The organism is Zunongwangia atlantica 22II14-10F7 (genome assembly GCF_002094855.1).
GTDB classification, from domain to species: Bacteria; Bacteroidota; Bacteroidia; order Flavobacteriales; family Flavobacteriaceae; genus Zunongwangia; species Zunongwangia atlantica.
This window is the reverse complement of record NZ_ARYN01000008.1, coordinates 57,672-115,342: the sequence shown is the minus strand read 5'-3', so window position 1 is coordinate 115,342 and position 57,671 is coordinate 57,672. Positions and strand designations below refer to the sequence as shown.

At 35.0% G+C, this 57,671-nt stretch carries 59 protein-coding genes and 1 riboswitch (2 of these 60 cut by a window edge); of the genes, 29 read left to right on the top strand and 30 right to left on the bottom strand.

The annotated features are described in order from the left end of the window. Positions 1–505: the 5' end (the start) of an NAD(P)/FAD-dependent oxidoreductase gene (locus IIF7_RS10130; RefSeq protein WP_084841569.1), read on the bottom strand. It extends 803 nt beyond the left edge of the window; the window shows 505 of its 1,308 coding nt (coding positions 1–505); it begins with the start codon at positions 503–505; the stop codon falls past the left edge of the window. Positions 506–628: 123 nt separating this feature from the next. Between IIF7_RS10130 and IIF7_RS10125 the strand changes: the two genes are divergently transcribed. Both IIF7_RS10125 and IIF7_RS10120 read left to right on the top strand, forming a co-directional pair. Next, positions 629–1,123, top strand: a complete 495-nt coding sequence (locus IIF7_RS10125; RefSeq protein ID WP_084841670.1) for an RNA polymerase sigma factor — start codon at positions 629–631, stop codon at positions 1,121–1,123. Positions 1,124–1,126: 3 nt separating this feature from the next. Further along, entirely contained in the window at positions 1,127–1,768 is a 642-nt protein-coding gene (locus tag IIF7_RS10120; protein ID WP_084841568.1) for a hypothetical protein, read from the top strand. A 30-nt stretch (positions 1,769–1,798) separates the two neighbouring features. Here IIF7_RS10120 and IIF7_RS10115 read toward each other — a convergent pair whose 3' ends face one another. Together IIF7_RS10115 and IIF7_RS10110 are read right to left on the bottom strand one after the other, a co-directional pair. Then, the gene (locus tag IIF7_RS10115) at positions 1,799–2,611 is read right to left on the bottom strand and encodes a lysophospholipid acyltransferase family protein (protein ID WP_084841567.1); all 813 of its coding nucleotides are present in this window, start codon (positions 2,609–2,611) and stop codon (positions 1,799–1,801) included. A 127-nt stretch (positions 2,612–2,738) separates the two neighbouring features. Beyond that, positions 2,739–3,377 (bottom strand): NUDIX hydrolase, encoded by a 639-nt coding sequence (locus IIF7_RS10110; protein WP_084841566.1) that lies wholly within the window; start codon positions 3,375–3,377, stop codon positions 2,739–2,741. Between IIF7_RS10110 and IIF7_RS10105 the strand changes: the two genes are divergently transcribed. Further along, a complete protein-coding gene (locus tag IIF7_RS10105; RefSeq protein ID WP_084841565.1) occupies positions 3,376–4,134 on the top strand; it encodes a peptidylprolyl isomerase in 759 nt (252 codons plus the stop codon). The genes IIF7_RS10110 and IIF7_RS10105 overlap by 2 nt on opposite strands. 246 nt (positions 4,135–4,380) lie before the next feature. On the opposite strand, the gene IIF7_RS10100 is transcribed toward IIF7_RS10105, so the two are convergent. Further along, a complete protein-coding gene (locus tag IIF7_RS10100; protein WP_084841564.1) occupies positions 4,381–5,094 on the bottom strand; it encodes an RDD family protein in 714 nt (237 codons plus the stop codon). 38 nt (positions 5,095–5,132) lie between these two features. Here IIF7_RS10100 and IIF7_RS10095 point away from each other — a divergent pair, with 38 nt between their 5' ends. From IIF7_RS10095 to IIF7_RS10060, 8 genes are all read left to right on the top strand, one after another. After that, positions 5,133–6,098 (top strand): stage II sporulation protein M, encoded by a 966-nt coding sequence (locus tag IIF7_RS10095; RefSeq protein ID WP_084841563.1) that lies wholly within the window; start codon positions 5,133–5,135, stop codon positions 6,096–6,098. After that, positions 6,088–6,951 (top strand): hypothetical protein, encoded by an 864-nt coding sequence (locus tag IIF7_RS10090; RefSeq protein WP_084841562.1) that lies wholly within the window; start codon positions 6,088–6,090, stop codon positions 6,949–6,951. Before IIF7_RS10095 ends, IIF7_RS10090 begins: the two co-directional genes overlap by 11 nt. Continuing rightward, a complete protein-coding gene (locus tag IIF7_RS10085; protein WP_084841561.1) occupies positions 6,948–7,766 on the top strand; it encodes a DUF4129 domain-containing protein in 819 nt (272 codons plus the stop codon). The genes IIF7_RS10090 and IIF7_RS10085 overlap by 4 nt, the downstream gene beginning before the upstream one ends. Further along, positions 7,759–8,991, top strand: a complete 1,233-nt coding sequence (locus IIF7_RS10080) for a DUF4350 domain-containing protein (protein WP_084841560.1) — start codon at positions 7,759–7,761, stop codon at positions 8,989–8,991. The genes IIF7_RS10085 and IIF7_RS10080 overlap by 8 nt, the downstream gene beginning before the upstream one ends. A gap of 134 nt (positions 8,992–9,125) precedes the next feature. Then, on the top strand, positions 9,126–10,139 hold the full coding sequence (locus tag IIF7_RS10075) for an AAA family ATPase (RefSeq protein WP_084841559.1): 1,014 nt from the start codon (positions 9,126–9,128) through the stop codon (positions 10,137–10,139). A 2-nt stretch (positions 10,140–10,141) separates the two neighbouring features. Then, positions 10,142–11,470, top strand: a complete 1,329-nt coding sequence (locus IIF7_RS10070) for a DUF58 domain-containing protein (RefSeq protein WP_176218935.1) — start codon at positions 10,142–10,144, stop codon at positions 11,468–11,470. A 320-nt stretch (positions 11,471–11,790) separates the two neighbouring features. Then, a complete protein-coding gene (locus IIF7_RS10065; RefSeq protein ID WP_084841558.1) occupies positions 11,791–12,219 on the top strand; it encodes a DUF2141 domain-containing protein in 429 nt (142 codons plus the stop codon). Between the two features lie 165 nt (positions 12,220–12,384). Beyond that, positions 12,385–13,347 (top strand): LysR substrate-binding domain-containing protein, encoded by a 963-nt coding sequence (locus IIF7_RS10060; RefSeq protein WP_084841557.1) that lies wholly within the window; start codon positions 12,385–12,387, stop codon positions 13,345–13,347. Between the two features lie 61 nt (positions 13,348–13,408). On the opposite strand, the gene IIF7_RS10055 is transcribed toward IIF7_RS10060, so the two are convergent. From IIF7_RS10055 to IIF7_RS10045, 3 genes are all read right to left on the bottom strand, one after another. After that, entirely contained in the window at positions 13,409–13,606 is a 198-nt protein-coding gene (locus IIF7_RS10055; RefSeq protein ID WP_084841556.1) for a hypothetical protein, read from the bottom strand. A 134-nt stretch (positions 13,607–13,740) separates the two neighbouring features. Continuing rightward, entirely contained in the window at positions 13,741–14,541 is an 801-nt protein-coding gene (locus IIF7_RS10050) for a TIGR00266 family protein (protein ID WP_084841555.1), read from the bottom strand. A 69-nt stretch (positions 14,542–14,610) separates the two neighbouring features. Beyond that, positions 14,611–15,072 (bottom strand): DUF4442 domain-containing protein, encoded by a 462-nt coding sequence (locus IIF7_RS10045; RefSeq protein ID WP_084841668.1) that lies wholly within the window; start codon positions 15,070–15,072, stop codon positions 14,611–14,613. 283 nt (positions 15,073–15,355) lie between these two features. Between IIF7_RS10045 and IIF7_RS10040 the strand changes: the two genes are divergently transcribed. From IIF7_RS10040 to IIF7_RS10005, 8 genes are all read left to right on the top strand, one after another. Then, on the top strand, positions 15,356–15,844 hold the full coding sequence (locus tag IIF7_RS10040; RefSeq protein ID WP_084841554.1) for a DUF4870 domain-containing protein: 489 nt from the start codon (positions 15,356–15,358) through the stop codon (positions 15,842–15,844). Positions 15,845–15,855: 11 nt separating this feature from the next. Further along, on the top strand, positions 15,856–16,158 hold the full coding sequence (locus IIF7_RS10035) for a hypothetical protein (RefSeq protein WP_084841553.1): 303 nt from the start codon (positions 15,856–15,858) through the stop codon (positions 16,156–16,158). A 111-nt stretch (positions 16,159–16,269) separates the two neighbouring features. Further along, positions 16,270–17,142 carry a DUF5694 domain-containing protein gene (locus IIF7_RS10030; protein ID WP_084841552.1) on the top strand — a complete coding sequence of 291 codons (873 nt, stop codon included), beginning with the start codon at positions 16,270–16,272 and terminating at the stop codon, positions 17,140–17,142. A 70-nt stretch (positions 17,143–17,212) separates the two neighbouring features. Then, a complete protein-coding gene (locus tag IIF7_RS10025) occupies positions 17,213–17,557 on the top strand; it encodes a PadR family transcriptional regulator (protein ID WP_013071826.1) in 345 nt (114 codons plus the stop codon). After that, a complete protein-coding gene (locus IIF7_RS10020) occupies positions 17,550–19,415 on the top strand; it encodes a PspC domain-containing protein (protein ID WP_245801610.1) in 1,866 nt (621 codons plus the stop codon). The genes IIF7_RS10025 and IIF7_RS10020 overlap by 8 nt, the downstream gene beginning before the upstream one ends. Before the next feature lie 245 nt (positions 19,416–19,660). Beyond that, complete coding sequence (locus IIF7_RS10015) at positions 19,661–20,092, top strand: hypothetical protein (protein ID WP_084841551.1); 432 nt, start codon at positions 19,661–19,663, stop codon at positions 20,090–20,092. 25 nt (positions 20,093–20,117) lie between these two features. Beyond that, on the top strand, positions 20,118–20,555 hold the full coding sequence (locus tag IIF7_RS10010) for a hypothetical protein (protein ID WP_139801305.1): 438 nt from the start codon (positions 20,118–20,120) through the stop codon (positions 20,553–20,555). Between the two features lie 101 nt (positions 20,556–20,656). Then, complete coding sequence (locus tag IIF7_RS10005) at positions 20,657–21,475, top strand: GIN domain-containing protein (protein WP_084841549.1); 819 nt, start codon at positions 20,657–20,659, stop codon at positions 21,473–21,475. A gap of 186 nt (positions 21,476–21,661) precedes the next feature. On the opposite strand, the gene trxB is transcribed toward IIF7_RS10005, so the two are convergent. Then, complete coding sequence (gene trxB, locus IIF7_RS10000; RefSeq protein WP_084841548.1) at positions 21,662–22,642, bottom strand: thioredoxin-disulfide reductase; 981 nt, start codon at positions 22,640–22,642, stop codon at positions 21,662–21,664. A 184-nt stretch (positions 22,643–22,826) separates the two neighbouring features. On the opposite strand from trxB, the gene IIF7_RS09995 reads away from it, so the two are divergent. Continuing rightward, a complete protein-coding gene (locus IIF7_RS09995; protein ID WP_176218932.1) occupies positions 22,827–23,456 on the top strand; it encodes a trimeric intracellular cation channel family protein in 630 nt (209 codons plus the stop codon). A 135-nt stretch (positions 23,457–23,591) separates the two neighbouring features. Here the strand turns inward: IIF7_RS09995 and IIF7_RS09990 are convergent, their stop codons facing one another. The 7 genes from IIF7_RS09990 to IIF7_RS09960 all read right to left on the bottom strand — a co-directional run bounded on the left by IIF7_RS09990 (position 23,592) and on the right by IIF7_RS09960 (position 30,229). Then, positions 23,592–24,005, bottom strand: coding sequence for a YeeE/YedE family protein (locus IIF7_RS09990; protein ID WP_084841547.1), 414 nt, complete (start codon positions 24,003–24,005; stop codon positions 23,592–23,594). Positions 24,006–24,008: 3 nt separating this feature from the next. Beyond that, positions 24,009–24,569: a YeeE/YedE family protein gene (locus tag IIF7_RS09985; protein ID WP_084841665.1), complete on the bottom strand. Its 561-nt coding sequence runs from the start codon at positions 24,567–24,569 to the stop codon at positions 24,009–24,011. 59 nt (positions 24,570–24,628) lie between these two features. Then, entirely contained in the window at positions 24,629–25,531 is a 903-nt protein-coding gene (locus IIF7_RS09980; protein WP_084841546.1) for an NAD(P)-dependent oxidoreductase, read from the bottom strand. A gap of 87 nt (positions 25,532–25,618) precedes the next feature. Beyond that, positions 25,619–26,218: a helix-turn-helix domain-containing protein gene (locus IIF7_RS09975; RefSeq protein WP_084841545.1), complete on the bottom strand. Its 600-nt coding sequence runs from the start codon at positions 26,216–26,218 to the stop codon at positions 25,619–25,621. Positions 26,219–26,584: 366 nt separating this feature from the next. Next, the gene (locus IIF7_RS09970; protein ID WP_084841544.1) at positions 26,585–28,129 is read right to left on the bottom strand and encodes an acyl-CoA carboxylase subunit beta; all 1,545 of its coding nucleotides are present in this window, start codon (positions 28,127–28,129) and stop codon (positions 26,585–26,587) included. A gap of 132 nt (positions 28,130–28,261) precedes the next feature. Next, positions 28,262–29,716 (bottom strand): acetyl-CoA carboxylase biotin carboxylase subunit, encoded by a 1,455-nt coding sequence (gene accC / locus IIF7_RS09965; protein WP_084841543.1) that lies wholly within the window; start codon positions 29,714–29,716, stop codon positions 28,262–28,264. A gap of 27 nt (positions 29,717–29,743) precedes the next feature. Then, a complete protein-coding gene (locus IIF7_RS09960) occupies positions 29,744–30,229 on the bottom strand; it encodes an acetyl-CoA carboxylase biotin carboxyl carrier protein subunit (RefSeq protein WP_084841542.1) in 486 nt (161 codons plus the stop codon). Between the two features lie 155 nt (positions 30,230–30,384). Here IIF7_RS09960 and IIF7_RS09955 point away from each other — a divergent pair, with 155 nt between their 5' ends. Beyond that, on the top strand, positions 30,385–31,110 hold the full coding sequence (locus IIF7_RS09955; RefSeq protein WP_084841541.1) for a DUF1796 family putative cysteine peptidase: 726 nt from the start codon (positions 30,385–30,387) through the stop codon (positions 31,108–31,110). A 48-nt stretch (positions 31,111–31,158) separates the two neighbouring features. On the opposite strand, the gene IIF7_RS09950 is transcribed toward IIF7_RS09955, so the two are convergent. After that, the gene (locus IIF7_RS09950; protein ID WP_084841540.1) at positions 31,159–32,502 is read right to left on the bottom strand and encodes an MBL fold metallo-hydrolase; all 1,344 of its coding nucleotides are present in this window, start codon (positions 32,500–32,502) and stop codon (positions 31,159–31,161) included. 15 nt (positions 32,503–32,517) lie between these two features. Then, positions 32,518–33,402 (bottom strand): sterol desaturase family protein, encoded by an 885-nt coding sequence (locus IIF7_RS09945; RefSeq protein WP_084841539.1) that lies wholly within the window; start codon positions 33,400–33,402, stop codon positions 32,518–32,520. Positions 33,403–33,625: 223 nt separating this feature from the next. Here IIF7_RS09945 and IIF7_RS09940 point away from each other — a divergent pair, with 223 nt between their 5' ends. Both IIF7_RS09940 and IIF7_RS09935 read left to right on the top strand, forming a co-directional pair. Beyond that, complete coding sequence (locus IIF7_RS09940; protein WP_084841538.1) at positions 33,626–34,618, top strand: aldo/keto reductase; 993 nt, start codon at positions 33,626–33,628, stop codon at positions 34,616–34,618. A gap of 252 nt (positions 34,619–34,870) precedes the next feature. Next, positions 34,871–36,433, top strand: coding sequence for a M1 family metallopeptidase (locus IIF7_RS09935; RefSeq protein ID WP_084841537.1), 1,563 nt, complete (start codon positions 34,871–34,873; stop codon positions 36,431–36,433). Position 36,434: 1 nt separating this feature from the next. On the opposite strand, the gene IIF7_RS09930 is transcribed toward IIF7_RS09935, so the two are convergent. From IIF7_RS09930 to IIF7_RS09920, 3 genes are read right to left on the bottom strand one after another with little or no spacing between them, the layout of a single operon-like run. Next, positions 36,435–37,037, bottom strand: coding sequence for a hypothetical protein (locus IIF7_RS09930; RefSeq protein WP_084841536.1), 603 nt, complete (start codon positions 37,035–37,037; stop codon positions 36,435–36,437). Between the two features lie 3 nt (positions 37,038–37,040). Further along, complete coding sequence (locus tag IIF7_RS09925) at positions 37,041–40,430, bottom strand: VIT domain-containing protein (protein WP_084841535.1); 3,390 nt, start codon at positions 40,428–40,430, stop codon at positions 37,041–37,043. 39 nt (positions 40,431–40,469) lie between these two features. After that, a complete protein-coding gene (locus tag IIF7_RS09920; protein ID WP_084841534.1) occupies positions 40,470–41,501 on the bottom strand; it encodes an MBL fold metallo-hydrolase in 1,032 nt (343 codons plus the stop codon). A 174-nt stretch (positions 41,502–41,675) separates the two neighbouring features. On the opposite strand from IIF7_RS09920, the gene IIF7_RS09915 reads away from it, so the two are divergent. Next, complete coding sequence (locus IIF7_RS09915) at positions 41,676–42,089, top strand: hypothetical protein (protein WP_084841533.1); 414 nt, start codon at positions 41,676–41,678, stop codon at positions 42,087–42,089. Next, the gene (locus IIF7_RS09910) at positions 42,086–42,280 is read left to right on the top strand and encodes a helix-turn-helix transcriptional regulator (protein WP_084841532.1); all 195 of its coding nucleotides are present in this window, start codon (positions 42,086–42,088) and stop codon (positions 42,278–42,280) included. Before IIF7_RS09915 ends, IIF7_RS09910 begins: the two co-directional genes overlap by 4 nt. Before the next feature lie 48 nt (positions 42,281–42,328). On the opposite strand, the gene IIF7_RS09905 is transcribed toward IIF7_RS09910, so the two are convergent. The 9 genes from IIF7_RS09905 to IIF7_RS09865 form a co-directional block, all read right to left on the bottom strand. After that, positions 42,329–43,384: a glycoside hydrolase family 43 protein gene (locus tag IIF7_RS09905; RefSeq protein ID WP_084841531.1), complete on the bottom strand. Its 1,056-nt coding sequence runs from the start codon at positions 43,382–43,384 to the stop codon at positions 42,329–42,331. Positions 43,385–43,465: 81 nt separating this feature from the next. Then, positions 43,466–44,506 (bottom strand): cytochrome d ubiquinol oxidase subunit II, encoded by a 1,041-nt coding sequence (locus tag IIF7_RS09900; RefSeq protein WP_084841530.1) that lies wholly within the window; start codon positions 44,504–44,506, stop codon positions 43,466–43,468. Positions 44,507–44,508: 2 nt separating this feature from the next. Next, positions 44,509–45,810 carry a cytochrome ubiquinol oxidase subunit I gene (locus tag IIF7_RS09895; protein ID WP_084841529.1) on the bottom strand — a complete coding sequence of 434 codons (1,302 nt, stop codon included), beginning with the start codon at positions 45,808–45,810 and terminating at the stop codon, positions 44,509–44,511. 210 nt (positions 45,811–46,020) lie between these two features. Then, entirely contained in the window at positions 46,021–46,836 is an 816-nt protein-coding gene (locus tag IIF7_RS09890) for a sulfite exporter TauE/SafE family protein (protein ID WP_084841528.1), read from the bottom strand. 81 nt (positions 46,837–46,917) lie between these two features. Then, on the bottom strand, positions 46,918–47,550 hold the full coding sequence (locus IIF7_RS09885) for a Crp/Fnr family transcriptional regulator (RefSeq protein WP_084841527.1): 633 nt from the start codon (positions 47,548–47,550) through the stop codon (positions 46,918–46,920). Positions 47,551–47,621: 71 nt separating this feature from the next. After that, the gene (locus tag IIF7_RS09880) at positions 47,622–48,266 is read right to left on the bottom strand and encodes an HD domain-containing protein (RefSeq protein WP_084841526.1); all 645 of its coding nucleotides are present in this window, start codon (positions 48,264–48,266) and stop codon (positions 47,622–47,624) included. Between the two features lie 198 nt (positions 48,267–48,464). Beyond that, a complete protein-coding gene (locus IIF7_RS09875; protein ID WP_245801608.1) occupies positions 48,465–50,537 on the bottom strand; it encodes a glycoside hydrolase domain-containing protein in 2,073 nt (690 codons plus the stop codon). A 111-nt stretch (positions 50,538–50,648) separates the two neighbouring features. Beyond that, on the bottom strand, positions 50,649–52,322 hold the full coding sequence (locus IIF7_RS09870; protein WP_084841524.1) for an arylsulfatase: 1,674 nt from the start codon (positions 52,320–52,322) through the stop codon (positions 50,649–50,651). 535 nt (positions 52,323–52,857) lie between these two features. Continuing rightward, positions 52,858–53,208 carry a winged helix-turn-helix transcriptional regulator gene (locus IIF7_RS09865; protein ID WP_084841523.1) on the bottom strand — a complete coding sequence of 117 codons (351 nt, stop codon included), beginning with the start codon at positions 53,206–53,208 and terminating at the stop codon, positions 52,858–52,860. Positions 53,209–53,414: 206 nt separating this feature from the next. On the opposite strand from IIF7_RS09865, the gene IIF7_RS09860 reads away from it, so the two are divergent. After that, entirely contained in the window at positions 53,415–54,062 is a 648-nt protein-coding gene (locus tag IIF7_RS09860; protein ID WP_084841522.1) for a DUF2652 domain-containing protein, read from the top strand. A gap of 116 nt (positions 54,063–54,178) precedes the next feature. On the opposite strand, the gene IIF7_RS09855 is transcribed toward IIF7_RS09860, so the two are convergent. Continuing rightward, positions 54,179–55,063, bottom strand: coding sequence for a sugar phosphate isomerase/epimerase family protein (locus tag IIF7_RS09855; protein WP_084841521.1), 885 nt, complete (start codon positions 55,061–55,063; stop codon positions 54,179–54,181). Between the two features lie 207 nt (positions 55,064–55,270). Next, positions 55,271–55,363, top strand: a riboswitch (TPP riboswitch). A gap of 63 nt (positions 55,364–55,426) precedes the next feature. On the opposite strand from IIF7_RS09855, the gene thiM reads away from it, so the two are divergent. The 3 genes in view from thiM to thiD are tightly spaced (each overlapping or abutting the next) and all read left to right on the top strand, a layout consistent with a single transcriptional unit that may run on beyond the window. Continuing rightward, positions 55,427–56,221, top strand: coding sequence for a hydroxyethylthiazole kinase (gene thiM, locus IIF7_RS09850; RefSeq protein WP_084841520.1), 795 nt, complete (start codon positions 55,427–55,429; stop codon positions 56,219–56,221). Continuing rightward, positions 56,221–56,868 (top strand): thiamine phosphate synthase, encoded by a 648-nt coding sequence (gene thiE, locus IIF7_RS09845; protein ID WP_084841519.1) that lies wholly within the window; start codon positions 56,221–56,223, stop codon positions 56,866–56,868. The genes thiM and thiE overlap by 1 nt, the downstream gene beginning before the upstream one ends. After that, on the top strand, positions 56,855–57,671 hold the 5' portion of the coding sequence (thiD, locus tag IIF7_RS09840) for a bifunctional hydroxymethylpyrimidine kinase/phosphomethylpyrimidine kinase (RefSeq protein WP_084841518.1). Its footprint extends 17 nt past the window's final position; the window shows 817 of its 834 coding nt (coding positions 1–817); the start codon lies at positions 56,855–56,857; its stop codon lies beyond the right edge, outside the window. Before thiE ends, thiD begins: the two co-directional genes overlap by 14 nt.

Genomic DNA, 57,671 nt, shown 5'->3' with positions numbered 1-57,671 from the left:
CGGCTCCTACTAAAACAAAATTCAGTAAAGCTTTACGCTTTTCTGGATCATTTTCAATAACAGCCTGCTCCAGATTTTCTAAAATAAGACTCCGTATATTCAATGCCTGCGGGACGGTTTTCATCCACATGGCATTATTTTCTACAGATTTATTTCCGAAGAAATTTGTTTTAGAACCTGTAGCGATTACCAGATAATCATAAATAATCTCACCAATACTGGTGTTAACTATTTGATTTTCTGCATCTATAGATTCTACTTCTGCATTTCTAAAAAAACATTTTTTGGAATTTCTGGTAACTTTACGAAGAGGGTAAGCTATCGAATCGGGTTCTAAACCTGCGGTTGAAACCTGATATAAAAGGGGTTGAAAAGTGTGGTAGTTGTTACGATCTATTAAGACCATTTGAACATTTTCGTGTAACAACTTTCTTGCGAGTGCCATTCCGGCAAAACCTCCACCAATTATAACCACCCTGGGTAATTCTGTCCTGGGTATATTCATAACTATTGATTGTGAAACAAAGTTACAGCTTATACCATAAATACAGGGATCATTAACTTGAATTTAAAATATTTTGTAACATTTTATCTATTATTGCAACATACTAGTAGCTAACGAGTGATTGTGGATAAAGAATTAGAGCACCAGTTTGTTTCCAAATTAGAGCGGCACCAAAATATTGCGCATAAAATCTGTAGGCTTTATACGCATGATAGGGAATCGCATAATGATCTATTTCAAGAAATCACCATCCAGCTTTGGAAAGCCTATCCAAAATTTAGAGGCGATGCAAAGTTTAGTACCTGGATGTACCGCGTAGCTTTAAATACCGCAATTACTTTATATAGAAAGAAAAAAAGAGGAATTGCTACCCAGGATTTCGATACTGTTCATTTTAAAATTAAAGCCGAAGAGTATAATGATGAAACCGAACAGCAATTAGGATTAATGTATAATGCCATAAAAGAATTAAACGATATCGAAAAAGCACTAGTTTTTTTATATCTGGAAGACAAGAATTACAAAGAAATATCTGAAACTTTAGGAATAAGTGAGGTGAACGCCAGAGTGAAGATGAATAGAATAAAAACCAAACTTAAAAGCGTTTTAAATCCGTAAGCTATGGATGGATTAGAATTATTAAAAAAGAACTGGAAAAGCCAGGAAGCAAGCCTTCCTAAAGTTTCCTATGACGAAATTTACCAAATGATCTGGAAGAGATCTTCGTCTATCGTTAAATGGATCTTTATTATAAGTATCTGTGAATTTCTATTTGGAGTCTTATTCAATTTAGTGGCTGCAGATGAAGAATACTGGAATTCTTTAGAACAGCTAGACTTAAAGGAAATAACCATGTGGGTATACGGAATCAATTATTTGATCACCTTCTACTTCATGTTTAGATTTTACATGAACTACAGGCAGATAAACTCGACAAGTTCAGCAAAACAATTAATGAAAGACATTATAAAAACCCGTAGAACGGTTAAATCTTATATTCTTTATGTTTTAATAGGAACTGCGGTAACTGCACTGGCTTATGCCTATCTAATTATTTACCATCATATAGAAGATGCACAGGTAGCAGATAGTAGCGCGTATGTTTTTGATGCCTTAGACTGGCTAAAATTTACAGGGATAATCGTAGTTGCACTAGGAGCTTTTATAGGAATCCTATGGCTTTTCTACCGACTTATCTACGGAATTCTATTAAAACGACTAAAGAGAAATTATACGCAGTTAGAGAATTTAGACTGCGATTAACACCTATCTAATTCTGAAATAAGTGCGCTGCTATTCTTCTTTATAAGAATAGCGGCGTTTTTCATTTAAATGCTCTATTTCTTCTAATTCTTCCATTGGGATTACTTTTAAGAAAGAAGAATGTTGCTCGATAGCATATTCAATTTTACCTACAATTTCTTCCACACTATCATTTTCGTAGTCGATCTCTAAAGGTTCTTTTACCTGAAACGATTGAAGAATTCCGCGTTTTTTAATTCGTAATCCTTTTTTATCAAAAGAACGTCTAAAACCATCAATAACGATAGGAACAACAATTGGTTTATATTGTTTTATAATATGCGCAGTTCCTTTTCTAATAGGTTTAAAAGGCGTCGTAGTTCCCTGCGGAAAGGTAATTACCCAACCATCATCTAAAGCAACTCCCACGTTTTTAGAATCGTCTGGATTCACTTTTCGCTTTACGTCCTGTCCTTTAGAGCGCCAGGTTCTTTCAACTTTAATTGCACCCGCATAAGCCAAAATTCTTGCCAGTAAACCTGCTTTCATGGTTTCTTTTGCCGCCACATAATAGATATTTAGTTTAGGCTGCCAGATATATCCCACATTTTTTATGCTATCTACCCTACCGCTAAGACTAGCGTTAAACACATGAAACATCGCCACTACATCTGCAAAATAGGTTTGATGATTGGATACAAATAATACCCCGGTTTCTGGTAAGTTTTTAATAATTTCTGAACCCTCAATATTTAATTCGTTAAAACCTCGATAACGCCTGTGCGTCATTAAACCAAATAATCGAATTAGCCATTTCTTTAAAAATAAAATATGTCCAAATGGATTTTTCTTTAATAATCCCATAATTTCTTTACACAATTAATCATCTCCAACATCTTTCTATAAAACTGAAAATCTGCAAATAATATTCAAGATTCGATAAATCTGACTCCAATTTTTTTGAAAACCCGCAAATATAAGTATTCTAATTTTATAAGATTTCCTGCAACATTTCCCTAAGCTCTCCCAGCATCATTCCCGTTGCACCCCAAACGATTTGGTCGTTGAGTAAAAAAGCAGGTACATCTATATTTTTCATGTAGGATGTACTTAAATTTCTGGTCACAAAGCTTTCTTCACTCAAAAAATCCGATAGTTTTACTTCTAAAATGTCCTCAACTTCGGATTCTTGCGGAATAAGATTTGGTGTTTCTTCTAAAATACCAACAAAAGGATGTACCCAAAAATTGCTTGGCGGAATGTACAATTTCGATAATTCACGAATCACTTCTATTTTATCCTGCGGAATTCCAACTTCTTCTTCAGTTTCTCTAAGAGCAGTTTCAGCAAGATCACGATCTTCTTCCTCTACCCTGCCACCAGGAAAACCAACCTGGTTAGAATGCACCCCTTTATAGGTTTTACGTAAAATCAACACAAAATAAGTTTGACTGTTTTTAGGATAAAAAACGGCCATTACTCCAGCTTTATTCGTCTTTTTTGCTGAAAAATCTATTTTTTTAAGCTCTTGTACCCTAATAGAAGGCGCTAATTTATTATGTGCTAGCTCGCCGGGAAGATCTATTTTTTTTAAATTTGAAATTCTATTTTTAAACTCGAAAAAATCCATGTTTAAACGTATATCAGTAATCGCAATTTTGGTTGTTAGTATTTTTGCAAGTTGTGAAGATAAGAAAACTTCCAATGAAAAGAATTCAGAAAACACATCCAAAGCCGTTAAAAATAGTACAAAAAATGAGGATTCTGCAAAAACGAAAATCGATTCTGCTAAAATAGAAAATGAAGAGGAAAAAGCACTGACTGAAAAAGACACGGCTTTTCCTATTCCGCAGGAACAATTAATTCCGTTTTTAACCGAATATGGCAAGAAAAACCCTGAAAATAAAGTCCGTATCACCACTTCTTTTGGAGCTTTCGAGGTGACTTTATATCGAGATACGCCACTTCACCGCGCTAATTTTATTATGCTGGTAAAAAATGATTATTTTAATCAGACATATTTTCATCGGGTAGCCGAAAACTTTGTAATACAAGGTGGAAATTCAGATAATGCATCTACCAATAAGAAAAGACATAAAATTGGTGATTATTTAATCCCTAATGAATTAAATGCCGGGCATCGTCACAATCGCGGAGCTTTTTCTGCCGCCAAATACGCCGAGCAAAATACCAGTAAGGCTTCTAGTCCGTTTGAATTTTTTGTGGTATTAAGTCCGAATGGCTCACATCATCTTGATGATGAACACACTGTTTTTGGTTATGTCTCTAAAGGTATGGATGTGGTAGATAAAATCTCTAAAGTGAAAACCGGCCCATCTGAATGGCCTATTGATAATATTGAAATGCAGGTAGAGCTTATTGATTAGTTTTTCAGTGAAACAGTAAACAGTCTCAGTGCGCAGGGAACAGCAATCAATTAACAGTTAGCAATTATTAATGATCTCAGTTTTGAAGTTTACTTTTTCTGAAAAAAATCAGATTTCTAGATTCTATACTTTAATATCTCAAATTTAAGAATCTAAGTTTGAGAGCAACATTTTACTTAAAAGGTCTCATTTCTAGCCTCTAACTTCTAAAATCTAGAGTCTAGACTCTAAGATCTAAATTCTAACCTACTTTTGCGTAAAATAATTATAATCTTCGATCACACGTTTTATAAAAACGCTTGGTTTTTCATCGAATTTCACTCCGAGTAGACTAGATAATTTTTCAGCTAAAGCAGTAATTACCTCTACATTTCCTTTTAACCTTGCTTTTCTATAAATCTCCTTAACTTCCTGAACGTCGCGATCTTTTAAAATGGTAACCTGAGGATATTTTGGCACGTAATCTTCAGGAATTTCAACAGCTAAGGTATTTGCTAAACTTACTTTTCGTTTTTCAGAAATTACCGTTGTTTTTGCGGCCATATCTCCTAATCGCTGCCCTTTACCATTCAGCAAAATGGTAACCACGGCAATACTTCCGCTGCCTAAACTAATATCAATAACTCGCAACAACCATCGTATTAAATAGTTTACAAAAGCCGGGCGAGATCCATCTAATTTCACCACTCTAATTTTCATTGCCGACTTTCCCGGTGTTTTACCATCCCAAAAGGTTTCGAATAATAAATAGTAAAGGAAAATAGGCAAACCAATCACCATATAGTAGACCATTTCGCCAAATCGATCGGCTTCAAAACCCGCTATTAAAAGCGCCGTGATAATAGCATAAACAATAATAATTAGAAAATCTACTAAATAAGCTAAAATTCGGTCTCCAATAGAAGCTGAATTTTGTTGAATTTCGATATTTTGAGCGGTTTCAATTTGAAAATTATCCATTAAATATGTTTCTTTGAGGATCTAATTTAATCCTGAATATGCGCGAGGCTGCTTTTGTGAAGCAAAATAAAGATAAATGGCTAAAGTTTGAAAGTCTCCTGAAAAATAATAGCAATATTTCTCCAGATCAACTTTCTGCGACTTATGTTGAAATTACAGATCATTTAAGCTACGCAAATACCTTTTATCGCGGCAGTAACACTGCCCGATATCTTAACGATCTTGCTTCACAGGCGCATCAAAAAGTGTATCGAAATAAAAAAGAATCAAAAAATAAATTCATTTTATTTTATACCAAAGAGTTTCCGCTATTCTTTTACCAGTATCAAAAGCAATTATTATTCAGTTTTTTGGTCTTTACTATTTTTGCGATCGTTGGTGCATATTCGGCCGCTAACGAAGATAGTTTTGTAAGAGCCGTTCTTGGTGACGCCTATGTAAATGCTACGCTAAATAATATTGAAAACGACGATCCTATGGCTGTTTATAAACAGGCATCAGAAACCGATATGTTCTTAGGAATTACCATTAACAATGTAAGAGTTGGTTTAATGGCATTTTCTTTTGGAGTTCTGGCAGGTTTAGGAACGCTTATCGTACTAATGCAAAATGCAATTATGCTGGGATCCTTTCAGTATTTCTTTTATGATAAAGGTTTATTGTGGGAATCGGCAAGAACAATTTGGATTCATGGTACCATAGAAATTTCAGTAATAATTATTGCAGCTTGTGCCGGGCTGGTTGTTGGGCGCAGTATTTTATTTCCTAAAACATATAGCAGATTACATTCATTCGTGACTGGTGTTAAAGACGGACTAAAAATCGTAATTTCTACCGTTCCTTTTTTTGTTATTGCAGGTTTTTTGGAAGGTTTTGTAACGCGACATACAGAGATGCCAGATATTCTGGCCATTTTAATCATAAGCTTATCATTAATTCTAATTTTGTGGTATTATGTGATCTTACCACATCGTTTATATAAAAAATTCATTGATGGAAAATAAGATTTTCAGGTTTAGAAAAACTAGGGATTTTGGAGAACTACTAAGCGATACCTTTAAGTTTTTGCGAGAAAATGCAAAAAGCTTTTTAAGTATCAATTTTAAAGTTTGTGCTCCTTTTTTAATCACCTTAATAATTACAAATGCATACTATACCTATGCTACTCTTGGGGTTGGATTTGAAGGTTATTTAAATCTTACTGGCTTTATAATTCCGGCGCTTATCAATACGCTGGCACTTTTCGTTTATTTTACCGCTTTATATCTAAGTGTATTTAACTACATCAAAGCTTACATTGCCAAGGATGGAAATGTAAGTGTAGAAGACGTAAAAAATGGTTTAAAAAATGATCTGGGAAATGGACTTGTAGTCAACTTTATTGTTGGGCTCTTAACCGTTGTAGGATTTTTATTTTTGTTTATTCCTGGTATCTATCTTGGTGTAGTGTTAACTTTAGCACTACCAATATTGGTTTTCGATCAAAAAAGTGTTGGTGATACAATTTCCAGTGCTTTCGACTTAATAAAAGATAACTGGTGGCTTACTTTCGGGATTCTTATCGTTTTTGGGATTATTATGTATATTATCAATATTGTTTTCCAAATGCCAATGATCATTTATATGATGATGTCTATGTTTTCTGGATTAGACGCTGGTATAGAAACGATGGCTCAAAATATGCAAACCAAGGATCCGGTTTTAATCGTACTAACGATTTTGGCTTCGATCGCACAATACCTGCTTTATATTATCACACCAATTTTAATAAGCCTTATTTATTTTAATTTAAATGAAGAAAAAAACTTTACCGGTACTTACGATAGTATCGATAAGTTAGGTGAAGACCGCGAATGAGAATCTTAATTTCCTTTCTTTTATTACTGAATTTCAATTTTGCGTTAGCGCAGCAGGATACTATTGTCCAAACTGAAGCTGATACTAAGCTTGATCCTAATGCTGAAGTAGAATCTAAAAATACTTCTCAAGCTGAAGCTGAAGTACAATTCGACAACACCAGCGATCTTAATCCTGTTCAGTTTAGTGAATCAAAAATTGAGGAGCTTAAAAAGGATGAGGATTTTAATTATTTAGAAGAACAAGAAGAAAAAACTTGGTGGCAACAATTTAAAGAGTGGATCAATCAAAAATATCAGCAATTTATAAACTGGTTATTTGGCGATTATGATGCTGGTAGTATTTTTGGTTTTATTATTAAACTACTTCCCTACCTATTATTAATAGGAATTATTTGTTTGGTGATCTGGTTATTTACCCGAATGAATCCCGGAAAAAATATTCTTCAGGAACCACAAACATCAAAAGTGCATTTAGATGATGAAGAAGAAATTATCCAAAATGCAGATATCCCGGCTTTAATAAAAAATGCCATCGAAAATGGCCAATATCGCATGGCAGTGCGATATTATTATCTTCAGGCTTTAAAAGAACTGGATCTCAAAAAATTTATTGATTTTGAAGCCCAAAAGACTAACAACGATTATATTTCAGAAATTCAAAATACATCGCTAAATAATATCTTCAGGAAAGTAACCCGCATTTACAATTTTATCTGGTATGGTGATTTTCAGGTTTCAAAAGAAGATTTTTTATTGGCAGAAAAGGGATTTTCAGAATTAAATTCAACGATCAAAAACACCAAAAATGAGTAGATTTTATAAAATTGCGCTTGGTGTTTTTATCCTTTTGGTGGCTTTTTTAACCTACCTCGAGGCGATCGAACCTACACCAATAAACTGGTATCCCAGCTATTCTAAGCTGGATAAGATTCCGCTTGGCAGCTATGTTTTTTATGAGAACTGGAAAGAAACTAATCCAGAACGCTTTGAAGAGGTCAATATTCCGCCATTCGAATTTCTTAGCGATAGTTTAAGCATCACTGACGGATCTTATTTTTTCCTAAATAATTATGTGAGTTTCGACGAAGATGAGCTTAATAAACTGCTTGCCTGGGTAGAGAAAGGAAATACCGCATTTATAGCTTCAGATGTTTTTGGCAATAATGTTTTAGATACTTTAAAACTGGATACCAAACCCTACAACAAAAAGATTGAAAACCAGATAAGTTTTATTCCAAAGACCGAATTAGATTTGGTGAACCCAAATTTTAATCAAGATGGTCCTTTTGAAGTTCCACATGAGTTCAGCTCTATTTATTTCAGCAAAATAGATACGCTAAACACTACTATTTTAGGAACAATAAAATATGACGATGATACCTTAACTGAACCACAGATAAATTTCATTAAAACTAAGTTTGGTGATGGTAAGATCTTTATGCACAGCACGCCTGAAGCTTTTGGTAATTATTTTCTGCTGAAAAACAACAATTTTAAATATGCTGAAAATATTTTGGCTTATATCGACCAGGATGCTCCTATTTACTGGGATAATTATTACAAAACCGGTAAAGCCCAGCCCACAAGTTTGTTATACGTAATCATGCAAAATAAAGCGCTAAAATGGGCGTATTACTTAATGATACTAGCCTCGCTGTTATTTATTATTTTTGAAGGAAAACGAAAACAACGAGCAATTCCGGTAGTAAAACCACTTAAAAATCAGTCGTACGAATACACGCAAACCATTGCAGATCTTTATTTGGAACAAAAAAAGATCGATGAATTAACCCAAAAGCGAATTCAACATTTTAAAGAATATATCCGTACAGAGCTAAAGCTTGATCCTGATAAAAAACAAGAGCATTTTTATACAATATTGGCCGATAAAACGGGTAATTCTATAGAATTTGTAAGAGAATTATTTAAAAACATCCAGGCGGTAAGCAACAAAGAAGCTACAGCTCAGGATTTTGAAAATATAAGTAAAGGCATTCATAAATTTAAATATGCCAATGCGCCAAAAGAAAAAATTTAAGTCAATTTTCTATAAAATCGGCCTAAAATATTGATTGAATCAAAATAAAGCTAATGAGGTTATTATTGAAATTAGATCTTTAATTAGAAAGACTTCATAGCAATTAACCTCGATAATCGAGTAAAACTAGAACCATGGAAGAACCAAACATACAACCCGAAAACGAAGAAAATAGCGAGCTTAATTTTGATACCCGTATTCCGCTAGAAGAATTAAAAACTTCAGTTGACGATCTAAAATCTCAGCTTTCGAAGATCATTGTTGGGCAAACCGAATTTGTAGAATTATTGATCGTAGGCTTACTTTCTAACGGTCACGTGCTTATAGAAGGTGTTCCCGGTGTGGCAAAAACCGTAACGGCAAAGCTTTTTGCCAAATGCCTGCAAACCGATTTTAGCAGAATTCAGTTTACGCCAGATCTTATGCCAAGTGATGTTTTAGGAACATCCGTTCTAAACATGAAAACTTCAGATTTTGAATTTAAACCCGGTCCAGTTTTCTCGAATATCGTGCTAATCGACGAGATTAATCGCGCACCGGCAAAAACTCAGGCTGCTCTTTTTGAGGTGATGGAAGAACGTCAGGTAACTATTGATGGGACTCGCCACCAGTTACAGGATCCTTTTATGGTTTTGGCGACTCAGAATCCGGTAGAACAGGAAGGAACTTACGCCTTACCCGAAGCACAATTAGACCGATTTCTATTTAAGATCGAGGTTGATTATCCAAAATTAGAGGAAGAAATTGATATTTTAAAAGGACACAACGAGCGAAAAGGTGCAAAACCAGAAGCGAATATTGTTCCTATTCTTTCTCCTGAAAAATTAAATGAGCTTAAAACACAGATTTTCGATATTAAGATCGAAGAAAAGTTACTGCATTATATCGCTGAACTGGTGAGTAAAACTCGCCAGCATGCGCACCTTTATTTGGGAGCTTCACCAAGAGCTTCGATCGCAATTATGAACGCATCAAAAGCTTTTGCGGCTATTGATGGTCGTGATTTTGTGATTCCAGAAGATATTAAAAGGTCACTGAATCCTGTGTTAGGGCATCGTATTATCCTTTCTCCAGATCGCGAAATGGAAGGCATGAAAACTCGTGATGTTATTCAAATGATTAGCCAATCTGTAGAAATCCCACGATAGTGATCAATTTCCTTAAATCTTTATACTTAACTAAGCGCTTCTTTTATAGTATCGCTGCAATCACTGTGCTGTTTCTGTTTTCATTCTGGATCACGGCCATTTACCCTATTATTTGGGTGATATTGGTGATTTTAAGCATTGCTTTAATTATAGATATTATCGCGCTTTATCAAAGTAAAGGTTTAAATGCTCAAAGAATTTTACCCGAGAAATTCAGTAATTCAGATGCTAATTCGGTAAAAATTCAGATTAAAAATGACTATTCATTTAAGGTTTTTGCTGAAGTTATTGACGAGCTTCCCATTCAGTTTCAGAAAAGAGATTTTTTATATACTGCTGAAATAAAACCTGCTGAAAACTTCGAATTTGAGTATGAAGTCACGCCATTAGAACGTGGCGAATATATCTTCGGAAGATTAAATATTTACGCACAAAGCATCCTGAAATTGGCCAAAATCAGGAAGGTTTTTAATGCGGAACAAATGGTTAAAGTTTATCCGTCGTTCATCCAGATGAAAAAACTGAATTTCCTGGCAATCGATAACCGAATTTCGCAAGCCGGACTCAAAAAAATACGCCGACTTGGTCATACCATGGAGTTCGAACAGATAAAAGAATACGTAACTGGCGACGATGTGCGAACCATTAACTGGAAAGCCACCGCAAAACATCGAAGTTTGATGGTGAATCAATTTCAAGATGAAAAAGCACAGCCGGTTTATTCGATTATTGATACAGGTCGCGTAATGAAAATGCCTTTTGAAGGTCTTAGTTTACTGGATTATGCTATAAATAGTAGTCTTGCTTTCTCGAATATCGCCCTACGGAAAAAGGACAAAACAGGGATGATTAGTTTTTCTGCGAAAATCGATAAAATCCTGAAAGATTCTTCAAGAATGAGTCAGCTGCAACGCATCATGGAGAGTTTGTATAATATTAGCACAGATTTTAAAGAATCTGATTTTGGTAGTTTATATGCCGGGATCAATAGATTTATTACACATCGCAGCTTATTGATGCTCTACACTAATTTTGAACATCCATCGGCTTTAGAAAGACAATTACCTTATCTAAAAGCCATCAATAAACGTCATGTTTTAGTGGTGATCTTTTTTGAAAATACTGAAATTACCAAACTGCTCCACTCTACTCCTGAAAATCTTAGTGAAAGTGCTCACCAGGGAATCGCCGAAGAATTTAGCCAGAATAAAGTAAAAATGGCAAAAGAATTACAACGACACGGCATCCAAACCGTACTTACCAGACCAAAAGATCTAAGCATTAATACCATTAACAAGTATCTCGAAATTAAAGCAAGAGGATTAATTTAGAAGTTTAGAATATTGGATTGTTGGTATTCTAGATGATTAGATTTTTGGTATATTGTATTTTAGAAAATCTTTCTGAAAATATTATTCTTTCTTGTATTCTCTTAGCATAAAAGATTTCACCTTTTTAAATTTTAGTTGTATTCAATTCTTAAAACCCTAAACCAAGTACTGTTCACTGTACACTGTAAACCGTAAACTGTTAACTAGCTCAATCCAAAATACAATTCAGCTGTAAAAAACTACAGTTCAGTAAGTTGATTTCTAATCAATTGAACATCTTCCCTACTTTTACAGTGTTCAATTAAATAAAACTAATCAACATGAGAACTTTAGCCATTATTTTCGCATTATTTATTTCAGGATTTGCTGCAAAAGCACAAGAAACCGCAAAAGATTCTACTGGAACTATTTCCGTAGAAATATTAAACGTAACTAGCGATAACGGAAAAATTGTTTACGGTATTTATACGAAAGACAGTTTTATGAAAAAACCAACTTTCTCTAAAACTGCTAAGATAAAAGATGGAAAATCTGTTGTAACTTTTACAGATATTCCAGCAGGTGAATATGCTGTGATATGCTTCCATGACAAAAATGATAACGACAAAATGGATTTTGAAACTAACGGAATGCCTCAGGAAGATTATGGGGTTTCAAATAACAAGGTTAATCCTTTTGGCCCACCGGTATGGAACGATGGTAAATTTAATTTTGACGGTGATGAAGAAAAAATTAGCATTCGATTTTGACCAATAGTAATCTAAAACAACCCGCATTTAGTTGATGCTATCTGCGGGTTTTTAGTATAGACAAACTTTAGTTTTTATTCGTTTACAATAGAAAAAACTAATATATTTGTAGTGTACGATAGTTAGGAACTAAATCCATATTATCGAATTATATTGTTGTAAACTATGACTATAACTCAGTTGCATTATGTTCTGGCAGTAGCAGAACATAAAAACTTTACAAGAGCAGCGCAAAAAGTATTTGTTACTCAGCCTACTTTAAGTATGCAAATACAAAAGCTTGAAGAAGAGCTGGATGTGCTTATTTTCGACCGTAGTAAAAAGCCTATCGAACTTACTGAAACTGGGAAGAAAATTGTTACTCAGGCTAGAAATATTGTAAACGAGAGTGATCGAATTCAGGATATTGTAGATCAACAAAAAGGATTTATTGGCGGTGCTTTTCGGTTAGGGATTATTCCTACGGTTATGCCTACTTTACTTCCTATGTTTATCAATAATTTCATCAAAAAATATCCAAAAGTAAAACTTCAGATAGAAGAATTACATACTGAGGCAATTATCGAAAAATTAAAAGAAGGTCATTTAGACGCTGCAATTGCTGCTACACCGCTTAATATTGATGGTATTAAGGAAAATGTGCTTTATTACGAGCCTTTTGTAGGCTATATTCCGCCAAGCCATCGCTTACATAATGAATATAAGATCGATGTAAATGATCTTGATATTGATGATATTTTGCTTTTACAGGATGGACATTGTTTTAAAGACGGAATTATCAATTTATGTAAAACGGTAAAATCTAGTGAAGACGAACATTTTAGACTACAAAGCGGTAGTTTTGAAACCTTGATCAAGCTTGCTAATGAAGGTTTAGGAATGACGCTTTTACCTTACCTTCATACTTTAGATATTGCTGAAAAGGACAAGAACAACTTAAAAATGTTTAAGGATCCTGTACCGGCAAGAGAGGTAAGTTTAATCTATAATCGTAGCGAATTAAAAATGCAAATTATCGATGCCATGCGTAAAGTAATTGCATCTGTTGTGAAAGGAGCCATCACTTTCCAAAATGTAGAAATTATTAGTCCTACACAGCAAAAAAATAAAAAAGAACTTCAGTTTTAATTTCTGAAATTTATAAAAAGAAAAAGCGGCTTAAAAGCCGCTTTTTTAATTTTTTATCATGTTAAGGATTTAAATAAATTAAGCATTGGTTTAGTTCCGGATTCTGTTCGGTAAGTGCTTCAATCCAAATCTTTAATTCCTCGATTTCGTGAGGTAATAATCTGGAGATCGCTTTTTTAACTTCCTTACAGAATAATGTTGCATCAAAACTTACCTTATCAAGGATAGTTTTGGTGTATTCAAACATCGCTCTCGCCATAATTTGATACTGATTTAATTATTAGTTAGGTTAATTTAAAAAAATGTAAAAATTCTTCTATAGGCTGCGATTTAAACTTCTTAAATATAGAAAATTTTCACACTTAAACCACATATAAACAAATCTTTAACATTTTAGAATCGGTTATCCCCGCTTAAAATATCACCAATTCCACCTAAAATGCTTCCTTCTCCCTTGTCTTTTCCACCAGCTTGCGGTGCTGCCTGTAAAACTCTGTTTGCTAATCTACTAAATGGTAAAGATTGTACATAAACAACGCCTGGGCCTGTTAATGTAGCAAAGAAAAGACCTTCTCCTCCAAAGAAAGTATTTCGAATTCCGCCTACAAACTCGATATCATAATTAACAGTTTGTGTAAAACCAATAATACAACCTGTGTCTACTTTTAGAGTTTCGCCAATAGCTAATTCTTTTCTAGCCATAGTACCTCCGGCATGCACAAAGGCCATCCCGTCACCTTCTATTTTTTGCATAATAAATCCTTCACCTCCAAAAAATCCTCTACCTAGTTTACGGCTAAATTCTATTCCTATAGAAACGCCTTTAGCAGCACATAAAAATGCATCTTTTTGGCAAATAAATTTACCGCCAAATTGTGTAAGATCTATAGGTATTATTTTTCCTGGATATGGTGAGGCAAAACTAATTTTCTTTTTTCCCTGCCCCATATTTGAAAAGATCGTCATAAATAAACTTTCTCCTGTAAGTAATCGTTTCCCAGCGCCCAGCACTTTTCCTAAAAAACCTTCGTTTTCTTTACTTCCGTCTCCAAAAATGGTATCCATTTTAATACCATTATCCATCATCATAAAGTTTCCAGCTTCTGCAATTGCAGCTTCCTGTGGATCTAACTCCAACTCTACATATTGCATTTCTTCGCCAAATATTTCGTAATCTATTTCGTGAGCGTTCATAATTTAAGTTTTAGTGGTTTTATCTATTAGAAGAGAAAATTCTTAAAATGTTACAGGCGGTTCAAAAGTTTATTTTTTGGTCTTTACTTTTACCGTCCATTCAAATTCGAATGTAGAAACCACTACTCCATCTTCATTTATGCCTATAGATTTCATCCAAAAGGTTTGTCCTTCTCCTGTTTTTAAAGTTTCTGAAATTGCGTTATCAATCAAAGCTCCGTCTTCACATTTAAAAATAATTTTGCCAGTTGCCTTTTTAGTAAAAACAGATTTGTTTTGAGCTACCAACATCGATATTGGTTGTTTTTGAGATCTAATTTTTGAGATCACCATTGCACCTGTACTCAACTCGGCTGCCATTGCCTGCACCGCGAAATACATACTTTTAAAAGGATTTTGATTTATCCATTTATGTTTTACTCCTACACTGCAATTAGTATCTGAAATCGCTTTAACCCTAACGCCACAAAGCCATGCACTTGGTAACTTCAGCATTAAAAATTGATTGAGTTTCTTAGACGTAATTTGCATAGTATTCATTATTTCTTTTAAAGATATCTAAATTATTTCAAATCCTAAATATACTCAAAATCTCAATTAAATGTTAAATTTAGGTACTATGCTTTGCAAAATACCTTCTTTTAACCATATATTTGTATTAGAAATTAACTGGTATAGGAATTTCTAAATTTAATTAGTTAAGTTTTATCATAGTTTATCAATCAAAAAGCATCCTTCATCGGGACATTACAAACCGGACTTAAAAACATCGAAAACCATCATTTTAAGTCCGGTTTATTAAAAAAGAAAAACAATGGAATCATCAGCAATCAAACAACAAGACCAAACCTTAGCCACAATTATTCATCTTTCGGTTTTTTCTAAACTATTTATCCCTTGTGGAAACTTTATTTTCCCGTTAATTATCTGGCTAATAAACAAGGAAAAATCATTTGTAGATCATCACGGGCGTAATGCGGTTAATTTTCAGCTTAGCTTATTATTATACTATATTATTATTGCCTGTTTACTTATTGCTTCTACTATTATTCTGGGTGCAAGAATCCCACTAGAGTTTTTCGAGTATAACGAATACAATATTAACATAAACACTGCTGAGGAAGCTGCTTTACCCATTTTGGTTATGCTTTTTACAGCGGGGATTTTTCTCCTGGGTCTTATTGTTTTTGAGCTCTATGCTGTAATTAGCGCAGCAAAAGATGCCAGTGAAGGCAAAGAATATAAATATCCTTTATGTATCAACTTCATCAAAGACGATACTATATTAAATGAGGCTTCCTAAAAACAATAATCATGAAAAAAATCTTAAACATCAGTCTAATATTAGTTGTTTTACTCAACATTTCTTGTGTGAAAATTGAAAATGAATTCTCCGATTCTAAAGATTATGATCTTGACGGAAGCTGGGAGTTATATCGTGGCAAAAATGATATTAAAAGAATCGATTTTGAAGATAAAAATGTAGTTCTTAAATCTGAAGATCAAACTATCCAGGGCAAATTAGGGACTTATATTACAAGCACTTCTTCTATAGATTTGTTTATTTTCTCTACGGTAAAAAAACAAGAAAATACCATCTATAGAATATTACAATAGCGATAAAAAAATTGAAATCCCTATTTATTACGAAAGCCTGGACAACGAGTATTTTATCACTTTAAATGACAACGTTTATCAAAAAATAAAATAATCATCAATTTATCGAATATGAATCCATCAATCAAAATATCACAAATCATCATCGCAATTTTACTTGCTTTCCAATCCAGTTTTGGTGTAGCTCAACAAAATGAAAAAGTAGAGATCATGCTTGTTGGCTTTGCGCACTTAAGCCAAATGCAAAATGGCACGGAGGCTGCAAGTATGTTTAATCCAAAAAAGCAACAGGAGCTTGAAAAAATAACAGCTAAAATTGCACAATTTCAACCAGATGCTATTATGGTTGAATTAACTCCGCAGGAACAACAATGGGCAGATAGCCTTTATAAGTTATATAAAAACGATAAACTAGATCTTAAGAAGTTTGAGTATGGTGCAGGTGAGACTTACCAGGTAGGTTTTAGGCTGGCAAATAAACTGAATTTAGATCATGTTTACGGAATCGACTTTAACTCTTCTACATCTCAAAATTTATTAAAAGAAGGCGATCATTTTGAGTATTTCCAGGAGCAATTAAAAAAGCTTCAGCAAACTTCGAGACCTTTAGGGAAACAAGTAATGGAAAATTCACTTTCATTATACGATTTCACAAAAAAGATCAACGAGCCAGAAATGCTTGATCTTTCGTATAGAGCCGTTTTCAACTTTCCGGCTTATGTGCAAAATGGCGATTTTGATAAGGACGGTATTAATTACAGAGAATTAAATTCCGAAGAAAAAAGATATGCAGGCGCCGAGTATATTAGTCTGTTTTTCGATAGAAACATTAAAATTTATTCAAACATTTTAAACACACAATTAAAAACCGGAAGCAAGAGAATTTATGTAATGATGGGACAGGCTCATATCGGGATTTTAAAAGATCTTTTAGAAGACAACCCAAATTATGAGATTGTAGACGCTCTTGCTTATTTAGATTAGTCATTCAATTTATCAAACATAATCATCAATCAAAAAATGAACATTTTAACAACATTCAAAACCAAGCGCTATGAAGATAGAGAACACCAAAGCACAAATGCGTAAAGGTGTACTGGAGTATTGTATACTTTCGGTTTTAAAAGATGAAGATGCTTACGTAGCTGAAATCTTAGACACCCTTAAAGATGCCAAATTACTGGTAGTAGAAGGAACGATATATCCTTTGTTAACCCGACTTAAAAATGCAGGCTTACTCTCCTACAGATGGGAAGAGTCTACCAGTGGGCCACCAAGAAAATATTATGGATTAACTGAAACCGGCAGATTGTTCTTAACCGAACTTTCCTCGACCTGGGATGAGCTGCAAACCGCAGTAAACATTGTAACTACTCAAAAAAAGAAAAATCATGAATAAGACGATAAATATAAATCTTGCGGGCATGTTCTTTCATATCGACGAGGATGCCTTTAAAAAATTACAGCATTATCTGGATGCCATAAAACGTTCGTTTACCGATAAACAGGGACGTGATGAAATTATCCTGGATATTGAAGCTCGTATTGCTGAACTTTTTGCTGAAAAAAGAGCAGATAAGAGCCAGGTAATAAGCATGATAGATGTAGATGAAGTGATCGCCATAATGGGGCAACCTGAAGATTATATGGTAGATGAAGACATCTTTGAGGACGAACCCGAAACCACAACTTCTAAAAAGACCAAAAAATCTTCTAATAAGCGTCTTTATCGCGATACCGAAAACTCTTATGTAGGTGGTGTTAGTAGCGGTTTAGGTCATTATCTGGAAATTGATGCTATTTGGATACGCTTACTTTGGGTAGTATTAACCTTAGCATCTACAGGTATCTTCATTTTAATCTATATCGCCTTCTGGATTTTTACTCCTGAAGCTAAAACCACTGCTGAAAAATTATCGATGCGTGGCGAAGAAGTGACGATCTCGAATATCGAAAAAAAAATAAGAGAAGGATTTGATAATGTTTCAGAAAAAGTAAAAAATGTAGATTATCAAAAATATGGCAACCGTGCCAAAGCAGGTGCAGGATCTGCAGCTTCAGCATTCGCAAAAGTTATCAATGTATTTTTAAGAATTATTGTTGCCTTTGTTGGTATCGTAATTTTACTAACGGCCGGTTGCGGATTAATCGCTTTATTTATTAGTCTGTTTACCTTTGGAACTTTTGGAATTATCGATGCCCCGTGGAATGATTATCTAATAATGCATATCTCTGGAACATCTATTTGGATAGGAGCTATATTTTCATTTTTCGCAGTTGGCGTACCTCTATTTTTCCTTTTTATCCTTGGATTAAAAATTTTGGTTAAAAACCTAAAATCTATAGGAAATACCGCAAAATTAGTATTGTTAGGTTTATGGATAATTTCTGCGATAGGATTAGCCGTAATTGGTGTAAAAGAAGCCACAAGTAGAGCCATTAGCGAAAATGTGGTTGAAACATTTTCTATTCCCGCAACTAAACAAGATACGCTAACGATCGAAATGAGAAATAACAATCAGTATAAATCGTACGTAGGATATAGAAATCACAACGTTCAATTAAAATATGACGAGAACGAGAATGGCGTATTGTATTCTGAGAATATTAGAGTAATTATTCGTTCAACAAAAGACTCAATTGCAAAAATAGAAGTCAATAAAGAGGCAGATGGTAAAAGTGTATTAGATGCAAAAAGAAGAGCTGAAAACATCGAATATGGCTTTGATCTAAAAGGAAATACACTTTATTTGGATAGTTACTTTTTAGTAAGAGAACAATTAAAAGCCAGAGATCAGGAACTTTATGTTACGCTATGGCTTCCTGAAGGTAGCCACTTTATTGCAGACGATAATGTAAATTATTTCCATAGAAATAGTTATAGATCTAATGATATCTTACAAAACGACCAGGAAGGTTATTTGTTAAGAGTTGAAAACGATCATGCGGTATGCTTAGACTGCCCAATCGAAGAAATTGAAGAGGAAGATGAAGATGTTTTTGATTCAGAAGAAAGGACCTTTAACACCAGCGCAGAAGAAGAAAAATATTTAGAGGAACAAAAAAAGCGATTTGAACAAGAAGATGAAGATGTTTTTGATTCAGAAGAAAGGGTTTTCAATACTGCTGCAGAAGAAGAAAGATATTTAAGAAATCAAGCAAAAAAACTTGAAGAAAATACTAACAACACAGATGAACCAACTGACGCATCAGACGATTTTGATGCGTCAGTTTCTAACACTAATAAAAGTGTATAAATAGTACATAGCTAAAACTTAACCATCAATCAAAAACCAACCAATTGTGATTAGTCTTTTAAATGTAATCATCAGTTTTCTTATGCTCGTGCTTTCTCCTCACTTGGAGATTGCACGACAAAAGGAAAAAATCCTTGAAATTTCGCATAAAATCGAGTGTAGCTATGCTGAAAACGAATTTTCGAACAGAATTTAGATATTAATATCACTAAAAACTAACCAAGTTTAAAACCTAATCTCATATTATGAAAACATCAAAAATTCTTTTCGCCTTAATTCTTTCTTCTTTGCTATTTTCTTCTTGTATCATCAGTTTTTCCAATACGGATGAAGAAAAAAAGGATCAAGAAAAAATTTCAGAAAAATATACTAGAGCCGATTTTATTGGAAAATGGTATTCTACATCACCAGAGGGAAAACCTGAGATTACCTCTTTAGATTTCGTTAATGATTCTATTGTGAAAATTAATTTAAAGGAAGTCGATGGTGATAAAATAATTACTGGACAATGGGAGCCTAATTATAAATTAGAAAATAAGGGTTTTAGTTTAGTTTCAGATCTTCAAATCTCATATATGCTAAATGAAAGTATGTTTCATAAAGTGTTATTCAGTGTAGAGAATAATAATAATGAAATTTTATTATCGGGCAATAATCTCAAATTTGTTAAGAAATAGAAAGCAACCTCATTATAAAACTGAAATGAAAAAAATAACACGAGTTTTTCTACTATTCCTTTCAATTAGCTTACTAAGCTGTAATAACTCAACTCAGCATATATCAGAAGAAATTATCATAAATTTTAATCCTGAAAATGTAGATTCAAATTATAAGAAAATACAAAGATTTATTTTCAATATCGATCAACGGGCTTTAAAAAATGATATCTCATTGACTTTTGATTCTATCTACCCAGATTCTTTTGACCTTCGTTTAAATACCATGAAGGTAGAAACTACCATTACAAAAAAATTAAATAATGTGACCACTACATCAACCAAAACTCATTTTGTAAAAGTGCAAATAAAAGTTTCTTATAAAAATGAACTTAATAAAACCCAGGCTTCTTTAATTACAGATTACTGTAAAGATTTTATAAATAAAGAACTCACAAAGCAGGGCTATAACCTCCAGTCTTAATAAACTTTTTGTTGCTTCCTATATTTTGTAATTTAGATTCCAATACATTCAATTTTATGGCGTTCTTTTTGATATTGCTAAATTGAATTAAAAAAAGAATTATGAAAAAAAGTCTTAGTCTCCTACTGTTTTTAGTGACGCTTGCTTCACAGGCGCAGGTGGTGGGAAACCGAAATGTAGTGAACAAAAAAAGAAATCTTGATAATTTTACCGAAATTCAAATTACCGGAGATTTTGAAGTTATTCTTACCCGCGGAAATTCGGCTTTTGCTGAAGTTGAAGCAGATGAGAATCTTCACGATCTTATACGAACAGATGTGGTTGATGGCGTACTTTTTATAAAACCTGCCAAAGAGATTAAACGCTCTAAACGGCAGGAAATAAAAGTTGAATTCCCCGAAACGATTACCAAAATTAAATTAGAAGAAAATGCCGAATTAGATGCTTCTAAAGGTCTCAATTTATCCGATATTGAGATTGAAACTTTAGGGAAATCAAAACTTTTCCTAACACTAAACGCTTCTAATTTTAATCTTAAAAGTGGTGAAGACGCTCAGATTGAACTAAACTTAAAAGCTAAACAGGCCTATTTTCAGCTAAATGGAGGAAGTAAAATTAAAGCCCTGGTTAATTCACCTCAATTTAAATTAGATAGTTACGAACGTGCTGATGCTGAAATTGAAGGAACTGTAGAGGATTTTGAATTAAGAACAGAACATTCCAGTACTTTTGAGGGTAAAAACCTAACTGCAACCAATGCAAAACTTATTGCTGAAGGACGTTCAAAAAATGAAATTTCAGTAGTAGAAAATTTAAACATCATTGCAGAAGATCGTAGCGAAACTACCATTTTTAATACTCCAAAAATCGAGATCGAAAAATTTACCGGAGAAGCAATTTTAAAGAAAGCTGAATTTTAAAATTTCAAGTAATCAACTTCAGGGCAAGCCAATTAGACATTTGTCAGAAAATTATTCATTATTTATTGGTAAGCCTTGTAGCATTTAATCTCGATTATCGAGTAAAATAATATAAAATAGAAAGGCCGGATTGCAAAATCCGGCCTTTCTGATAGTTATGAGTAAGGTTACTACTTAAATAATCGCTTAGGCAGTAACTTCTTTTTCCTCTTCTTCTGATGTTTCGATTTCAGCTAAATAACGTTCAGCGTCCATCGCGGCCATACAACCTGTACCTGCAGCGGTAATTGCCTGGCGATATTCTTTATCCTGAACATCTCCCGATGCAAAAACTCCAGGAATATTCGTTTTTGTAGATTTTCCCTGAGTGATTAGATATCCTGTTTCGTCCATATCTAAATGTCCTTTAAAAATATCTGTATTTGGTTTATGTCCAATAGCGATAAATAAGCCGGTAATTGCGATTTCTTCTTTTTCCCCAGTTTTATTATTTACCATACGTAAACCATCTACAACCTGATCACCAATAACCTCGTCTACTTCAGTATTGTAACGAACTTCAAGATTCTTAGTATTATTTACACGATGTTGCATGGCTTTAGAAGCTCTCATTTCATCTTTTCTAACTAACATAGTAACTTTCTTACAAATGTTCGCTAAATAAGTTGCTTCTTCAGCAGCGGTATCTCCTCCACCAACGATAGCTACATCCTGATTTTTATAGAAAAATCCGTCACAAACCGCACAGGCTGAAACTCCGCCTCCTCTTAATTTCTGTTCGCTAGGTAATCCTAAATATTTTGCAGTGGCACCCGTAGAAATAATTACGGTTTCTGCTTCTACCCATTTAGAATTATCGATACAAGCTTTATGAATTCCACCAGCTTCTTTACTAAACTCAACTTCAGTAACCATTCCCATACGAACTTCTGTACCAAAACGTTCAGCTTGCTTTTGTAGATCCATCATCATGGCCGGGCCATCGATACCTTCAGGATAACCAGGGAAGTTATCAACTTCAGTAGTTGTAGTTAACTGCCCGCCAGGCTCCATTCCGGTATACATAATTGGTTTTAGATCTGCTCTGGAAGCATAAATTGCTGCGGTATATCCGGCAGGACCAGATCCAATGATCAAACACTTAATTCTTTCGATTGTCTCGCTCATATGTTCTTTAAATCTTATTCTTAATTTAGATTGTAAAAGTAGTAACTTCAATTAAAAACTTACAGTAAATCACATATAGATTTACTATATATCGATAGTTGCAGCATATTAGTCTGTTTAACTGACTAATAATTACTTACTGCGTTTCTACAAATTTAAAACAATAAAATTACCTTTGCCAATTATGGAGTTTAGCCTGTTTAATATACTCGATATTCTTGGTACCGCAGCTTTTGCGATTTCTGGTGCTTTATCTGCTATGAACCGCAGGTTAGATCTCTTTGGTATTTTTATCATTGCATTTGTAACTGCTATTGGTGGTGGTACTTTACGCGATGTTTTAATTGGTAATACTCCTGTCACCTGGATGGAAAACACACTTTATATTTATCTAATTAGTGTAGTGACGATATTGGCCATTTTATTCAGAAATTATTTAAATCATCTTCGAAAATCACTATTCTTATTCGATACGATTGGCCTTGGTGTATTTACGATCACCGGCGTAGAAATTGGAATAAGGAATGAACTGGATCCTATAATTTCTATCGCTTTAGGTGGAATGACGGGTGCATTTGGTGGTGTAATTCGGGATATATTATGTAATGAAATTCCCGTAATTTTTAGAAAGGAAGAGATCTATGCGACAGCCTGTCTGTTAGGTGGACTCATTTTCGTTATAATGCACGATCAAAACATCAATACTGATATTACTTACCTGGTGACTTCGCTAACTGTAATAATCTTAAGATTACTTGCGGTAAAATATCACATCACACTCCCCGATTTTTATCCTGAAAAAGAGCAAAAATAAATTGTACGTTTGGTTGAAAAATCCGTGAAATATTCAATTAAAAATTCATACTCAAAACTTCAAATTTCAGCCAAAAAAACAGCAATTAGCTGTAGGGTGCCAATTGCTGCCATAAAAATCACATTGGTATAATTCCTAATGTGGTAATTTTTTCCGGAGTAATCCGTATATAAATGTTCCCAACATCGCACCAGCAAAAACCACTAATATTGGCCAATAACCTGCGCCTGCTAAAACATAGATTGGTCCCGGGCAAGCGCCTGCTAATGCCCAACCTAATCCAAATATGATTCCGCCAAACATATAGCGGCTAAAGCTTTTATCCTTCGGAACGAAATTAAGAGGTTGCCCAAAAAAGGACTTTAAATTCTTCTTTTTGATGATTTGAATTCCAATAACTCCTAAAAATAAAGCTGAACCAATGATCCCATACATGTGGAACGACTGAAATTTAAACATCTCATAAATTCTAAACCACGAAGCAGCTTCAGACTTAAACATTACGATCCCAAAAAATATTCCTATTACTAAAAATCCTATCTGTCTCATTGCTTAAAATATTAATGGGTATAAAAAGTGAATCATTACCAATCCTCCAATAAAAAAGCCAATTACGGCAATTAATGATGGTAATTGCAAATTACTTAATCCTGAAATTGCATGCCCAGAGGTACATCCACCGGCGTATCTTGCTCCAAATCCAATTAAAATTCCGCCTATTAAAAGCACTAAAAGCGTTAGCGGTTCAGAAAAAACATTTGTTGAAAATAACTCAGTTGGCAAATAGGCTTTCCCGGCACTATCAAACCCAAGATTGTTTAAATCCTGAATCGTTTCTGAAGAAATCGCAACCCTAGTTGGATCTTCACTTAAATAAAAATGTGCGATAAAACCACCAAATACGGCACCTAGCAATACTAGTAAATTCCATTGCTGTGCTCTCCAATCGAAATTAAAAAAATCTGCTTTCTTATCTGCTCCACACATGCTACACATGGTTCGTAGGTTGGAAGACATTCCAAACTGACGTCCCATAAAAATGAGTAAAAACATGGTAAATGCGATCAATGGCCCAGAAACATACCACGGCCAGGGTTCTAAAATCCAATTCATAGTCTTCTTTTGTGCAAATAAACCAGAAATTAAGAAAACGGCCTGTAACAATGGTTACATTAATTTTCCTGAAGATATTCTTTAAAGTTCTTTACTACCTTTTCTGATAATCGCTCCTGGGTTTTAAGCGTCCAGCCGGCACTTTTCTTGCCAATCACCACATTTTTTCTTTCATGAATATCCTGCGGAACATCTTTTTTGGCGTCCCCATCGAAAATTGCAAAATTTGAGGTCGATTTTATCCAATTTCGAAAAGCTTCTAAATCGAATGGCATTCCCAGCGAAGTATTGATAAAAATTTTCCCGTTACCGAATTTCTCAAAATGTTCTGGCTGAAGAATTTCCAGGTTTTTGGGAAGATGAATCGAGATCACATCTACGGTTTCCAGAAGTTCATCCAGTTCTAAATATTCCAGACCTTTTTGCTCGTACTGAAGTTTTCTGCTTCTGCTGAAGTAATAAAGATCGGCTCCAAAAGGCAATAAACAATCGGCTAAAAGCTGCCCGGTAACCCCAAGACCGATGATCCCAATTTTAAGATCGGTAAGCTCATGCGGAATTTCCTTCCACTGTTTTTCAGCATAACCGTGGATAAGCATGATCAATTCTGAAATCACAAATTCTGCTACTCCGGGATCGCCATAATCAAAAATTCCGGTGACTGTAATTCCGTTTTCTCGTGCGTAATCTACCGCAACATTGGCTGAAGCATCATCAAACAAACTACAGCACATACCTATATACTTAAGATTAGGACTTTCTTGGATGATTTCTTCTGTGATCTGCGTCTTCCAGGAAACAAAGATCACCTCAGCATCACCAATTCTATTTAAAATTTCCTCATTGGTTTCTGGGAAATCATCAGGATGAATAATTTTTTCTTCAGAGTATTCCTGAAGCTGCGCAATAGCTTCATCATTCATTTTCGTATAATCGACACAAGTGATTTTGTTGAATTTCATCTATAATTTTTGGGGAACATAAGAAAAAATCGAAGATTTTTAGCCATTAGCACTCAGCTTTTAGCTAAGAGATATTGATTAATATATCTATTTTAAAAACGGGATTCCAAGAAAATAAGAAACATTTTTTCCCGATTTTAACCGAACTGAATTAATAACGACTAAAACAAGATTGATGAAATAAAGTAGAACAATTGTTCCCCATAAATACAGTGGATTAATTAATAAAGATGGAGAAATCAAACTAGATTGATTTACTCGATAAAAATTACCTCCAATATATCCAATTATAGAAAGAAATAAGACTAAACTCCAGGTGATCTGAAAATTCAAAATTTTCCTGCTGCTTCTATCAATTCCATGAATTTTATTCTTCTGAGAAATCCACATCACCAATGGAATTAAAATTCCGAGAAGTGGGAAGATTAAAAAACTTAAGGCAGAAGTATTTAGCATTGCCAAATAGCTATCATTTTTTTCTAGCTTCCAGTCGATAATTTCTTCGGAAGTAACGCTTAGTCCTTTCGCTATCCGCTGCAAGGTATCACCTCGAGGCGTCGTTTCTCCATTTTCGATTCGCTGGATTGTTCGCAGACTTAATCCGGATTCTTCGGCTAAAACTTCCTGTGAAAATCCTTTTCGGTTACGTAGCTCTGTTACTCTTTCAGAGATTTTGCTGTTTTTCATATTTACAAAGTTAAATGTTTCAGCAAATCTATGTTCAGTGGATAAAAAGGCTTGCGTCGAGCTTACGACATATTTACGTCATGTTTGTCAAGACCAGCAAAACTAAGGATTTGAGGTAATTCTAATACTGAGTTTTAAATTTACGTTTATAAAGAAAGTATTGAATTCATATTATTCTTTTGCTATAAAAGAGATCTCTCCGCAAGGTCGAGATGACACAAAACCTTTGCACATTCGAAATTTAGCATTCAAAATTCAACATTTCTAGTCTAAATTCTAATTTCTAAAAGCGAAGCGGTCTCATGTCTAAATTCTAAAAGCGCAGCGATCTAATTTCTCATTTCTAAAAGCATAGCGGTCTAAACTTTACAAAGGAATATTCCCATGTTTTCGGTCTGGTCTTAACACGCTTTTATTTTCAAGCATACTAAAAGCTTTTAGTAATTTTCTTCGAGTATCTTTTGGCATGATCACCTCATCAATAAATCCGCGTTGAGCAGCTTCGAAAGGATTGGCGAACTTTTCGGCGTATTCAGCTTCTTTTTCGGCTAATTTTTGTTCAGGATCATCAGCTTCTTTAATTTCTTTTCTAAATATAATTTCACTTGCTCCTTTGGCTCCCATAACAGCAATTTCCGCACTTGGCCAGGCAAAATTCATATCAGCTCCAATATGCTTACTATTCATCACGTCGTACGCGCCACCATAAGCTTTTCGGGTGATCACCGTCACTTTTGGCACCGTAGCTTCACTCAGCGCATACAATAACTTCGCACCGTGAAGAATGATGCCGTTCCACTCCTGATCTGTTCCCGGCAAGAATCCAGGTACATCGACTAAAACCAATAGCGGAATATTAAAACAATCGCAAAAACGTGTAAAACGAGCCGCTTTTTTAGAACTATCCACATCTAAAACTCCGGCTAAACTCATTGGCTGATTGGCAACAATCCCAATACTTCTTCCTCCCAATCGCGCAAAACCAACGATGATATTATCGGCATAGTTCTTATGAATTTCAAAGAAAGAATCGGCGTCGATAATTCCTTCAATAACCGAATGCATATCGTAAGGTTTATTGGAACTATTTGGAATAATTTCATCTAGTTTTTCACGAATCTCATCCTGTGGCTCAAAAGCTAATTTTTCAGTTTTTTGCTTATTGTTTTGAGGCATATAACTAATCAGCTTTTTTATATCCTCTAAACAAGTAATATCGTTGTTGGCCGTTAAATGAGTTACACCAGATTTTGTGGAATGTGTACTCGCACCGCCCAATTCTTCTGAAGTTACCGTTTCATTTGTAACCGTTTTTACCACATTCGGCCCAGTCACGAACATATAACTAGTATCTTCTACCATGATCGTAAAGTCGGTCATTGCAGGAGAATACACTGCGCCACCGGCACACGGCCCCATAATGGCTGAGATCTGCGGAATCACTCCGGAAGCTTTTACATTTCGGTGAAAAATATCTGCATAACCACCAAGCGATTTTACACCTTCCTGAATTCGCGCCCCACCAGAATCATTTAAACCGATCATCGGCGCGCCCGTTTTTACTGCCAGATCCATAACTTTGCAAATCTTTTCGGCATGCGTTTCTGAAAGTGCTCCGCCAAAAACCGTAAAATCCTGAGCAAAAACATAGACCAATCTTCCGTTTATCGTTCCATAACCTGTAACAACGCCGTCGCCATAAAACTTCTGATCCTGCATTCCGAAATCGGTTGTACGGTGCGTTACCAAAATCCCTATTTCCTCAAAAGAACCTTCGTCCAATAAATAATCGATTCGTTCTCTAGCGGTAAGCTTTTTCTTTTCGTGCTGCTTTGCAATACGCTTTTCACCACCACCAAGATGCGCCTGTTCTATTCTTTGATTTAATTGCTCTATATTTTTCTTACTCATGGTTTTTAATTTTTAGCTGTTAGCGTTTAGCCCTGCTTTCACTTTTCAAAATTGACTCATCGACATATTATCAAATTAATTATTTCCTGCCTACTGAAAACTGTTACTGCCCACTGATAACTGCCAACTGAATTACTCTCTTGCTTCAGTAATTGGTAATCTTAGTTTTTTCTGATCTTTTAAATATTGCTTCAAGGCAACCAAAGCGGCCAACTTCGATTCTTCTTCAATTTCATTTTGAAGTTTTTCAGGAGAATAATATTTCTTCACAAAATGAGTTTCGAAATTTCCTGAAGTAAAGGCTTCATGTTCAAAAACGAATTTCCCGAAACTCAGCGTTGTAGAAACACCTTCTACCTGGTAATCATCGATCGCTTTGATCATTAACTGTATCGCTTCTTCTCGATTTTTTCCGTAGGTAATTAATTTGGCAAGCATAGGATCGTAATAGATCGGTACATCCATCCCTTCTTCAAATCCATTATCTACCCGAATTTTTTCTCCGGAAGGAATTTTATATTTCTCCAACTTCCCAACGCTGGGCAGAAAATTATCCATAGGATCTTCAGCATAAACCCGTAACTCCAGCGCATGACCGGTAATCTTTAAATCTTCCTGTTTAATACTGAGCTCCTCTCCCCTTGCAATTTTAATTTGCTCTTCAACAAGATCGATTCCAGTTATATATTCGGTTACAGGATGCTCTACCTGAAGCCTGGTATTCATTTCTAAAAAATAAAAGTTTCGATTTTCATCGAATAAGAACTCCACCGTACCGGCACCTACATAATCGCAGGCTTCGGCCACCCGAACCGCTGCTTTTCCCATCGCGTCACGAAGTTCTTCGTCTAAAACTATCGATGGCGCTTCCTCGATCACTTTTTGATGACGGCGCTGTACCGAGCATTCACGCTCAAATAGATGAAGTGTATTTCCGTGCGTATCTGCTAAAACCTGAATTTCTATATGACGCGGAGAAGCAACATATTTTTCAATAAAAACTGAGCCATCACCAAAGGCAGATTCGGCTTCACTAATCGCACGTTTCATTTGGTCTTCCAAATCTTTTTCCTGCTCTACCACTCGCATTCCTTTTCCTCCACCACCGGCAGAGGCTTTTATTAAAATAGGATAACCAATCTCTGTAGCGATCTTTTTAGCTTTTGCGGTATCTGTGATCGCTTCGTCGATCCCGGGAACCATAGGAATATCATACTTTTTCACCGCATCTTTGGCTGCTAGCTTGCTTCCCATGATTCGGATGGCTTTACTATGCGGACCGATAAACGTGATACCTGCGTTTTCTACTGCTTCAGCAAAACCGGCATTCTCACTTAAAAATCCGTATCCGGGATGAATTCCGTCGACATTTAATTCTTTACAAATTTCAATGATCTTATCTCCTAACAAATAGGATTGATTAGACGGTGCCGGCCCAACGCAAACCGCTTCATCAGCAAATTTTACATGCGGTGCATTTCTATCGGCTTCAGAAAAAATAGCAACGGTTTTAATGCCCATTTTCTGAATAGTTTTTAGTACTCGCAGGGCAATTTCACCACGGTTAGCTACTAATATTTTCTTCATTTTTTACAAATTTTAGCGGAATAAGGATTATTCCATTTCAATAAGCAACTGGTTTTTCTCTACGGTTTCGCCGTTTTTGATCTGGATACTTTTTACCACTCCTTCTCGGGGTGCGGTAATCGTATTTTCCATTTTCATGGCTTCTAAAACCAGTAAATAATCGCCTTCTTTTACCGCTGTGCCTTCTTCGACATTTACTTCCAGAATTAATCCTGGCATAGGGGCTTTGATATCGTTAATCAATTGCGCAGACCCGAGAGAAAGTCCCATTTTTTCGATCAAAAGATCTAAATCGTTTGCGATATTAATATTGTAAATATTGGAGTTGATTTTTATCGAATATTGCCTTTTTAAAAAATCACTTTTTTCTATGGAAGCTTTAAAGGATTTATGCTCGTGAAGTATATGAAAATCAGTATTTCCAGTGGCTTGAATATCTAAATCTAAGATTTGGTTTTCAGTAAACTCAAATTTTGATGTATTGTTCACTTTAACCTTAAACTTTTTCTCCATATTTGATCAATTTTTGCTCATTTTAAGCAACAAGCTTTGTAAATATAAAAAATTAATAAGGCTTTTACTGAAAGATTAATAATTATATAGAATGATAAAATATTTTTATTCCAATTTAGTTATATTTAGTAATCACTAACCCAATCAAAATTAAAATGTTCATACTCCAAAAGATTAAAAAAGCTTTTGACAACTTATTAAAATTCAATAAGCTTTTCAAAAACACTATTTATATTTCAATTGGTGAAAACTGCCTCACAGATAATATATTAGCAAGATATCATTTGAAATCTTTTAGTACGCCTTATTCCCATGGAAGAAGCAATATAGATTACGCTATTCAACTTGAAAAAGAAAATTATAAAAACCTTTTGAACCCAACTTTTATTAAAATAGGCCACATTAACAGCAAGGAAGTGCAAAGAAATAAATATTATCGTTTGGAAAATAATATTTACAAAAATATGCATCAAAATGGATTTGAATTCACCCACCATGATATAATAAATAATCCAAATCATCTATTAAGTTATAAAAGAAAGGTAGAGCGTATGAAAAAGCTTTCAGCAAGTAGAAAAAAAATAAAATTCTTTTACCACCATCGAGCAAATTCAAATGCTGATTTAAATTTGATTATATCTAAAGCCAGATTTTTTTTGAAATTTTATGAAAATACGAATTGCGAGTTTATTTTATTTACACAGAAAATGATCTCTGACATTAATAAGAGAAGTTTACATAAATTTTACAATTCTACTAACATTAAAGGATATGTTTTTTACTGTATGTCTCCTTGGGAAGGCAATGATCCTAAAAAATTATGGGCTTTAAATGATGATGATTTAATTGCTAGTATGATATATGATGTAAAAAAACATTAAGAAAGTAAAGCACCAATTAAGTTTACAAAAAAAGGTTTTATAAATCATTTACAGTGACTTAAAATCGTTCACTGCATCACTTAGATCAAAAACTTTAATTCCGGTTAACTGCTTATCTACAATGCTGCTTCCGGCTGCAGATCGATAGCCGCCGGCACAATGCACAACAACTGGTTTATCTGTTGGGATTTCGTCTGTACGATCTCTTAATTCGTTTAGCGGAATGGCAATTGCACTTTCAAAAAACTTCCCTTCTTCAACTTCAGAAGTATTTCTAATATCCACAATGGTATATGCTGAAGGATTTTCTTTAAAATGATTTACCTCTAAAAATTCGGTAGAACCTTCAAGATCTTCAGCAACAGTAATGATCGCTTTTAGATATTTTTCGTAAGCAATTTTTGCAACACGCTCCAACAAAGCATCAATATCTTCTACTGAAGGCGCCACTAAATAAAAAGCTTCTTCTGGCTGAATGATCGCTCCTAACCAGGTTTCGAACTTTTGCTTAGGCGATGTCGCCATAATATTAATACTTCCCGGCAAATGTGACTTTTTAAAATCGTCTCCGCCTCTTGTATCTACGATCGTTAAACCTTCTTCAATTTCATCTACATTTAGAAAAACCGGAACATTATATTTTGCTTTCTGTACGTTTAAAGCTCCAGCTTTGTTGATATCTACATCAAATCCAAAATAAGACGGAATAAACGGCTGATCTTTTAAAATCTCCTCTACAAACTCATCCTCGGTTTGTTCTTTAAAAGCCCAGTTTCCCATACGTTCATTTCCTAATGTACTGGAAGAATCGCTGCTCATATTTTTACCACATAGCGATCCTGCACCATGTGCCGGATATACCAAAGCATCATCTGGCAGCCCGTTAAATTTAGTTTGCATAGTGTTGTACATTTGCTTGGCAAGATCGATACGCTTGGCTTTCATGTTCCCGGCGTTTTCGCGTAAATCTGGCCGACCAACATTTCCTATAAATAAAGTATCTCCGGTAAAAAGAGCCGTTTCGTTTTCTTCTTTGGCGACTACCGTGATACTATCTGGACTGTGCCCCGGCGTGTTTAAAGCGCTAAAAGTCACCTTTCCTAATTCGAAGGTATCGCCTTCATCAAAACTTTTATGATCATAATCTGCGCCTACCAATTTGCTTACAAAAATAGTTGCCGCAGTTTCTTCATGAATTTGTAAGTGACTGCTAATAAAATCGGCATGAGGATGCGTTTCGAAAACCGCTACGATCTTTGCATTATGCTCTTCAGCAAACTTATAATACGGCATAGGATTTCTAGATGGATCTACCAGCGCCATTTCACCTTCACTTACAATTGCATACGAATAATGGGCTAAAGCCTCGTCATTAAACTGTTCTATGATCATTTCTCTATTCTTTTATTAGTTTGTTTCTTTATTGTTTTTAAACGGAAAAGTCATTTGTTCTTTAAAGCTTCTAGGAAAATCTTCGTCTCCTTCAAAACCAAGTTCTATACTTTTTCCGCTCTTCGGAATATATGCTGTTCTAAAAATATAATCCCAAATACTTAAACTTAAGCCGAAATTCATTCCGTAGGGATGCGAATCGGGTAATACTTTGGAGTGATGCCAGATATGCATTTTTGGATTGTTGAAAATATAACCTAAAAATCCATAATTCCAGCCCACGTTTGCGTGGTTTAAATGCCCAATCAAGACACTAAACATATGAACGATAAAAAGCTCCTGAATCCCAAAACCTATCATCGCTAAAGGAATATACTGTGCGGTTTTGTAAACAATAGTTTCCATAAAATGAAACCTAAACTGCGCCGCAAAACCCATTTCTTTTACACTATGATGTACTTTATGAAATTGCCACAACCAGGGGCGTTTATGTAACTGCCGGTGAACATTCCACTGAATAAAATCGGCTATTACGAACATGATTAGCAACTGTCCCCAAACTGGCAGATTTTGGATATTTACGGCCACAATATTTTCGATCCCAAAAAGTCCCAAGAAATCATTGAAAAGCGCTACACCAATATTCGATAAGGCATTGTAACCAATCAACGAAAACAGGAAAAAATTGAATAAAATATAAAAACCATCCAGCCAAAAACCTTTTCTAAAGATCGGTTGTTCTTTACGCCAGGGTAATACAATTTCTAAAATCCAGACAAATAACGAAATCGCTATAAGCCAGTAAAAATAATTTGTCCAGGAAGGATTGGTAATCTCCTGCACCAGGTAATTAAAATATCCGGTAAACGAATCCTGAATTATTTTTAAATATTTGTCCATTTTTAAATTATTCCGCAGCAAAAGTAACCAAAAGCTAAAGCAAGGCCAGTAACTTTTGTTACAGTATTTCCCATTCCAAGTCTTACTAAAGGATTAAAGAATCTTGAATATCCTTTAACAATCGCAAACCTTTAAGTATAAATATAAATGTTATAAGGCGTTAAACTAAGCCTGAGTAATTAAATACTTTATTATTTTCAGGCTAAAATCAGAAAAAGAAAATATGAGCACAAAGAAAAATTTAAAATTAGAAAAACTGGCTTTTGGTGGTGTTGCTATTGGTACCGGTTTTGATAAAATAGATGATAAACAATCTGGCCAGGTGCTAGAATCTGCCTGGGAAAGTGGTATAAGACAATATGATACTTCGCCCTGGTACGGTTTAGGTTTAAGTGAGCGAAGAATGGGCCATTTCCTAAAAAATAAAAAACGCGAAGATTATATCCTCTCAACCAAAGTAGGTCGACTTTTTACACCGACTAACAATATTCCAGAAACGCAATGGGTAGATCCTTCTCCTTTCGATTATCAATATGATTATACGGCAGAAGGTGTTAGACGATCTGTAGAAGATAGTTTGCAGCGATTGGGCGTAGAAAGTATCGATTATGCTTTTATCCACGATCTTTCGCCAGACAATAATGCCGATCTTGGCGATTGGGAAGAACATTTTGAAATCGCTAAAAAAGGTGCGATGCCAGAGCTTACCAAAATGCGTGAAGAAGGTTTAATTAAAGGTTGGGGACTTGGTGTAAATACCGTAGAACCAATTATAAGAACAATCGATTATGCAGATCCAGACCTTTTTGTTTCTGCGATTCAATATTCGATGATCGATCACAAAGATTCTTTAGATCGTCTTTTCCCAAAGGTTGAAGAAAGTGGTGTTGGATTAATTGTTGCCGCTCCATTTAATGCCGGTTTGCTAAGCGGTCAGAAGCGATATAATTATGCAGGTGAAATGCCCGAAGATGTAGATTCTCGCTACAAAAAGATGATCAAAATTGCCGATAAATACGATGTTGATCTTGCGAAAGCTGCAATCCAGTTCTCCTATACGCCAAAAGTGGTCGATACTGTTTTAGCTGGTGCCAGCAAACCTTACCAAAACGTAGAAAATGTAAAAGCTTTTGATGTGAAAATTCCAAAAGACTTTTGGGTCGAACTAAAGAACGAAGGATTGATCGATGAACGTTGCGAAACTCCGCAGTTCTAATTTTTTAAATGAATAAAATGTGAGCTAAAAGTCAAGATGGAATTATAGTCACCCTGAACCTGCCTCGCCGGCTGGCAGGCTTGATTCAGGATCTCACTCTATAATTTTTATTTTACAATCTTTATGAGATTCCGGATCAAGTCCGGAATGACAAATAATTGATAACTAAAAAAGTCGCTTTTTACATAGAAGCGGCTTTTTTATTTTCTAGCTGAATTGAAAACAGTAATTTTAAAGCTCAAAATCGATAAAATGAAACGCATTTTTTTTCTTCTCTCTATTCTGAATATTCTCGCTCCTGCTCTATTATTAGCACAAAATCCAAAAGTAGATATCCAGGAATATGAATTTCATTTAAAACTGAATGATAATAACGACATTATTGAAGGGAAAACGCTTATCGATTTTAAGTATACTGAAGGAGCTGATGTCCTTGAACTAGATTTTGCTGCGGAAGAAAATGGCAAAGGAATGCAGGTGGACAAAATTCTTCAAAATGGAAAACGCTTAGATTTTAAACATTCCGGAGAAAAATTAAACATAAGCACTACTGCTGAAGGTGAAGTTACGATCTATTATCATGGAATTCCGGAAGACGGACTTATAATTAGCGAAAATAAATACGGAGACCGCACTTTTTTTGGTGATAACTGGCCAAATAGAGCACATCTTTGGTTACCACTAATCGATCATCCTTCAGATAAAGCTAAAGTTTCTTTTCATGTAACCGCACCTTCAAAATACCAGGTGGTGGCCACAGGCACACTTCAGGAAGTGACCAATCTCGATGATGATAATTCACTCTATGTCTACGCTTCTCCGCTAGAATTACCTACAAAAGTAATGGTGATTGGTGTGGCTGAATTTGCCGTACAACATTTAGGAGAAATTGCAGAAATTCCGCTTTCATCCTGGGTGTATCCAGAAAATAAAGAAGCTGGCTTTTTCGATTATGCGCAGGCAGAAAGAATCCTAAATTATTTTACTGAAAAAATAGGGCCTTTTCCTTTTACAAAATTAGCAAACGTACAATCTACCACGCGTTATGGCGGAATGGAAAATGCAGGAAATATCTTCTATTTTGAAAACTCGGTTGATGGGAAACGTACTTCTGAATTTTTAATGGCGCATGAAATTGCACACCAGTGGTTTGGAGATTCAGCTTCTGAATCTGATTGGTCGCATCTTTGGCTAAGTGAAGGTTTTGCCACGTATTTCACCGATTTGTATGCTGAGGATCAATACGGAAAATCGAAATTAAATGAGAAATTATGGGAAGAACGCCAACAGGTTATTGATTTTAGTAAAACTACAAAAACAGCGATAATCGATAGTTCTCGCACCGATTTAATGGAACTTTTAAATCCAAACTCTTATCAAAAAGGTGCCTGGGTATTGCACATGCTTCGTAGAAAAGTAGGTGACGAAAATTTCTGGAAGGCAATTCAGCAATATTATCAAAAATATAAATTTAGCAATGCAACTTCAGCAGATCTAGAAGTCGAATTCGAAGCAGCTTCAGGAGAAGATTTAGACCAGTTTTTTAAACAGTGGACAACACAATATGGACAGCCAAAAATTAAATACGATCATAAGTTTGAAGATGGAAAATGGAAAGTTACAATTCAACAACTTCAAAAAAATCATTTTGAATTTCCATTAGAATTTGAACTAAGATTTTATGATCATACGTCTAAAATTATCGAATTTGATATTACTAAAAAGAAAGAAACTTTTGAAGTAGAACTTCAAGAAGAACCAGTTTCGATAAGTTTAGATCCATATACCAACCTGTTATTCGAAATGGGACACTAAATTATTCTATAATAAACATCGAAGGAAAGCGGGTAGAATATCGAATTTTAAATTGCTGCCCGTCGAGTCTTGGGATCATTCTTTTTCCGTCGTAATTAATCGATTTTCGGAGTAATTTTTCACGCGAAAAACCGTCAACTTTTTTGCCTTGTTGTTCTAAAGTTCCAAAATTATTCTGGTAATTAAAGATCGCAAAATCTTCGTAGCCATTAGTGGTAAAAACTTTAGTGACACGCCGTTCTTCACTAACTACGGCAATGGTTTCATTATACGAATTTTGAATAATCACTTTGGCTAGTTGATGATTTGCTCCTTCAGCAAAATGCTCTAAAACAATGGCAAAACCTGTAATTCCAATCACTAGGATTATTTGCATCAAACTCACCAAAATATAAGTAATGGGATCTTTTTTAAAGGAACCTTTATCTACTTCTTCAGATCTAATTATAACTCCCACCAGCAAAATGGCCAGACCAACAAAAATAAAGAAGAGGCTAATGCCTTTCACCAACGCATAATAATCTACCAGGTGTGTGAATAGCATTTTTATCAAAAATCCTATGCCTAAAACCAATAATCCAATAAAATGTCTTGTTTTTAGCAAATCTTAGAATTTAATTTCAGCAACTTTTAGCTCGTCGTCATTATTTTCTAATCTATAAACTTTTAATGTTTTTTGCTGATCTTTAGTTCCGTAATTTTTGAAAACTGTGACCTTTAAAAATGTTGGTCCTGATATTTTCTGAACATTATCGCTATAATAATCAATAAACATCTCGTAATTACCGCTTATTGTTTCTTTTAATTTAAAAGATTCAGGCCCAAAACCTTCAGTCATATCATCAGACAGTATTCCGCCTATTTTGGTTCTTTTATTTTGATACCAGCATTTTTCGCCTTTAGGATCAATCACCCAAAGATCGATATCGGTGTCGTTGTGATTCCAGTCGACCACCACACGGAGATCCATATTCATTGGGCTGATGAATCTTTTATCAATATTCGATAAATCCAGCTCATTTTTATTGAGCGTAATTAGGTTATTCATTTCTACAAAAGAAATATCCTCGATTCCAGAAAATCTGCGTGATTCATCTTTTTCGACTAAATCTCCATTTACAATTTTGTAAAGCAATTCTAAAGCTTCCTGAAAATGCCCATTTTCGATCTTAATTAAAGCCAGATCACGATAAGATTGGATATCTTCAGGACGTAATTCTAAAACTTTCGCGTAAATATACTCGGCCATTTCAGACTTTCCTTCGGCTTCTAATTTGTAAGCCAACGCCCGACTCAGCTCATAATTATCAAGCTCAATTTCAGCAATATTAGAAATAATTCGGAAGGCTTTATCAGCTTCATTCTGTTTCAGAAAATAATCGGCCACATCCATATAGAAAGAAGGCATATTATTATATTCTTCTCTCAATTCGAGATATAATTGATAGGCTTCTTCGGCAGAGTTTGTTCTTTTAAGTTGCCTGATATATGCTGAATTTGGATTCCATCCTTTTAATTCCAGTTCGTCTTCAATTTGTAATTCTAATTCGGCAATTTTATCTTTTTCATTTTCTGAAAGCTCTCTAGTTTTAATAACAACTACACCGCCAGCTGCTTGAGCACCATAAAGTTTAGTGGCATTTTCTGAATTTATATTGTAAAGTTCAGCTATATCATCAGCATCCAAATTGGGCATTTCACTAACTAAATTTCCATTTACAATATAAATTGGGTTTTTATTAGATAAACTGGCTGCACCTCTTATTCTTACAATTTCTTCTTCATCGTTTACTACCTGAATTCCGGCTACACTACCTTGTAAAGCAGTTACTGCACTCGTCCTCGCATTAGAAGATTCGCTTTCATAACCCGTAACCACGACTTCGTCTAGAGCTGCAGTATCTTCTTCTAATGCTACATCAATTTTATCACCAGTAACCAAAATTTCCTTGGTTTTAAAGCCAATATAGCTGAAGATCAATTTTTCACCTTCGTTTACGTAAATCTGATAATTCCCATCAAAATCGGTTTGAGCTCCGTTTGAACTTCCTTTGATAATAATAGCTACGCCAGGCAAAGCAAGATAGTCTCCTGCCGCCTTCACATTTCCTTTTACCAAATGATTTGAATTTTCATTGCCGGGAATATCTTCTCCTGAATTTGTATTTGAAGTCGGTTCACCCTCTGAAGTTTCCTCACCAGAATCTACCACACTGGTCACAGGATTGTTGGTTCTTTGAGAAATAGTATCTTTTGAAATATCAATTTTGGGCGTTTTTCCGTACCATTTTTCAATATCATTATATCCATCGATAATCAATAAGCGTTTTGCTTCGAGGTTATTTTGGCGATTTGCCAGACTGGATTTTTTACGTCGCATGGCATCCTGATATTCCTCTAACATCTCGTCTGGTGGGGTGATCTCGTACTCGATATAATCTGAAAGTCGGTCTAAAACCAATAAGGACGTGTAGTCTGAAAGTACCTGATAATCTTCGCTTACTTCAATAATTTTGGCTTCTACATCCCCACTTTGGGCATTTAGGAAGTCAATTTTTTGATTCGCCCATTTCTTATCGATTCCCCAATCTTTAACATCGATCGCATCTACAGGATTAATCTCGATAGTATTCACAACTTCATTCCCAAATCCAAATTTTAAAGTGATTGTTGTATTTTCAAAACCTTTACCGGTAAGTGTAAAATCCTTATTGAGTATCTTTTTCTCTTTTGGATAAATTTCAAGGGAATTATCTTCTGAAGTTGCTCCTAAAAATAACAATGGCTGATTTTTTAATTTTGAAATTGCATCTTCTAAGCCTAAGTTTTTAAGATTGATATAATTTCCGCCAGATTTCAAAGAAACCTGTTGAAGCTCTTTGTGATCTGCTGAAGTTCTGCTGTTTATAGCGAAAATAGGACTATTAAATTCCTCCTTAAAACCTCCAAAATTGTCTAAGCCATCGCTAAATAATAAAATTACCTCACTATCTTCAGAATTAAAATCTAATTGATTGTAAGCCGTACCACCATCATAAACCTGCGATTTTAGAAATTCAAAAAGTGCCTTAGAATCTCCATTTTCGACTTTAAAAGATGATCTTTTTCGCTCTTTATAGTCGAAGGTGATCAATTCGACTTCAACATTTTTTAAATCCTCAAAATAGCACTCTAGAAGATCGATTTCCTTTTGAATTTGCCTGTCTTTTTCTGAATACGAAACATCCCAAAAGATGCTAATTTTTGAAGGTTTTGGCCTAATGCGCTCTTTGGCTTCAACCGAATTATACCAGTAAAAAAAGTCGTCCTGAGCTACAAATGTTGGTTTTGCATCATTTTTATCAATTCTGAAAATAAAATCCTGATCTAACTTAAAGTTCTCTTTCTTAATTTCTGAAATTAAATTTCCATCGGAATTCTCGAATTTCAAGTTTGATTTTAAAGCTGAAGCGTCATCGATTCCGGCCACACTAATTTTCAAGTTGAAATTCTCGAGTTTTACATCATATTCTAACGGTAATTGATAAAATAACTCACCTTTATTCAGAATCAATTCTTCGTCATAAGCCAAAACTACACGTTTATAAGATTTTGCTTCAATAGGAAAAATTCGTGCTTTGTAATTATTTCCCTGCGTTTTCTCGAGCAACGCAGGATCTATACGTCGTCTCACCGTACTTTCAAAAGCAACGCGAGCTTTCTCTTTTTCAACAATTACCGCTTCTCTTAGCTTTCCATTGATATCTAAAGCAAATCGGCTTACTTCCCGGCCTTCGCCCAACGGAAAACTTAATTCGCCTTCCAGCCTTTCATCATTTGAATTGTAAAAAAATAATTCGAATGTTGTGGTGGCCAGATTTCCGGCAATTTTCACGTCTACATTTAACTTGGCAAGATCCAGTTTTTTATTGCCCACCTTAATTTCTGGTGAGTTCTGAGAAAACAATGCCAGGCTTGCCTGAAACATCAGGAAACAAAATAATATCAATTTTTTCATAGGTAAGAAGTATGAACTACCCTATGAATTTAATCGAAATTATTCAAAATCCCACCAAACTTCCTGCTTAAATTCCTGATTTAGTTGATATAGCTCTCCAATTTTAGGGCTCACATAGCTTAATTTAGTTGCATCAGCGGCCTTTGTAAAACGTTTTATAGGTTCATTCCAAGGATGCATGGCAAGCGTAAATTTTGCCCAGTGAACAGGAATCACTTTTTTGGCTTGTAGATCGTTTGCAGCCTTCACAATCTCTTCTGGGAAATTATGAATTTGCGGCCAGTTTTCGCCATATTGACCGCATTCTAAAATTGCAAGGTCAAATTGGCCAAATTTATCTCCTATTTCTTTAAACTGCGGACTATAACCCGAATCGCCACCTAAATATAATTTGTAGCCAAAAGCTTCAAAAACAAAAGACGACCACAGCGTATTACCACGCTTAAACAAGCGTCCGGAAAAATGTCTTGAAGGTGTTGCAGTAATTTTTAAATTATCGATAATCTTAACAGATTCCCACCAATTCAATTCAGATATGATCATACTTTGGTAGCCCCAATATTCTAAATGGGCGCCAACACCTAATGAACAAACTACTCGTTTTACTTTCGGTTTTAATTTTTCTATCGTTGGATAATCCAAATGATCGTAATGATCGTGCGTAAGCAGTAAAATATCTATTTCAGGCATATCCTCTACTCCATATTCATTGGCGCCATCGTAAGCTTTTCCGAAGAAAGAAACCGGCGAAGCATTTCCGCTAAACACAGGATCTACCAAGATGGTATAGCTCTTTATTTTCAGCAAATAAGAAGAATGCCCAAACCATACAAAAGCAGGTTCTTCTACATTTATTGCATTAAGATTGGTCTTTACAGAAGGTATTTTTTTTGATGGATTTACAGATTTTGGACGATTTCGCATATCCTTCATCATTTTAAACATCGATACATTATTGGGGTTTACCGAGGTTTCTTCTATATTCTGAAAGCTTCCATCTTTAAAATTTTCACATTCCTGTATTCTTTCTAATCGTTTACCAGATGGGGCTTTTCCAAATTGTTTGATCATAATTTATGGGGTATAATAATGAATCTGAAGTTGTTGTGTAAAGGTATTTATTAACGCTGAATTGACTTATTAATTATTTCAGAAAAAATAAAAATGTAAATAAAACTTGACATTTTAAAAAACTAATCTATATTTGTAAAACAAACTTTACTTTTAGTTAAATACATTTTACTTATGGAAGCAAAACAAAATAACTGGCACAGTGAATTAAAGAAGAACACGAAAGCATTGGCCGTATGGACATTTTTATGGGTTTTCACCTTAGCATTTGTTGCTTTTGGCCCAAAATTTATCTGGAACGAAAACAAAATCATCACCATTGTGATGATCATTATAAACACTCTTGTAGGGGTTGGCATGATATGGATTAATCGAAAACATTTGAACAGCCAGGATCCCCTACAACGTAAAATAAGTATGGATGCTATGGCTATAACTTTAGGAATTACATTGATCGTTGGGATTAGTTACTCGATGCTGGATATCACTAACCTGATCTCTTTTAATGCTGAAATCTCGCATTTGGTTTTCGTAATGGGAATCACGTATCTAATCGCTATGCTAATTGGAAATGCTCGTTACAAATGAAAAATAGGATAAAAGTATTACGAGCCGAGCAAAACATCACACAGGCAGAATTAGCCAATCGCGTTGAAGTTTCCAGGCAAACCATAAATGCCATTGAAAAAGGCAAATTTGATCCCAGTTTACCGCTGGCATTTAAAATCGCCCGATTATTTAATCTAAAAATTGAAGATATTTTTCAGGATGAAGAATAAAAAAAGCGCCAATCGGCGCTTTTCAATTTATATAAACTTAGATAAAATCTAATCTTCAACATCCTGTCCAAAATCTGGGAAACCTTTATCATCCCAGCTAAAGGTTTTCGCTCTGGTATGACGGTTAAAATCGTAAAGAGAATTTCCTCTTATCTTTTCGTAAACTCGAGCGTGATAAATTAAAACATCGGTTTCTCCATCCTCTGCTACCGTAAAGGAACTATGCCCCGGTCCAAATCTTCTAAGCTCGGCATTTGTAGAAAATACTGGCTTTTCAGATTTATGCCAGGATTCCGGATTCATAAGATCGGCATCTTCTTCTGCCCATAATAACCCGATTGCATAATTAGCATCTGTTGCACTAGCTGAATAAGTCATAAATATCTTACCATTTCTTTTAATCACCGCCGGGCCTTCATTTACAAAATAACCAATGCGCTCCCAATCATATTCTGGATTGGTAATTTCAATTTCTTCTCCTTTAAGTTTTGTGGGAGATTCCATTTGAGAAAGCAAAATCGAAGTTCCGCCCTCTTCTCTAACCGATTGTGCCCATGCATAATAAAGTTCTCCATTATGCTCAAAAGTTGTAGCATCTAAAGAAAAAGAATCTCTACTGGTTTCCATTTGTCCTTCCTCTTTCCATTCACCCGTCATTGGATCTTCAGAATCGTTAGAAAGCACGAACATTCTTATTTTCCAAACATCTTCAGCTTGTCCTGCTGCAAAATAAACATACCATTTTCCGTCGATCTTATGTAATTCTGGCGCCCAGATATGGTGACTCATCACTCCGTTTTCGTGCTTGTTCCAAATCACTTTTGGCTCGGCCGTACCAAGACCATTAATAGTTTTTGCCTGGCGCATTTCTATACGATCATATTCTGGAGCTGTCGCAATAAAATAATATGTGCCATCTTCAGCTTTATGAACCCAAGGATCTGCTCGCTGCGCTACGATTGGATTGTGGTAAGTGATTTCTTTAGAAGTCCCTTCAGAATTAGCGGTTTCCTGATCTTTTTTTTCAGCAGTATTACAGCTAAAAATAGAAATCGATAAAGCTAGAAGGAAAAGATGATTTAAGCGGTGCAATTTTGTCGTCATTTGAGAGATTATAAATTTATTGTCTAATATCTAACATTTTGACAAAAAATAAAAGATAAGTGCGAAATTTACACTTAAAAATTATTTCTGAAATTGCTGTTCGTCCCTGTCGAAGATTTTTATCATTTTAAAAGACTTCATTAAATGGAATAATCCCGGTAATATTACTCCGCCTCCAATCAATAAAGATATTCCTAAAACCATAATCACGCTATCTGGAGATATATTTTCTAAAAGGCTAATTTCTTCTTCTGAAGTAATAATAACATACGGAAAATGCGCTACCAGCGCTGCAAAAAGCACTAAAACCACTTGGAGACCAGCAAAATATCTGCTTAATATTCGGCGGCCTGCGCGTATAAACTTCCATAGTGGGAATAGTAGAATTCCTGAAAGAATGATACATACAATTGAAATTGGATTGGTTACAAAATCTCTGATAAAAGCGATCTCATTAAAAAATCCGTAAGCAATTAATACAAATCCAAGAAGCACTAAAATTCCTGTTGAAATCTTCGATTTTCTGATATACATATTTCTAATATCGCCTTCACTTTCCCCTATCAATAAAGTTGAGGCTAAAAATGCACAAAGTGAAGCATAGAATAATCCCATCAAAATACTGAAACCATTAAACCATGGCTGCATAAAAAGATCGTAAAAGCCGTAATTAGTATAATCTTCAGTAACTATTAATTCTCCACCAACAAGTGCAGCAAAACACATTCCCAGAAAAATTGGCGTTACAAAACTGGAAAATCGAAATAAACCATTATAAATTAATTGCGATTTATCCTGAAAAGCATCATAATGTCTAAACACAAAAGAGACGCCACGCATGGTAATTCCCAACAGCACCAAAGTGAGCGGCACGTGTAAATAAATAATTATGATATTGAAATAGACTGGAAATGCGATCCATAAAATAACGATAAGGATAATTAACCAAATATGATTGGCTTCCCAAATTGGTCCCATTACCCTATAAATAGTATCTCTATTGACTTTTTTATTTTCTCTGGAAGAAAACAATTCAACGATCCCGGCACCAAAATCGGCTCCACCCAACAGAACATACAGTAATAGCGAAAACAGTAAGAAAAATAAAACTACGTATAACATACTTAATCTTTTTGGGTATTTAGGGCTTTTATTTGTCGTTGCATTAGCCAGGTAACAGTAATCGCCAATAAAATATAAACCGCAACATACATAAAGAAACTAAACTTCATTCCCGGCATTGGCGTTACGGCATCACTGGTACGCATAATCTGATAAATGATCCAGGGCTGTCGACCAACTTCGGTAACCACCCAGCCTGCTTCCAGCGCTAAAAATCCGAGTGGCGCTAAAAGCATAAAAAACCACCAGTATTTTTTATTATCCATCCAGGATTTCTTTTTAAGGCTTATGAAAAACAGTAATCCGGCCAAAGCAAGTAAAGTTCCTATTCCCACCATTACCTGAAAGGCATAATGAACGATGGCTACGGGAGGAATTTCATCATCTGGGAATTCATTTAAGCCTTTTACTTCAGCATCAAAATCGCCAAAAGCAAGAAAAGAAAGTGCATTTGGAATTTCTATTTTATAATTAACTTCTTTATTTTCTTCATCTACTATTCCGCCTAGAAATAGCGGCGCACCTTCTTCGGTTTCAAAATGCGCTTCCATGGCAGCTAATTTAGCCGGTTGACGTTCAGCAACATCCTTAGCCGATATATCTCCACTTATGGGTTGTAAAAGTGCGGCAATAGCACCAAAAGAAATTGCAATCTTAAAAGCACTTTTATGCACTTCTACAGATTTTCCTCTTAAGATCTGAAAAGCATGAATCCCGGCTACTCCAAAACTTGTAGCCACAAAGGCAGCGAGCGTCATGTGTAATGCTTGTGAAAACCAGGCGGGATTTAAAAATGCCTGTACAGGATCTACATTGGTAAATTCTCCATTTATATATTCGAAACCGCTTGGAGCGTTCATCCAACCATTAGCTGCGACCACTAAAATCCCAGAAAGCACTCCGGAAATACCAATAATCACCCCGGTAAACCAGTGAAATTTCTCTGGAAGTTTATTCCAACCATAAAGATAAAATCCTAAGGCAATTGCCTCTACAAAAAAGGCTGCTCCTTCTAACGAAAATGGCATACCTATAATTGGGCCGGCATGTTTCATAAACTCTGGCCATAGCATACCTAATTCAAACGAAAGTGCAGTTCCTGAAACTGCTCCTGTAACAAAGAAAATTGCAACTCCTTTAAGCCAGGCTTTTGTAAGTTTTAAATAAACAGGATTTCTGGTTTTTAACCATTTGTGATGGGAAACGACCATAAAAAATGGCATTACCATACCAATACATGCAAAAATAATATGAAAGCCTAGTGTAAAGGCCATTTGAAGGCGGGCGTAATCTAAATTTTCCATTTATTTGGTTTTGAAATACGCTGTTTTTAAGCGCATTATCTTTTTGAGGAAAAACTTTATAATTACCTTTAAATTTAAGGAATCTCGGTGTTTTAAACCCAGTAAAATCCAGAATTTTAAACCGAACTTTTGTTAATTATGATATTATATCTTCTAATCTGAAAATTTTAAGAATCCTTCGCCAAAATAACCAATCTTAGGATGAAGATATCAAATTCCGCTTCCAGATAATTCCATCCATAAAATATAGATTCCCATTACCAAAACCATCCAGCCAAAAGCCTTTTTAAGCTTATGTGAATTGATAAATCGGCTAAGATAAATTCCGAAGAAAATTCCAACTACAGAGATAATGGTAAACAGAATAAGAAAAACCCAATCGATTTCCATATGACCCAGATCACCCAAAAACCCAATAATTGAATTGATAGCTATAATGAAAAGTGAAGTTCCTACCGCTTCTTTCATATTTAAACCTGCCAGAAAAACTAATATGGGCACAATAATAAATCCGCCACCAGCACCCACCAAACCAGTTACCAATCCGGTTAAAGCTCCTAGAATAATCATTAATCCAGTCTTGGTATCTGTAGGTTCATTTTCACAATCTATACATTCTTTTTTCTTTCTTAAAATCATTGAAGCTGAAGCTACCAACATTAAAATCGCAAAAAAGCTCATGATCATTAAATCTTTGGTAAGCTCGAAATTTCCCAGATTTGCAATATGATGCGGGATAGACGGAAGTAAATATTTACGGGTAGAAAAAATGGCAATCACTGCCGGAATGGCAAAAATTAAAGAACTTTTAAAATCGATTCGGCCTTTATTAAAATTATCGATCGCTCCTACAGCCGAGCTGGATCCAACTACGAAAAGTGAATAGGCCGTAGCGGTAACAGGGTTTATATGCAAAATATAAACAAATACAGGAACGGTTAAAATAGATCCACCACCGCCAGTTAAACCTAAAACCAAACCAATAATTAATGCGCTAATAAATCCTAAAATCTGAGTTATCTCCATTCTAATAATTTCTAGGGCAAATATATTGGGCTTAAAGAAGGACTACAGTAACTTGTGTTACAAAGATATTTAATTGGAAAATCAAAGATCTAAAACTTCGATTTGGTTACGGTTAAGTTTTATTTTTCCTTCGATCTCTAATTTTTTAAGAATTCTGGAAACCACTACTCTAGAAGTATGTAAATCATAAGCGATTTGCTGATGTGTGCTGCTCACTACCTCATCCTGATTGATCTTGGCTTTATCCTGAAGATACTTCATAATACGCTCGTCCATATTTAAAAATGCAATGGTGTCTATAGTATCCAGCATTTCAGTTAAACGCGTGTGGTAACTTTCAAAAACAAAATTTCTCCAGGTTTTATATTGTGCCGTCCACTCTTCCATTTTTTCAATAGGAATCATAATTAGCGTGGTATCCTTTTCAGCAACTGCTCTAATTTCACTTTTTGTTGTACCCAGGCAGCAACTTAAGGTCATCGCGCAGGTATCACCACGTTCCAAAAAATAAAGTAACAATTCATCCCCATCGCTATCTTCTCTTAACACTTTAATCGCACCATCTAAAAGTAAAGGCATCGATTTAAGATAATCGCCAAAATCGATAATCATTTCTCCAGCCTTAAATTCTTTTAGCTGTCCAGATCTATCGATCTCGTTAAGCAATTCATCTTCAAAAATAAAATGATAAGCTTCTTTTAATTTCTCTAGCATTGGGATGAAGGATTAAGCTTCTAAATTAAAAAAAGCAACCGACTTAATTTCGATTTTCGATGAAATAAAGGCTATTGTTTTGCTAACAACCTGTTATAAGCTTGTTTAAGTAATTGTAAGTTTTTTTGTTTCTTCGGAAGTAAAATGTCTTTACCGTAACTGGTAAAATAAGAATGTGACTCTAGAAAGCAGATATTATTCTCTAACCACTCTTTATCGGTATAATTTTTATTGAAGCACTTAAACCATTCAGATCGTAATAATTTATTTTTAGATCTAAAGGCATTAGTTCCTAAATGAGCCAGATCTGCATCGCAAAGAATCTCCTCGATCTTGTTTTTTGGCGCCTGCGGCATTTGTGTTGCTTTAATGCAAGAGCATACTTTTTCTATATTTTCTTCAGGATAACCAATATTCGATAAAAAAGCATAGGCATTATCTGCACTAACTTTTTCGTGTCCTTTATAAGTGTTGCTATTGCCGGTATCATGAAAAAGTGAAGCCAAAACAACGATTTCTTTCTCTTCTGGAGTAAGATTCTCGTAATCTGCAATTCGTTGCACGTATTGATATACCTCGAAAGTATGCTGTATATTATGATATGGCAATTTACCACACCTACTGTTATTAAGTAAGTTATGGCAATGATCCATAGCCAACCTTATAACAGAAGTATGTTCTTGATATCTATAATTTAGCATTTCTACCAACATCATCGTACTCTTTGTGACTTATCTATAACAAGTTTTTTGCCAGGATATTGTAGCAAAGACCACAAAACTCAATTTTGGGCTTAAATTAAATAAAATCAGGAAAACACAAAACTCTAACTGCAAATTTGAACAATACTTTAAGGAAAAATCATAAAAAAAGGCTGATAGTACTATCAGCCTTTACATTTTTCTTTAATAATTTTAATCTTTAATTGAAGAAACCCAGCTTTCGTTAACTCCCCATTCTTTATTAGGAGTTGCAGAAGTTTTAATTATCAATTCTCCTCCTTCTAAAATTTCCTGCTGTGTTAACCAATTTCGGTTTAATGCTTCACCATTTAATGTAGCACTTTCAACATAAAAATGATCTTTATCGTAATTCGCTACGCTAATTTTAAAAGTTTTTCCTTCGGGATAGTTTATGGACATTTCCTTGAATATCGGTGCCGTTAAATAATAAACAGGATTCCCAATATTAGCCGGCGAAAGCCCTAAACTTCGCATTACAAACCATGATGACATTGTGCCCGCATCATCATCCATAGTTCTTATATATCCTTTTGGTTTATTTTGATAAATCCTGCCAACATAAGGATCTATTCCTTTACTATTATCATTAAAATAAGCCTGCACCATGGTATCCAGCATTATTTTGCGATATAATTCCTGAGATTTCCAAGGTTCTTTAGTTGCATTGTACATCCCCGGAACCTGCAAATCTGGCTGGTTAGCATGGTTGTAATTATGATTGTTGAAAAACATATCTAATTCTTCCAAGAACTGATCTTCACCACCCGCTAATTGTTTAAGTCCGTTTAAATCGAAAGGCACAAACCAGCGATATTGCCAGATCGTTCCCTGGTACAAGCCTCTGGCTTGCATACGATCTACATCATTACGCGTAATATCCTTAAAATCTTTATTCCAATATTCCTTATAATTCAGTGCCTTTTTTAAGTATTTGTTGTACAAGGCGGTATCGCCATCGATCTTCATTAATTGCGCCATCGCCCAATTATCGTAAGAAGATTCTAAAGCTTTATCTGGTGCGCCATAATCTAAACTTTCAGCATCCTTAACTAAAGAATCTTTAATTCTTTTAATATCTACTTCGTAACCTTTATTATATGCATCCAGTAAAACCACCATTGCATGTTCTGTTCTTACTGTTGGTGCAGGTTCATGCTCTGTTGCCCAGTTTTTCTTTCCGAAGGCATATAAATTCTCTATAGATTTTACAATATCGCCATAACGATCTGGATAAGCCATAGACAACATTGGTAACTGCTCGCGATAATTATCCCAAATCGCCCAACCACTGTAAATGGTTCCTTCAGTTTTTTGAAGCGTTCCGTCGATGGCAGGATAAGTACCATCTTCTTCAGAAACGATATACGGCGATTGCAAACCGCGATATAATAATGAATAGAAAAGATCCTCACGATCCTCTTCCCCTTCAACAGTTATTCGGCTTAAGGCTTTTTCCCATTCGGCATTAGCTTCCTTTTTCAGGTTTTCGTAAGAAGTATCTTCAATTTTTAGTGACGCATATTCCTTAGAAACCGAGGAAAATCCTATTAAAACCTGTACTTCTCTAGAATTATCTTTTGCTGTTGCAATTAAAGCATGATCTGATGTTTCAGAAATTTCAGCAATATTTTTAAGTTGAATTTCATAATAAAAACGATACGTCCCGGCGTGGCAGGTAGTTTTAGTATCTATAACTCCGCTTATTTTGTTATCCTGAATTTCATGTTCTTCGGAAACAAATCTATTGGAAAGTGCAAATGAAAGATCGATATACAATCCTCCTTTTTCGCCATTAAAATTATACTGATGAATCCCAAAATTATGTGTTACGCTCATCGCAGCATCGATACCGTTTTCAAAACTGACTTCGTAAAATCCCGGTTTTGCATGCTCTGAAGTTTTAAGTAATTGAGTATCCTTATTATCCTCTAAAATTGGTTTGATTAATATATTACCACCACTACCGGTGCAACCAACACCTTCTAAATGCGTATGGGTAAAACCATCAAATTCTTTTGCATAATGCTCGTAACCTGTATGGTTATGCGGATTGGTTTGCGGCCCGATACTCATCATATTAAAAGGAGTTGAAGCTGACGGGGACATTTGCCCGTGATCTCCCGATGATCCTAAAAAAACATTTACCTTATTGGTAATATTGGTCGATTTAGAAGCTTTTTCTTCAGATTTCGGCTGGCATGCCATAAATAGTGCTACAGTAATTGCAGCAATAATTCTTTTCATAACTAGGGTAATTTAGATTTTTCGAAATTGGTGATAAAATTAAAGGAAACCTAGCAAAGCAAGGTTTCCTAAAAATTAACTATAATCAATCAAACTGTACAAATTTGCGTTTTAAGGCATCGGGAAAACATCTGTCTTTTTGGCGAGTTTATCCCATTCAGCTTTTAATTCTTCTAACTTTTCAGGGTTTGTTGCAGCAAGATCATTAAGTTCGGTGCGATCTTCAGCAAGATTGTATAATTCCCAGTTAGAATTTCCGTCGAGTTTTACGGCTTTCCAATCTCCTTTTCTTAAGGCTCTGGATCCAAAATGTTCCCAAAAAAGAACGTCGTTTACATTTTCTTCAGAGGCTCCTGTAATTACAGGAAGCATAGATTTACCTTCAGTAGCAGTAATATTTCTACCTTCAAATTTTTCAGGATAATCCACATTCGCGAGATCTAAAATCGTAGGCATAATATCAATAATATGAGCTGCCTGAGTTTTTACAATTCCTTTTTCTTTAATTCCTTTTGGCCAGTGAACAATAAAAGGGGAAGTGATTCCGCCTTCGTAAACCCTGGCTTTCCAATATCTAAATGGCGTGTTTGCCGTATTTGCCCATTGCGGACCAATACCCGAATGTACTACCTGCGATCCCGGCAAGGCTTCTTCACTTTTATCTACCGGAAAAGCAACTTCTCTACCATCTCTTGTTTGGCCGGCACGATCGAAACCTGGACCGTATTGTGATGGACGCTCAGAGCTTGCTCCGTTATCAGACATAAAAAAGATTACCGTATTATCTAATTCACCTGTTTCTTCTAACTTATCAATAAGCTTCCCAATATTTTGATCCATACGATCTACCATTGCCGCATGAACGGCCATTGCCTGGCTATCCCATTTTTCATTTACATTTTCTTCCCAGTTAAGGTCCTTAAACATAAATTCTGAAAGTTTTGCGATATCGCCCTGTAAAATACCTTTCTCTACCAGTCTTTTATAACGATCTTCACGGGTTTGGCGCCAACCTTTGAAAGTATCTTTATATTTTGCAATCTCCTCTTCTGGAGCCATAAGTGGCCAGTGCGGCGCACAATGGGCTACATAAAGAAAAAATGGATCCTTTTTTTGTACAAAATCGTCTACATAAGCCACTGCAGTATCACCAATAGCATCGGTGTAATAGAAATCTTCAGGAACTTCTTTTACCTGCTCTGTTCCATTTACTAAACTGAATGGATCAAAGTAATCTACAACTCCCCAAATATTTCCGTAGTATTTATCAAAACCTCTTGAGGTTGGATAAGTTAGTGTATCTGAGAATGCACCATGCTCTTCCTGATGACTCAACCATTTTAACTGAGCTTCGTTATTTAATGTATTTGTTTCTGAAACATGCCATTTTCCCGTCATCGCCGTTTGATATCCCGCAAGTTTTAGAGCTTCAGCAATCGTTACTGTGTTAGAATCTAAGGTTCCACGATAACCAGGTTTTCCCATATCCATTGTCATTCTACCAATTCCTGCCTGATGTGGATATTGCCCCGTTAATAAAGCTGCTCTACTTGGGCAACAACGAGAAGTATTATAGAAGGAGTTGAAACGGAGTCCGTTTTCAGCTAAACGATCTAAACTGGGCGTATTAATTTCGCCACCATAACTTCCAAGATCTGAAAACCCAAGATCATCGGCCATGATCACCACGATATTTGGACGTTCATCTTCCTGATCTTCGTTAGTTTCAGCAGCATTTTTACAACTTAGATTTAAAGCAAGTGCCCCACAAAGCCCAATAGACATAAATCGATTTAGCTTTTTAGGCAAAAAATAGTTCGAATAACTCATGTTTTGATTTAATAAAATTTCGGATTTGTTAAAAGTAGAAAAAAAATCTTAAAAACAATAAAAGAAATGCTTTGAAAACGAGTTATCTATAAAATTGGCTCTTAAAACTTTAGCAAAACATACATAATACCTAGGACAAGTTGGTAAGGTATAAAGGATAGCGATTTCTAACTATGCATTAGGACTGAGGAGTAAACTACCTTGGGGCAAGCCCTCGAGGCATTCGTTGGAAACAAATTTTTAATTTCGAGGCAAGCCAATAGGTATTAACCCCTTTGGCGGTGCCAATAAAATTCTAAATAAGGTATTAAAAAAGCCTTTCAGTTACGAAAGGCTTTCCAAGCTACATTAGGTTAGATTAATGCAGTTTTATCGAAATAACGAAAATCTCTCTTAAAAGATTCGTCCAAATTATAACGCTTAGCTGTATGCTTTATTTTCTAAAATTGAAGTTATTTTTATCGATTTTCGATTTTAGTAGACTTCATTTTTAAGATCGTTCCTCGATTAATTTTTCACGGTGTTTAATTCCCCACGAACTTAAGGCTTCTAAAATTTCAGATAAAGAATTGCTATAATCGGTAAGTTCGTATTCTATAACTACAGGAGTATCGGTATATACTTTGCGATCTACAAAGCCATTAAGTTCAAGATCTTTCAATTCTCTGGATAACATTCTGGCCGAAATATCCAAGGCTCTTTGCAGTTCATTAAAACGTTTATTTCCTTCTTTAAGTGCAATGATGATCTTAAGTTTCCATTTACCGCCAATGGCATAAAGTGCATCATCGATAGCACCCAATTTGCTTTCGCAAACCTTTTTATCTAATAATTCTCCCATTCTAAATTATACTAACAAAATGTATATCACTTACATTTTGTTTATTACTAACTTTTGTATATCAAATATACATAAATTTGAAAAAGAATTTTCAAAAAGCGTGTAAGCAAAGGCTTTTAATAAAGACTAACAGGAAAAAATTGCACTACTTGGATTCATCGCATCATCTACGATGATCTGATATACTCATCAAATAAAAAATTGCTATGAATAGAACTATTACCAGACAACTCCCCTATCTTATTAATAAAAATGTATACGAATCTAAAGTAGTTGAAGGAACGATAATTATGCCAGATATTAGTGGTTTTAGCCGCTTTGTTGAAACTACAGATGTAGAAACTGGTAAATTAATCACTTCTAAATTACTTAACGCCATTATTAAAAGTAATGTACTGGATCTTCAAATTTCTGAAATTGAAGGTGACGCGGTACTATTTTTTAAATACGGAAAAAGAATTTCAGCCAACGACATTCTGCATCAATTTTGTTTGATGAAAGAAGTTTTTAATCAGGAAGTAAAATTTTTAGAAGAAGAATTTCAATTAAATATAGATCTTTCTTTAAAGCTTATCGCACATTACGGCCCTTTAGCGCAATATAATATTGGTAAGTTTGAAAAGCTTTATGGACAAACGGTTATTGAGGCACATCAGCTTTTAAAGAATTCGGTTAATAGTAATACTTACGTGCTACTTTCAGATGCATTATTAGATTCTGAAGAAAATTCAGAATTAAAGAAACTAAACAAGTTTGTTGAAAATACCATTTGTGAAGTTTACGACGGAATTAAAAAGATATGCTATACATTTTTTGATTTTGAAAATGACCTTTGTAAAAGATGTATTGCGTAAGACCTAAATCATAAAACTCCAAATTAGTTATATATCGAAAAACCCTCTTCAGTTTAAACTTTAGAGGGTTTTTCTATTACATATGGAGGATTTTTATAACCTTCGATTTCTAAGGTTTATTTTTTATATTTCACTTTATCAAAGCCAAAATCTTTAAGGTTATCATGGCTAATTTTAATAGCTTCAAGAGGTTTTAATTCAAAAGTCATGTCCTGCTCTACGATATAATACTTCATCCCAGAAGCTTTTCTTTCTTTTAGGATTCTACCAAAATCTATTGTTCCTTCGCCAACTGGAGCAAATTTTCCTTCTTCGTCCATATCTTTTACATGCCATAATTTAAAACGGCCTGGATATTTCTCGAAATAAGCTACTGGATCTGCACCCGCCTTGGTTACCCAAAAAAGATCCATTTGAAAATTCACCAATTCTGGATCTGTATTTTCCAGAAAATATTCGATAGGTACGATTCCATTTTCATTTTCTTTAAACTCAAAATCGTGATTATGATATAAAAGCTCTAAACCTGCTTTTTTACATTTTTCTCCTATAGTGTTAAAAGTTTCAACTAAAAAATCCAGATCATCGTCCATTCCCATTGTTTGTGTTTCAGGATCAAAAGTAAAACGGCCCATAGGCGGCACAGGAATCACAAAATATTTAAAACCGGCTTTCTTAACATCTTCAATCATTTTATCTACGTTTTCCATAGTTACGCCACCCTGGTGTGTACTTAAAGGTTTTGTATGATATTTAGCCAGTAGTTTTTTAAATTTCTTAGGCTCCATTCCGTAGAATTTTCCATCGCTATAACCAGCAGCTTCAATATATAAATAACCAATTTCTGAAACTTCATCTATAGTTTCTTCTGGTGCTGCGGCCATTTCATCTCTTACCGTATATAAAGTTGCTGCACCAAATTGGCGCTGCCCAAACATTGAAAATGAAGTAAGTATTAGAAAAAATACTCCTGCTTTACTTAAATTCTTTAATCCTGTCATCCTTTTTTGTGTGATTCTTATAGAAGTTTATTTTAATAGTATCTAAACAATAACGAAATAAACCTCGAATATTCTTAATAAATACGTATAATTTTGCTAAATATACAATAATAAATGTTTCAAATAGAAACAATCATAAAATATTTTAAGCTTAATCGATTAATGAGCCGCAAATATTTTATCAGCCTTAAAATTTACATTACATTTATCTCGCTTTAGGGGTATTCTGAAAAGAATTGAGAGAGTCCCTTTGAACCTGATGCAGTTTAAACCGTCGTAGGGAAAAGTGTATTGAGCTTAGTCTCTTTTACTACTTCTATTTCTTCTGAATATTTTTCCCTAAAGCCAAAAATTAAAAATCTTATGGAAAAAATCCTTTGGCAACATATTCAGGAAGTAAAAAAATCGGTGCCATTAATTCACAATATCACCAATTATGTAGTGATGAATAATACCGCAAATGCCTTACTGGCGGCGGGCGCTTCACCTATAATGTCTCATGCACAATCTGAAATTGAAGACATGGTTAACATCTGCCAGGCACTTGTGGTTAACATTGGTACCTTAGATGAATACTGGAGCATTAGCATGATCAAAGCCGCGAAAAAGGCAAATGAACTTGGAAAACCCTGGCTTCTAGATCCTGTTGGTGCCGGAGCAACAGCTTATCGTAATGAAATTATTGCTGAACTGTTAGAGCTGAAACCAACAATTATACGGGCAAATGCTTCAGAAATTATGGCGTTGGCAAAAGCGTCCAATCTTCCAACTAAAGGTGTAGATAGCACTGCTGAAAGTACCGAAGCTATTGAAGCGGCTAAATCTTTAAATAAAGAGTTTAACGCAACAGTTTGTATTTCTGGAGAGACCGATATAATTATCGATAAAGATCAAAAGCTTTCGCTAAAAAATGGGGATGCATTAATGGCTAAAGTTACCGGTCTTGGATGCTCTGCTTCCGCTATAACGGCTGCTTTTGCTGCTATCTTAGAAAACAAATTTGAAGCTACTGCTGCGGCAATGGCGCTAATGGGCGTTTGTGGCGAAATTGCCGCTAAAAATTCAGCCGGGCCGGGTAGTCTTCAACTAAATTTACTCGATAAATTATACAATATTAGCGAAGAGGAATTTCTTTCTCATCTTAAAATTAGCGAATAATGCATCCTGATTTTCCGTATCAGCTATATCTGGTGATTTCTGAAGAAAGTTGTGTGCACTTCCCGATGCTTCAAGTTGCTGAAATGTCTATTGAAGGTGGCGTGGATATTATTCAACTTCGAGAAAAAAATTTAGACACTTCAGCATTTATAAAAAAAGCGGAAGCGCTTAAAAAGATAACCGATAAATATCGAATTCCGCTTATCATCAATGATAATCTTGACGTGGCTAAAGCGGTAGATTCCTTCGGAATTCATGTGGGAAATAGTGATATGCCACCCACTGAAATTCAGCAAAAATGGGATAGAAATAAGGCTATAGGCTATTCTATAGAATATCTGGAACAGCTGGAAAACGAACAAACCCAAGTCGCTAATCATTTGGGAATTAGCCCAATTTACAGCACCGCAACCAAAACAGATACGGTAACCGAATGGGGAATCGAAGGCATCAAAAAAATACGTGCTTTAACCCCAAAACCACTTGTAGCGATTGGGCGAATGGATGCCGGTAATGCTGCGGAAGTTATAAAAGCGGGAGCCGATTGTATTGCGGTAGTTTCGGCGATTTGTACTTCAGAAGATCCAAAAAAAGCAGCGGAAAAAATCAAATCTCAAATTCACCAAAATCAACATGAAAACTTATAAATATCCTTCAGCACTAACCATCGCAGGATTTGATGGCAGCGGCGGCGCAGGAATCCAGGCCGATATTAAAACTTTTTCGGCCTTGGGCTGTTACGCAACTTCAGTTTTAACGGCTCTTCCTGTACAAAATACTACCGGTGTAAAAAACATCTTTACTATTCCCTACCAGGCAGTTTCAGAACAAATTGATAGCATTTTTGAGGATATTTTTCCTGATGCGATGAAAATCGGAATGGTTCACACTCCAGAATTGGTAGAAACGATCGTTAGCGGATTACAAAAATATGCAAAAACACCGTTGGTTTTTGATCCCGTAATGGTGGCCACCAGCGGACATAAATTAATCGAAGACGAAACTATAAAAACGATTGTCGAAAAGTTATTTCCGTTAGCAGACGTCATTACGCCAAATATGGATGAAGCCGCTGTTCTTGCTGAAATGAAAGTGGAAAGTTTGGACGATATGAAAAAAGCAGGCGAAAAGATAATGAATCTTGGCTGCAAATCTGTTTTAATGAAAGGCGGACACCTAAAAACCGATAAAATCACCTCACTTTATTTTGCTGAAGATGGGCAGGTTCATTCTTATGAATTTGAGAAATTCAGCACTAATAATACACATGGTTCTGGTTGTACTTTGTCTTCTGCTATTGCTTCTTATTTAGCGAGAGGAGAAAACCTGCTGGAAGCAGTAAAGCTGGGACAGGAGTTTGCGCATAACGCCATTAATTACGGAAAAGATGTAAAAACAGGAGAAGGAAATGGTCCTTTAAATCACTTTTTTAACCCACAAAAATTAATAA

What these genes read in the sequence shown, in the direction of transcription:
- IIF7_RS10120 (WP_084841568.1), top strand. Translation starts at nt 1,127, where the DNA reads ATGGATGGATTAGAATTATTAAAAAAGAACTGGAAAAGCCAGGAAGCA.
- IIF7_RS10115 (WP_084841567.1), bottom strand. Translation starts at nt 2,611, where the DNA reads ATGGGATTATTAAAGAAAAATCCATTTGGACATATTTTATTTTTAAAG.
- IIF7_RS10105 (WP_084841565.1), top strand. Translation starts at nt 3,376, where the DNA reads ATGTTTAAACGTATATCAGTAATCGCAATTTTGGTTGTTAGTATTTTT.
- IIF7_RS10110 (WP_084841566.1), bottom strand. Translation starts at nt 3,377, where the DNA reads ATGGATTTTTTCGAGTTTAAAAATAGAATTTCAAATTTAAAAAAAATA.
- IIF7_RS10100 (WP_084841564.1), bottom strand. Translation starts at nt 5,094, where the DNA reads ATGGATAATTTTCAAATTGAAACCGCTCAAAATATCGAAATTCAACAA.
- IIF7_RS10095 (WP_084841563.1), top strand. Translation starts at nt 5,133, where the DNA reads ATGCGCGAGGCTGCTTTTGTGAAGCAAAATAAAGATAAATGGCTAAAG.
- IIF7_RS10090 (WP_084841562.1), top strand. Translation starts at nt 6,088, where the DNA reads ATGGAAAATAAGATTTTCAGGTTTAGAAAAACTAGGGATTTTGGAGAA.
- IIF7_RS10085 (WP_084841561.1), top strand. Translation starts at nt 6,948, where the DNA reads ATGAGAATCTTAATTTCCTTTCTTTTATTACTGAATTTCAATTTTGCG.
- IIF7_RS10080 (WP_084841560.1), top strand. Translation starts at nt 7,759, where the DNA reads ATGAGTAGATTTTATAAAATTGCGCTTGGTGTTTTTATCCTTTTGGTG.
- IIF7_RS10075 (WP_084841559.1), top strand. Translation starts at nt 9,126, where the DNA reads ATGGAAGAACCAAACATACAACCCGAAAACGAAGAAAATAGCGAGCTT.
- IIF7_RS10065 (WP_084841558.1), top strand. Translation starts at nt 11,791, where the DNA reads ATGAGAACTTTAGCCATTATTTTCGCATTATTTATTTCAGGATTTGCT.
- IIF7_RS10060 (WP_084841557.1), top strand. Translation starts at nt 12,385, where the DNA reads ATGACTATAACTCAGTTGCATTATGTTCTGGCAGTAGCAGAACATAAA.
- IIF7_RS10055 (WP_084841556.1), bottom strand. Translation starts at nt 13,606, where the DNA reads ATGGCGAGAGCGATGTTTGAATACACCAAAACTATCCTTGATAAGGTA.
- IIF7_RS10050 (WP_084841555.1), bottom strand. Translation starts at nt 14,541, where the DNA reads ATGAACGCTCACGAAATAGATTACGAAATATTTGGCGAAGAAATGCAA.
- IIF7_RS10045 (WP_084841668.1), bottom strand. Translation starts at nt 15,072, where the DNA reads ATGCAAATTACGTCTAAGAAACTCAATCAATTTTTAATGCTGAAGTTA.
- IIF7_RS10040 (WP_084841554.1), top strand. Translation starts at nt 15,356, where the DNA reads ATGGAATCATCAGCAATCAAACAACAAGACCAAACCTTAGCCACAATT.
- IIF7_RS10035 (WP_084841553.1), top strand. Translation starts at nt 15,856, where the DNA reads ATGAAAAAAATCTTAAACATCAGTCTAATATTAGTTGTTTTACTCAAC.
- IIF7_RS10030 (WP_084841552.1), top strand. Translation starts at nt 16,270, where the DNA reads ATGAATCCATCAATCAAAATATCACAAATCATCATCGCAATTTTACTT.
- IIF7_RS10025 (WP_013071826.1), top strand. Translation starts at nt 17,213, where the DNA reads ATGAAGATAGAGAACACCAAAGCACAAATGCGTAAAGGTGTACTGGAG.
- IIF7_RS10020 (WP_245801610.1), top strand. Translation starts at nt 17,550, where the DNA reads ATGAATAAGACGATAAATATAAATCTTGCGGGCATGTTCTTTCATATC.
- IIF7_RS10015 (WP_084841551.1), top strand. Translation starts at nt 19,661, where the DNA reads ATGAAAACATCAAAAATTCTTTTCGCCTTAATTCTTTCTTCTTTGCTA.
- IIF7_RS10010 (WP_139801305.1), top strand. Translation starts at nt 20,118, where the DNA reads ATGAAAAAAATAACACGAGTTTTTCTACTATTCCTTTCAATTAGCTTA.
- IIF7_RS10005 (WP_084841549.1), top strand. Translation starts at nt 20,657, where the DNA reads ATGAAAAAAAGTCTTAGTCTCCTACTGTTTTTAGTGACGCTTGCTTCA.
- trxB (WP_084841548.1), bottom strand. Translation starts at nt 22,642, where the DNA reads ATGAGCGAGACAATCGAAAGAATTAAGTGTTTGATCATTGGATCTGGT.
- IIF7_RS09995 (WP_176218932.1), top strand. Translation starts at nt 22,827, where the DNA reads ATGGAGTTTAGCCTGTTTAATATACTCGATATTCTTGGTACCGCAGCT.
- IIF7_RS09990 (WP_084841547.1), bottom strand. Translation starts at nt 24,005, where the DNA reads ATGAGACAGATAGGATTTTTAGTAATAGGAATATTTTTTGGGATCGTA.
- IIF7_RS09985 (WP_084841665.1), bottom strand. Translation starts at nt 24,569, where the DNA reads ATGAATTGGATTTTAGAACCCTGGCCGTGGTATGTTTCTGGGCCATTG.
- IIF7_RS09980 (WP_084841546.1), bottom strand. Translation starts at nt 25,531, where the DNA reads ATGAAATTCAACAAAATCACTTGTGTCGATTATACGAAAATGAATGAT.
- IIF7_RS09975 (WP_084841545.1), bottom strand. Translation starts at nt 26,218, where the DNA reads ATGAAAAACAGCAAAATCTCTGAAAGAGTAACAGAGCTACGTAACCGA.
- IIF7_RS09970 (WP_084841544.1), bottom strand. Translation starts at nt 28,129, where the DNA reads ATGAGTAAGAAAAATATAGAGCAATTAAATCAAAGAATAGAACAGGCG.
- accC (WP_084841543.1), bottom strand. Translation starts at nt 29,716, where the DNA reads ATGAAGAAAATATTAGTAGCTAACCGTGGTGAAATTGCCCTGCGAGTA.
- IIF7_RS09960 (WP_084841542.1), bottom strand. Translation starts at nt 30,229, where the DNA reads ATGGAGAAAAAGTTTAAGGTTAAAGTGAACAATACATCAAAATTTGAG.
- IIF7_RS09955 (WP_084841541.1), top strand. Translation starts at nt 30,385, where the DNA reads ATGTTCATACTCCAAAAGATTAAAAAAGCTTTTGACAACTTATTAAAA.
- IIF7_RS09950 (WP_084841540.1), bottom strand. Translation starts at nt 32,502, where the DNA reads ATGATCATAGAACAGTTTAATGACGAGGCTTTAGCCCATTATTCGTAT.
- IIF7_RS09945 (WP_084841539.1), bottom strand. Translation starts at nt 33,402, where the DNA reads ATGGACAAATATTTAAAAATAATTCAGGATTCGTTTACCGGATATTTT.
- IIF7_RS09940 (WP_084841538.1), top strand. Translation starts at nt 33,626, where the DNA reads ATGAGCACAAAGAAAAATTTAAAATTAGAAAAACTGGCTTTTGGTGGT.
- IIF7_RS09935 (WP_084841537.1), top strand. Translation starts at nt 34,871, where the DNA reads ATGAAACGCATTTTTTTTCTTCTCTCTATTCTGAATATTCTCGCTCCT.
- IIF7_RS09925 (WP_084841535.1), bottom strand. Translation starts at nt 40,430, where the DNA reads ATGAAAAAATTGATATTATTTTGTTTCCTGATGTTTCAGGCAAGCCTG.
- IIF7_RS09920 (WP_084841534.1), bottom strand. Translation starts at nt 41,501, where the DNA reads ATGATCAAACAATTTGGAAAAGCCCCATCTGGTAAACGATTAGAAAGA.
- IIF7_RS09915 (WP_084841533.1), top strand. Translation starts at nt 41,676, where the DNA reads ATGGAAGCAAAACAAAATAACTGGCACAGTGAATTAAAGAAGAACACG.
- IIF7_RS09910 (WP_084841532.1), top strand. Translation starts at nt 42,086, where the DNA reads ATGAAAAATAGGATAAAAGTATTACGAGCCGAGCAAAACATCACACAG.
- IIF7_RS09905 (WP_084841531.1), bottom strand. Translation starts at nt 43,384, where the DNA reads ATGACGACAAAATTGCACCGCTTAAATCATCTTTTCCTTCTAGCTTTA.
- IIF7_RS09900 (WP_084841530.1), bottom strand. Translation starts at nt 44,506, where the DNA reads ATGTTATACGTAGTTTTATTTTTCTTACTGTTTTCGCTATTACTGTAT.
- IIF7_RS09895 (WP_084841529.1), bottom strand. Translation starts at nt 45,810, where the DNA reads ATGGAAAATTTAGATTACGCCCGCCTTCAAATGGCCTTTACACTAGGC.
- IIF7_RS09890 (WP_084841528.1), bottom strand. Translation starts at nt 46,836, where the DNA reads ATGGAGATAACTCAGATTTTAGGATTTATTAGCGCATTAATTATTGGT.
- IIF7_RS09885 (WP_084841527.1), bottom strand. Translation starts at nt 47,550, where the DNA reads ATGCTAGAGAAATTAAAAGAAGCTTATCATTTTATTTTTGAAGATGAA.
- IIF7_RS09880 (WP_084841526.1), bottom strand. Translation starts at nt 48,266, where the DNA reads ATGATGTTGGTAGAAATGCTAAATTATAGATATCAAGAACATACTTCT.
- IIF7_RS09875 (WP_245801608.1), bottom strand. Translation starts at nt 50,537, where the DNA reads ATGAAAAGAATTATTGCTGCAATTACTGTAGCACTATTTATGGCATGC.
- IIF7_RS09870 (WP_084841524.1), bottom strand. Translation starts at nt 52,322, where the DNA reads ATGTCTATTGGGCTTTGTGGGGCACTTGCTTTAAATCTAAGTTGTAAA.
- IIF7_RS09865 (WP_084841523.1), bottom strand. Translation starts at nt 53,208, where the DNA reads ATGGGAGAATTATTAGATAAAAAGGTTTGCGAAAGCAAATTGGGTGCT.
- IIF7_RS09860 (WP_084841522.1), top strand. Translation starts at nt 53,415, where the DNA reads ATGAATAGAACTATTACCAGACAACTCCCCTATCTTATTAATAAAAAT.
- IIF7_RS09855 (WP_084841521.1), bottom strand. Translation starts at nt 55,063, where the DNA reads ATGACAGGATTAAAGAATTTAAGTAAAGCAGGAGTATTTTTTCTAATA.
- thiM (WP_084841520.1), top strand. Translation starts at nt 55,427, where the DNA reads ATGGAAAAAATCCTTTGGCAACATATTCAGGAAGTAAAAAAATCGGTG.
- thiE (WP_084841519.1), top strand. Translation starts at nt 56,221, where the DNA reads ATGCATCCTGATTTTCCGTATCAGCTATATCTGGTGATTTCTGAAGAA.